General features: G+C 71.9%; 47 protein-coding genes (2 of these 47 running past the window's edge). 18 read left to right on the top strand and 29 right to left on the bottom strand.

Translation table 11 applies throughout. The annotated features are described in order from the left end of the window. The 3 genes from AB0K21_RS14285 to AB0K21_RS14275 all read left to right on the top strand — a co-directional run. Nucleotides 1-604 carry the 3' portion of a methyltransferase gene (locus AB0K21_RS14285; protein ID WP_364149895.1) on the top strand. Its footprint begins 467 nt before the window's first position, so 604 of the gene's 1,071 nt are visible here — the last part of the coding sequence; the start codon falls outside the window, past its left edge; it ends in the stop codon at nucleotides 602-604. A gap of 175 nt (nucleotides 605-779) precedes the next feature. Next, on the top strand, nucleotides 780-2,027 hold the full coding sequence (locus AB0K21_RS14280) for a cytochrome ubiquinol oxidase subunit I (RefSeq protein ID WP_343974732.1): 1,248 nt from the start codon (nucleotides 780-782) through the stop codon (nucleotides 2,025-2,027). Between the two features lie 40 nt (nucleotides 2,028-2,067). After that, nucleotides 2,068-2,814: a cytochrome d ubiquinol oxidase subunit II gene (locus AB0K21_RS14275; RefSeq protein ID WP_364149892.1), complete on the top strand. Its 747-nt coding sequence runs from the start codon at nucleotides 2,068-2,070 to the stop codon at nucleotides 2,812-2,814. Here AB0K21_RS14275 and AB0K21_RS14270 read toward each other — a convergent pair. From AB0K21_RS14270 to AB0K21_RS14260, 3 genes are all read right to left on the bottom strand, one after another. Then, a complete protein-coding gene (locus AB0K21_RS14270; RefSeq protein ID WP_343974738.1) occupies nucleotides 2,804-2,935 on the bottom strand; it encodes a hypothetical protein in 132 nt (43 codons plus the stop codon). The genes AB0K21_RS14275 and AB0K21_RS14270 overlap by 11 nt on opposite strands. Nucleotides 2,936-2,955: 20 nt before the next feature. Beyond that, complete coding sequence (locus tag AB0K21_RS14265; RefSeq protein ID WP_364149890.1) at nucleotides 2,956-4,047, bottom strand: alanine racemase; 1,092 nt, start codon at nucleotides 4,045-4,047, stop codon at nucleotides 2,956-2,958. 84 nt (nucleotides 4,048-4,131) lie between these two features. Then, entirely contained in the window at nucleotides 4,132-4,938 is an 807-nt protein-coding gene (locus tag AB0K21_RS14260) for a UTRA domain-containing protein (RefSeq protein WP_343974744.1), read from the bottom strand. A 179-nt stretch (nucleotides 4,939-5,117) separates the two neighbouring features. On the opposite strand from AB0K21_RS14260, the gene AB0K21_RS14255 reads away from it, so the two are divergent. Beyond that, nucleotides 5,118-5,474: a hypothetical protein gene (locus AB0K21_RS14255; RefSeq protein ID WP_364149887.1), complete on the top strand. Its 357-nt coding sequence runs from the start codon at nucleotides 5,118-5,120 to the stop codon at nucleotides 5,472-5,474. Nucleotides 5,475-5,607: 133 nt separating this feature from the next. Further along, on the top strand, nucleotides 5,608-6,033 hold the full coding sequence (locus tag AB0K21_RS14250; RefSeq protein WP_343974752.1) for a VOC family protein: 426 nt from the start codon (nucleotides 5,608-5,610) through the stop codon (nucleotides 6,031-6,033). 16 nt (nucleotides 6,034-6,049) lie between these two features. On the opposite strand, the gene AB0K21_RS14245 is transcribed toward AB0K21_RS14250, so the two are convergent. Beyond that, entirely contained in the window at nucleotides 6,050-7,708 is a 1,659-nt protein-coding gene (locus AB0K21_RS14245; protein WP_343974755.1) for an alpha-amylase family protein, read from the bottom strand. A 120-nt stretch (nucleotides 7,709-7,828) separates the two neighbouring features. On the opposite strand from AB0K21_RS14245, the gene AB0K21_RS14240 reads away from it, so the two are divergent. The 5 genes from AB0K21_RS14240 to AB0K21_RS14220 all read left to right on the top strand — a co-directional run bounded on the left by AB0K21_RS14240 (nucleotide 7,829) and on the right by AB0K21_RS14220 (nucleotide 13,546). After that, entirely contained in the window at nucleotides 7,829-8,212 is a 384-nt protein-coding gene (locus tag AB0K21_RS14240) for a hypothetical protein (protein ID WP_343974758.1), read from the top strand. A 203-nt stretch (nucleotides 8,213-8,415) separates the two neighbouring features. Next, nucleotides 8,416-10,692, top strand: a complete 2,277-nt coding sequence (gene secD / locus AB0K21_RS14235; protein WP_364149884.1) for a protein translocase subunit SecD — start codon at nucleotides 8,416-8,418, stop codon at nucleotides 10,690-10,692. Between the two features lie 270 nt (nucleotides 10,693-10,962). Further along, nucleotides 10,963-11,319 carry a four-helix bundle copper-binding protein gene (locus tag AB0K21_RS14230; protein ID WP_343974764.1) on the top strand — a complete coding sequence of 119 codons (357 nt, stop codon included), beginning with the start codon at nucleotides 10,963-10,965 and terminating at the stop codon, nucleotides 11,317-11,319. Between the two features lie 319 nt (nucleotides 11,320-11,638). Then, complete coding sequence (locus AB0K21_RS14225) at nucleotides 11,639-11,851, top strand: EF-hand domain-containing protein (protein WP_343974767.1); 213 nt, start codon at nucleotides 11,639-11,641, stop codon at nucleotides 11,849-11,851. A 480-nt stretch (nucleotides 11,852-12,331) separates the two neighbouring features. Continuing rightward, nucleotides 12,332-13,546, top strand: coding sequence for a helix-turn-helix domain-containing protein (locus AB0K21_RS14220; protein ID WP_343974770.1), 1,215 nt, complete (start codon nucleotides 12,332-12,334; stop codon nucleotides 13,544-13,546). Nucleotides 13,547-13,803: 257 nt separating this feature from the next. Here AB0K21_RS14220 and ccrA read toward each other — a convergent pair whose 3' ends face one another. Both ccrA and AB0K21_RS14210 read right to left on the bottom strand, forming a co-directional pair. Continuing rightward, nucleotides 13,804-15,120 (bottom strand): crotonyl-CoA carboxylase/reductase, encoded by a 1,317-nt coding sequence (gene ccrA / locus AB0K21_RS14215; RefSeq protein ID WP_343974776.1) that lies wholly within the window; start codon nucleotides 15,118-15,120, stop codon nucleotides 13,804-13,806. Next, nucleotides 15,117-21,458, bottom strand: coding sequence for an SDR family NAD(P)-dependent oxidoreductase (locus AB0K21_RS14210; RefSeq protein ID WP_364149881.1), 6,342 nt, complete (start codon nucleotides 21,456-21,458; stop codon nucleotides 15,117-15,119). Before AB0K21_RS14210 ends, ccrA begins: the two co-directional genes overlap by 4 nt. A 253-nt stretch (nucleotides 21,459-21,711) precedes the next feature. Between AB0K21_RS14210 and AB0K21_RS14205 the strand changes: the two genes are divergently transcribed. Together AB0K21_RS14205 and AB0K21_RS14200 are read left to right on the top strand one after the other, a co-directional pair. Further along, complete coding sequence (locus tag AB0K21_RS14205) at nucleotides 21,712-22,992, top strand: alpha/beta hydrolase family protein (RefSeq protein WP_364149879.1); 1,281 nt, start codon at nucleotides 21,712-21,714, stop codon at nucleotides 22,990-22,992. 433 nt (nucleotides 22,993-23,425) lie between these two features. Next, on the top strand, nucleotides 23,426-25,066 hold the full coding sequence (locus tag AB0K21_RS14200; protein WP_364149877.1) for a hypothetical protein: 1,641 nt from the start codon (nucleotides 23,426-23,428) through the stop codon (nucleotides 25,064-25,066). 127 nt (nucleotides 25,067-25,193) lie between these two features. Here the strand turns inward: AB0K21_RS14200 and AB0K21_RS14195 are convergent, their stop codons facing one another. Continuing rightward, nucleotides 25,194-26,510, bottom strand: a complete 1,317-nt coding sequence (locus AB0K21_RS14195; protein ID WP_343974789.1) for a hypothetical protein — start codon at nucleotides 26,508-26,510, stop codon at nucleotides 25,194-25,196. Nucleotides 26,511-26,856: 346 nt separating this feature from the next. Between AB0K21_RS14195 and AB0K21_RS14190 the strand changes: the two genes are divergently transcribed. After that, nucleotides 26,857-27,705, top strand: coding sequence for a HAMP domain-containing sensor histidine kinase (locus tag AB0K21_RS14190; RefSeq protein ID WP_343974792.1), 849 nt, complete (start codon nucleotides 26,857-26,859; stop codon nucleotides 27,703-27,705). Nucleotides 27,706-27,839: 134 nt separating this feature from the next. Here AB0K21_RS14190 and AB0K21_RS14185 read toward each other — a convergent pair whose 3' ends face one another. Next, a complete protein-coding gene (locus AB0K21_RS14185; RefSeq protein WP_343974795.1) occupies nucleotides 27,840-29,687 on the bottom strand; it encodes a DUF4118 domain-containing protein in 1,848 nt (615 codons plus the stop codon). Between the two features lie 167 nt (nucleotides 29,688-29,854). On the opposite strand from AB0K21_RS14185, the gene AB0K21_RS14180 reads away from it, so the two are divergent. Continuing rightward, the gene (locus AB0K21_RS14180; protein ID WP_364149874.1) at nucleotides 29,855-30,520 is read left to right on the top strand and encodes a response regulator transcription factor; all 666 of its coding nucleotides are present in this window, start codon (nucleotides 29,855-29,857) and stop codon (nucleotides 30,518-30,520) included. A gap of 131 nt (nucleotides 30,521-30,651) precedes the next feature. Here the strand turns inward: AB0K21_RS14180 and AB0K21_RS14175 are convergent, their stop codons facing one another. The 6 genes from AB0K21_RS14175 to AB0K21_RS14150 all read right to left on the bottom strand — a co-directional run bounded on the left by AB0K21_RS14175 (nucleotide 30,652) and on the right by AB0K21_RS14150 (nucleotide 40,978). Beyond that, nucleotides 30,652-31,077, bottom strand: a complete 426-nt coding sequence (locus AB0K21_RS14175; RefSeq protein WP_364149872.1) for a response regulator transcription factor — start codon at nucleotides 31,075-31,077, stop codon at nucleotides 30,652-30,654. 79 nt (nucleotides 31,078-31,156) lie between these two features. After that, nucleotides 31,157-32,374, bottom strand: coding sequence for a glycosyltransferase (locus tag AB0K21_RS14170; RefSeq protein WP_364149870.1), 1,218 nt, complete (start codon nucleotides 32,372-32,374; stop codon nucleotides 31,157-31,159). A 76-nt stretch (nucleotides 32,375-32,450) separates the two neighbouring features. Then, on the bottom strand, nucleotides 32,451-33,899 hold the full coding sequence (locus AB0K21_RS14165; protein WP_343974807.1) for an MFS transporter: 1,449 nt from the start codon (nucleotides 33,897-33,899) through the stop codon (nucleotides 32,451-32,453). Further along, nucleotides 33,896-37,897, bottom strand: coding sequence for an MMPL family transporter (locus AB0K21_RS14160; protein WP_364149868.1), 4,002 nt, complete (start codon nucleotides 37,895-37,897; stop codon nucleotides 33,896-33,898). Before AB0K21_RS14160 ends, AB0K21_RS14165 begins: the two co-directional genes overlap by 4 nt. Continuing rightward, nucleotides 37,897-39,708 carry a fatty acyl-AMP ligase gene (locus AB0K21_RS14155; protein WP_364149866.1) on the bottom strand — a complete coding sequence of 604 codons (1,812 nt, stop codon included), beginning with the start codon at nucleotides 39,706-39,708 and terminating at the stop codon, nucleotides 37,897-37,899. Before AB0K21_RS14155 ends, AB0K21_RS14160 begins: the two co-directional genes overlap by 1 nt. Before the next feature lie 163 nt (nucleotides 39,709-39,871). After that, the gene (locus AB0K21_RS14150; RefSeq protein ID WP_343974816.1) at nucleotides 39,872-40,978 is read right to left on the bottom strand and encodes an FAD-dependent oxidoreductase; all 1,107 of its coding nucleotides are present in this window, start codon (nucleotides 40,976-40,978) and stop codon (nucleotides 39,872-39,874) included. Nucleotides 40,979-41,218: 240 nt separating this feature from the next. On the opposite strand from AB0K21_RS14150, the gene AB0K21_RS14145 reads away from it, so the two are divergent. Beyond that, on the top strand, nucleotides 41,219-41,851 hold the full coding sequence (locus AB0K21_RS14145) for a helix-turn-helix domain-containing protein (protein WP_364149864.1): 633 nt from the start codon (nucleotides 41,219-41,221) through the stop codon (nucleotides 41,849-41,851). A 47-nt stretch (nucleotides 41,852-41,898) separates the two neighbouring features. Here AB0K21_RS14145 and AB0K21_RS14140 read toward each other — a convergent pair whose 3' ends face one another. From AB0K21_RS14140 to AB0K21_RS14105, 8 genes are all read right to left on the bottom strand, one after another. Then, entirely contained in the window at nucleotides 41,899-42,693 is a 795-nt protein-coding gene (locus AB0K21_RS14140; protein ID WP_364149862.1) for an enoyl-CoA hydratase-related protein, read from the bottom strand. Beyond that, the gene (locus AB0K21_RS14135; protein ID WP_343974825.1) at nucleotides 42,690-43,871 is read right to left on the bottom strand and encodes an acyl-CoA dehydrogenase family protein; all 1,182 of its coding nucleotides are present in this window, start codon (nucleotides 43,869-43,871) and stop codon (nucleotides 42,690-42,692) included. The genes AB0K21_RS14140 and AB0K21_RS14135 overlap by 4 nt, the downstream gene beginning before the upstream one ends. A gap of 14 nt (nucleotides 43,872-43,885) precedes the next feature. Beyond that, the gene (locus AB0K21_RS14130) at nucleotides 43,886-45,019 is read right to left on the bottom strand and encodes an acyl-CoA dehydrogenase family protein (protein ID WP_364149860.1); all 1,134 of its coding nucleotides are present in this window, start codon (nucleotides 45,017-45,019) and stop codon (nucleotides 43,886-43,888) included. 11 nt (nucleotides 45,020-45,030) lie between these two features. Beyond that, a complete protein-coding gene (locus tag AB0K21_RS14125; RefSeq protein WP_364149858.1) occupies nucleotides 45,031-46,125 on the bottom strand; it encodes a CaiB/BaiF CoA-transferase family protein in 1,095 nt (364 codons plus the stop codon). Nucleotides 46,126-46,225: 100 nt separating this feature from the next. Next, nucleotides 46,226-46,993 carry an SDR family NAD(P)-dependent oxidoreductase gene (locus AB0K21_RS14120; protein WP_343974831.1) on the bottom strand — a complete coding sequence of 256 codons (768 nt, stop codon included), beginning with the start codon at nucleotides 46,991-46,993 and terminating at the stop codon, nucleotides 46,226-46,228. 46 nt (nucleotides 46,994-47,039) lie between these two features. Next, entirely contained in the window at nucleotides 47,040-47,474 is a 435-nt protein-coding gene (locus AB0K21_RS14115) for a nuclear transport factor 2 family protein (RefSeq protein WP_343974834.1), read from the bottom strand. A gap of 174 nt (nucleotides 47,475-47,648) precedes the next feature. Beyond that, on the bottom strand, nucleotides 47,649-48,467 hold the full coding sequence (locus AB0K21_RS14110) for an SDR family oxidoreductase (protein ID WP_343974837.1): 819 nt from the start codon (nucleotides 48,465-48,467) through the stop codon (nucleotides 47,649-47,651). Beyond that, on the bottom strand, nucleotides 48,467-49,261 hold the full coding sequence (locus AB0K21_RS14105) for an SDR family NAD(P)-dependent oxidoreductase (RefSeq protein WP_343974840.1): 795 nt from the start codon (nucleotides 49,259-49,261) through the stop codon (nucleotides 48,467-48,469). The genes AB0K21_RS14110 and AB0K21_RS14105 overlap by 1 nt, the downstream gene beginning before the upstream one ends. Nucleotides 49,262-49,863: 602 nt before the next feature. On the opposite strand from AB0K21_RS14105, the gene AB0K21_RS14100 reads away from it, so the two are divergent. The 3 genes from AB0K21_RS14100 (at nucleotide 49,864) to AB0K21_RS14090 (ending at nucleotide 53,207) form a co-directional block, all read left to right on the top strand. Further along, nucleotides 49,864-51,099, top strand: coding sequence for a cytochrome P450 (locus tag AB0K21_RS14100; RefSeq protein WP_343974843.1), 1,236 nt, complete (start codon nucleotides 49,864-49,866; stop codon nucleotides 51,097-51,099). Between the two features lie 71 nt (nucleotides 51,100-51,170). Continuing rightward, nucleotides 51,171-51,908 (top strand): SDR family NAD(P)-dependent oxidoreductase, encoded by a 738-nt coding sequence (locus AB0K21_RS14095; protein WP_364149856.1) that lies wholly within the window; start codon nucleotides 51,171-51,173, stop codon nucleotides 51,906-51,908. Between the two features lie 546 nt (nucleotides 51,909-52,454). Further along, nucleotides 52,455-53,207 (top strand): IclR family transcriptional regulator, encoded by a 753-nt coding sequence (locus AB0K21_RS14090; RefSeq protein WP_343974850.1) that lies wholly within the window; start codon nucleotides 52,455-52,457, stop codon nucleotides 53,205-53,207. Between the two features lie 39 nt (nucleotides 53,208-53,246). Here the strand turns inward: AB0K21_RS14090 and AB0K21_RS14085 are convergent, their stop codons facing one another. The 7 genes from AB0K21_RS14085 to AB0K21_RS14055 form a co-directional block, all read right to left on the bottom strand. Then, complete coding sequence (locus tag AB0K21_RS14085; protein WP_343974853.1) at nucleotides 53,247-53,438, bottom strand: ferredoxin; 192 nt, start codon at nucleotides 53,436-53,438, stop codon at nucleotides 53,247-53,249. Between the two features lie 97 nt (nucleotides 53,439-53,535). Continuing rightward, the gene (locus tag AB0K21_RS14080; protein ID WP_343974856.1) at nucleotides 53,536-54,219 is read right to left on the bottom strand and encodes an RraA family protein; all 684 of its coding nucleotides are present in this window, start codon (nucleotides 54,217-54,219) and stop codon (nucleotides 53,536-53,538) included. Next, nucleotides 54,216-54,875: an RraA family protein gene (locus AB0K21_RS14075; protein WP_364149853.1), complete on the bottom strand. Its 660-nt coding sequence runs from the start codon at nucleotides 54,873-54,875 to the stop codon at nucleotides 54,216-54,218. Before AB0K21_RS14075 ends, AB0K21_RS14080 begins: the two co-directional genes overlap by 4 nt. Beyond that, a complete protein-coding gene (locus tag AB0K21_RS14070) occupies nucleotides 54,868-55,266 on the bottom strand; it encodes a RidA family protein (protein ID WP_364149851.1) in 399 nt (132 codons plus the stop codon). Before AB0K21_RS14070 ends, AB0K21_RS14075 begins: the two co-directional genes overlap by 8 nt. Further along, the gene (locus tag AB0K21_RS14065; protein ID WP_364149849.1) at nucleotides 55,263-55,925 is read right to left on the bottom strand and encodes an RraA family protein; all 663 of its coding nucleotides are present in this window, start codon (nucleotides 55,923-55,925) and stop codon (nucleotides 55,263-55,265) included. Before AB0K21_RS14065 ends, AB0K21_RS14070 begins: the two co-directional genes overlap by 4 nt. Next, nucleotides 55,922-57,001 (bottom strand): amidohydrolase family protein, encoded by a 1,080-nt coding sequence (locus tag AB0K21_RS14060; RefSeq protein WP_343974868.1) that lies wholly within the window; start codon nucleotides 56,999-57,001, stop codon nucleotides 55,922-55,924. Before AB0K21_RS14060 ends, AB0K21_RS14065 begins: the two co-directional genes overlap by 4 nt. Then, a protein-coding gene (locus AB0K21_RS14055; protein WP_343974871.1) for a hypothetical protein crosses the window boundary here: on the bottom strand, nucleotides 56,998-57,671 show its 3' portion. It continues 352 nt past the right edge of the window; only the last 674 of its 1,026 coding nucleotides appear in the window; the start codon falls outside the window, past its right edge; it ends in the stop codon at nucleotides 56,998-57,000. The genes AB0K21_RS14060 and AB0K21_RS14055 overlap by 4 nt, the downstream gene beginning before the upstream one ends.

Here is a 57,671-nt window from a genome sequence, read left to right as displayed (position 1 = left end):
CGACGAGGGGCAACTGGCCGACTTCGAGCAGAGCATGGCCGCGGGCCTCGGCCCGGTCATCGAGACGTTCCGCGCACACGCCGGGTGGCTGTGGGGCGAGCGGGCGCTCCGGCTGCTCGACGTCGGCGGCGGCGACGGCACCCTCGCCGCGCACCTGCTGGAACGCTCGCCCGCCCTCCGGGTGGACGTGTTCAACCTCCCCGCGGCGGAGGCGCTGGTGAGCCGTACGAGGAAGGAGAGCGGTCTCGGCGGGCGACTCGGATTCGTCGCCGGAGACTTCCTCGACGGCCCCCTGCCCGGCGGGTACGACGCGCTGTCGTTCGTCCGCGTCCTGCACGACTGGCCGGTCTCCACGGCACGGGCGCTGCTGCGGAAGGCGCACGCGGCCCTCGTCCCCGACGGGCGGATTCTGATCTGCGAGGAGTTCAGGACCCCCGACCGGCTCGCCGGGCAGTTCTTCTGGTCGTACTTCCTCATGGGCGTCGACACCTGTGTCAGCCGCCTCTACGAGATCGAGCACTACGTGCGGCTGCTCGAAGAGAGCGGCTTCAGGGACGTCACCGTCCTGCCGGGCCCCTTCGAGCTGATCACCGCGACCCGATGACCCCGCGGGTCCGCCCGGCGGCCCCCGCCGCCCTTTGAGGCCGAACCCACCCGGAAACCCGGGCGAGTGCACTAGAAGTCGTACGGCCACGGCCGGAGATCACGACTTCTGGAGTACGGCGGGTGCCTCCCGGGGAGGGACGCGCGGGCGGTGAGCGCGCCGGAAGCATGAGGGCATGGAGACGCTCGATCTCGCCCGCCTGCAGTTCGCCGTGACCTCGGGGGCACACTTCCTGTTCGTGGCCCTCACCCTGGGCCTGGCCACGGTGCTGGCGGTCATGCAGACCCGGGCGACGCTGACGCGTTCCGACACGCACCTGCGGATGACCCGGTTCTGGGGACGGCTGTATGTGATCAACTACGCGATGGGCATCCTCACCGGGCTGGTGATGGAGTTCCAGCTCGGGATGGCCTGGAGCGGGCTGACGCACTTCGCGGGGAACGTGTTCGGCGCCTCACTCGCGATGGAGACCCTCGTCGCCTTCTTCATCGAGTCCACGTTCCTGGGTCTGTGGATCTTCGGCTGGGACCGGTTGAACCGCTGGGCGCACCTGGGCGTGATCTGGGTGGTCACGATCACCGCCTACGCCTCGGCGTACTGGGTCCTCGTCGCCAACGGCTTCCTGCAGAACCCGGTCGGTGCCGAGGTCGTGGACGGGACGCTGCGGCTCACCGACGCGGCGGCGGTGCTCACCAACCCCGACGCGCTCCTCCCGTTCGCCCACATCCTCTCCGGCGCCCTGGTGACCGCCGGGTTCTTCCTCGCCGGGGTGAGCGCCTACCACCTGCGCCGTGGGACGGCCGAGCAGGAGTTCTTCCGCAGGTCCCTGCGGATCGGCGTGTTCACCACGCTGCCCGCGCTGCTGGCCAACGCCGCGTTCGGCGGCGTGCAGTTCCCGACCCTCCAGCCGATGAAGACCGCCGTCTTCGCCGGGCGGGAGGAGGAGATCGCCCGGTTGCAGGCCGAGATGGTCGCCGTCCACGGTCCGGGGGACTACATCCCGCCCACCGCACCGACACAGCTGGGCGCCATGATCATGCTGGGTGTCTTCACGGTGCTGCTGCTCGTGTCGGCGCTCAGCGTCCTGCTCGCCTCGTTCCGCCGGATGGTCCTGGGGGCGCGGGCCTGGCACGTGCTGCTGATCGCGATGATCCCGCTGCCGTTCGTCTCCATGATCGCCGGCTGGGTGTTCCGGGAGGTGGGCCGCCAGCCCTGGATGGTGGAGGGCCTGCTCAAGACCGAGGACGCGCTGAGCGACCTGTCGCCGGGCACGATGGTCCTCTCGCTGATCGCCTTCATCACGCTCTCCGTCCTGCTGGTGGCCGTCAACACCTGGATCCTGGCGCGCGGCGCCCGCCAGGGCCCCGAGGCACCCGCCACCGGCCCGGCCCCGGCAGAGCCGACTCCGGTCCTGGCCTTCTGACAGCCTCGCGGTCCATCGGCCTTCGCAAAGGGAAATCGCTATGGAAATCGCCCTGCTCGCGTTCTTCGCGGTCGGCTACTTCGTCCTCGCGGGCGCGGATCTCGGGGTCGGCATGCTGCTGCCGTATCTCGGCCGCACCCCCGAGGAACGCGGCCGGGTGCTCGCCTCCATCACCCCGTTCTTCCTGACGAACGAGGTCTGGCTGGTCACCGCGGTGGGCGTACTGATCGGCGCGTTCCCCGTGCTGGAGGGGGAGATGCTCAGCGGTCTGTACCTGCCGTTCGTCGCGCTGCTGCTCGGCTGGATCGCCCGCGACGCGGGGATCTGGCTGCGCGGGCGGGTGGACCGGGCCGCCTGGCGGGCCTGGTGCGAGGGCGCCGTGGTCGCGGGAAGCTGGCTGGCGGTGCTGAGCTGGGGACTCATCCTCGTCGGGATGGGCGAGGGGTTCACCGTCGGTCCCGGCGCGCTGGTCGCCGCTCCGCTGGGGGCCGTCCTGTTCGCCGCCCACGGACTGTCACTGGCCGGGCTCCGGCTCGACGGCGCCCCTCGGGAGCGGGCCCGGCGGTTCGCCGGGCCCTCGGCCGGGTGTACGGTCTACGCCCTGACGTCGGGCGGGATGGCTCTGGTCTGCCTGCTGGCCGGTGCCCGCCTGCCACTGGCGGAGCACCTGGCGGACCCGGCGACGCTCGCCCTGCTCACTCCCTCGATGCTGCTGCTCACTCCCCTGCTGGTGGCGTCACAGGTGTGGCTGTGGTGGCTCTTCGGCCGCGTCCAGGTCAGGCAGTGATCATGAAAGCAAGCCCGAGCAGCACTGCCACGGGGATGACCCAGACCACGGCCTCGATTGCGAACTCCTTGTACACGGCGAGCTTCTCCCTTTTATCCACGAAAGCGGTGAAGCGCAGCATATGCGCACTTGGCGGCATCCTCACACTCGGGTCGGAGACCCCCCTGGGGACAGGTAGTGAAAGCTCGGCTTCCGGTGCATCAGGAAATCGTGGTGGGAGATGTTCCAGGCGTAGGCACCCGCCATGGTGAACTCCACCCGGTCACCGGGCTTCAGCGCGACGGGCACCCGGCGGGCCAGGACGTCCTTGGGAGTGCAGAGCTGGCCGACGATCGTGATCGGCTCGCCGGGCTCCGTGATGACCAGCGGCTGGTCGTGGCCCTTGGTGGCGGGGGTACGGATGTGGTGGGTCCCGCCCGCCACGACCGCGAACAGCTCGCCGTGGACGCGCTTGACATCGATGACGCGCGTCACGTAGCGCCCGCAGTAGACGGTCAGCGAGCGCCCTGGTTCGATCCTGAGCGTCTCCCCGGGACGGCGCAGCCGCCCGAGGCCCTCCCCGTAGGCCCGCCAGTCGAACCGGGTCCCGGGGTCGGCGTACGAGACGGCCATGCCGCCGCCGAGATTGATCTCACCCACCCCCAGCGTCCGCGCGTAGTCCAGGACCGCCGCCGCCAGCTCCAGCATCCGGGGCGCGTCGAGCCCGCTGGCCAGGTGGGCGTGGATCCCGCGCAACCGTACGGCGTCCTGGCCCTCAAGCAGCGCGACGCACTCGGCGATCCCCGCGGGATCCATCCCGAACGGGGTGGCGCCGCCCCCCATCGCCAGCGAGGCCCCCTCGATCGGGATGTCCAGATTGACCCTGAGCAGCACGTCGGCGGAGCGCCCGGAGGCGAGCAGGCGGCGCAGCTCGCCGGGACTCTCCACATGCAGGCGGGTGACCTCGCTGAACAGCTCGTCGTCGGTCTTGCCGGGGCCGCCCAGCGCGACCGGCGCGTCCGGGAAGTGCTCCCGCACGTGCGCGAGCTCCCCGCCGGAGGCGACCTCGAAGCCGTCGAGGTGCGGAGCGAGCGTCCGCAGCAGCTCCGGGTCGGGGTTGGCCTTGACCGCGTAGTACAGCTCGACGTCTCCCAGCGCGGCCCGGACGGCCCCGGCATGGGCGTCGAGCTCGGCCAGGTCGTAGACGTAGGCGGGCAACCGCCCGGTGGGAACGGCCCCGGGGGGCCGCGTCACGGCCGTGACTGTCACAGCGTTTCTCCGATCTCGACGGTACGGGGAGCCGGATCTCGACGATCAGGCGGTGGACGGGCCTGACGGTCAGAACTCGTCGTACCCGGTGACCTGGCCGATCGAGAAGATGTGCCTGTTCGCGGCGCAGATCGTCTCCAGGACGTGGACGGGCGTGTCCTCGCTGGAGTAACCGGCCCGAAGGACCTGCACGACCCACTCCCCCGGTTCGAGTTCCAGGGTGTCGTACTCGAAGGATGTCGGCGGGCGAGCCGTCAGGTTCTCCTCGGCATGGCCGAAGACGTGCCCGAGGGCGACCAGCGCCGACTGGAGCGACGGCTTGACGAACTCGGGCTCGGCGATGCGCGTTCCCCCGAACAGGTCCGCCCGGAAGTAGCTGGTGGCGATCCGTACCGGAACCTCGTTGGCCGTCATCATCTTCCGGCGGGCGATCACCTCGCTGCCGGGCTCGACGCGCAGGCAGGCCGCCACGTGATCACTCGCCGGCTCCGGGCCGACATAGAGCATTCTGCGGTCCGGCCTGATCCCCTGCCGCTCCGCCTCGACGAGAAAGAGGGACGCGGAGGCGCGCACGGCGGGGTCGGTCGGCAGTGCCCGCCGGACCAGCACCTTCGGAGCGCGGGCCGCCGCCCCTTCGGGGGCGCGGGCCGTCGGCCCCTTACGCATCTGGGATATCCGGCCGGGGGAGACGCCCAGGCGGGCTCCTATCTCCTCCAGGCCCATGCCGGAGTCCCGAGCCTCGGCGATCGCCTGGCGGCGCATCTTCGCCGCCTCCTCCAGGCGCTCCTGCTCCTCGGTCATGAGACGGCCCAGAACCCGTGCGCGCTCGATGGGGTCACTCAGCTCGGAAACATCACGCAGCGTATCCAGATCCATCCGGGACCGTTCTCCTCGCGCTCGACACCGACTGGGATTTTAGCCCCCCTACAGCGAGAGAAATCGCAGCCGGGACACCGATCCGACGACACGGAGAGGAAAGTCACCCCGACACCACCCGGGTTGACGACGATGACTGACTGTAATGTTGTGAACACACCCAGAGGAGGCTGTCGACGATGACAGATGCGAGTGCCGAGGAACAGGACGTCGTCGCCGGGCGGCTCAGGTTCGGGACGGGCTTCGCCGAGAGCGAGCGTCAGAGGATCATCGAGCGGTTGGCCGGGCTGGGAAGGCGGCTGCTCTCCTACCCTGGTGACGCGGTGGAGCTGCGGCTGAGCGTCAAGGACCGCGATACGCCCCAGCAGCGGGTGACGCTCGAATGCGTGCTCCCGGGCACGGAGCCGCTGGTGGCCCACTCCTACGAGCAGGATCTGCCCGCCGCGCTCGCGGAGGTCCGCGACGAGCTGATCCACCACCTGGACAGGCTCAAGACCAGGCGGGACCCGCGCCGCGACCACCCGCACCGGCCCTGAGCCACGACACCTCGGCGATCACCCATACCCGCCGGCGAGCTCCCGTCCCGCGGTGAGCCGGGCGAGGAATACCGGATGTGCCGATCACGCTGTCCCTCACGCAATGGCCGTTTTGACCATGTGGGGAGCCGTTATGACCGCCCGGGAGATGCGCCTGGTCGTCACCGCCGCCGACTACGAGGAGGCGCTGCGTTTCTATCGCGACGTGCTCGGCCTGCCCGAGCGGGCCGCCTACTCCTCGCCCGACGGCAGGGTGACGATCCTGGAGGCGGGCCGGGCCACGCTGGAGATCGCCGATCCCTCGCAGGCGGAGTTCATCGACCGGGTCGAGGTGGGGCGGCGGGTGGCCGGGCACATCCGGGTGGCGTTCGAGGTCGACGACTCCCCCGCCGTCACCGCGAAGCTGGCCGGAGCCGGGGCCACGGTGATCGCCGAGCCCGTCCGGACCCCGTGGAACTCGCTCAACTCCCGTCTTGACGGCCCGGCCGGGCTCCAGCTCACCCTCTTCACCGAGCTTGGAGAGCCTGGCGGCACCGGATCGGAGACCGCTCAGGGCTGATCCCCTCACCGGTCGGTCAGTTCTTGGCCGAGCCGCCCTTCGGGGGCGCCTCGGGGGCGGAGGCAGTGAGCCAGCGGGTGCCGTACGGCTCCAGGGGGAACTTCACCCGGCCGCCGGCGGGCAGCTTGACGGTGCCGTCCACCAGCAGGTCGACCAGGACCTCGCAGTGGTCGAGTCCGTCGAGCGTGAGCTCCACCTGGGCCTCGCGGTCGGCGAAGTTGTGGACGGCGACCACGGTGCGCCCGTCGGCGTCGGCCCGATGGGCCAGCACCGCCTCGTCCCCGGCGTCCAGGATCTCGTAGGTCCCCCAGGCCAGCTCGGGTGACTCCCGGTAGCGCTCGATCAGCAGCATGATCCAGCGCAGCAGCGAGTCGGGGTCGCGGCGCTGGTCGGCGACGTTGACGTTGCGCGGGCCGTACCTGCCGGTGGGCGAGGCCACCGGGGTCTTCGGATCGGCCGAGAAGCCCCCGCCCGCCGACCACTGCATCGGGACCCGGACGGCCATCCGCCCCTCGGCCTCCAGGTTCTCGCCGAGGCCGATCTCCTCACCGTAGAAGAGCACCGGCGTGCCCGGCATGGAGAACAGCACGCTGTAGGCCAGTTTGAGTCTCCGCACATCCCCGTCGAGCATCGGCGGGAGGCGGCGGCGCAGGCCCCGGTCGTAGACCTGCATGTTCTTCTGGGGCCCGAAGGCGTCGAAGACCTCCTGCTTCTGCGACTCGGTGAGCTTGTCCAGGGTCAGCTCGTCGTGGTTGCGGAGGAACATGGCCCACTGGGAGTCGTCGGGCGGCTCGGGCCGCTCGCGCAGGGCGTCGGCGAGGAGTTCGGGGTTCTGGCGGGCCATCGACAGGTGGAACCGCTGCATGGCGATGAAGTCGAAGCACATGGTGACCTCGTCGCCGTTTCCGCTGTCGCCGAAGAACCTCATCAGGTCCGGGTAGGGCAGGTTGACCTCGCCCAGCAGGATCGAGGTGCCGTCCCGGCGGTTCATGAAGGCGCGCAGGTCGGCGAGGAACTCGTGCGGGTCGCCGCCGATGTCCTCGATCAGGAAAGGCACCGCGTCCACCCGGAAACCGGACAGGCCGAGTTCCATCCAGAAGCCGAGGATGCGTGCGATCTCGTCGCGGACCTCCGGGTTGCCGGTGTTCAGGTCGGGCTGGAACCGGTAGAAGCTGTGGTAGTAGTACTGGCCGGTCTTCTCGTCCAGCTCCCAGAGACTGTCCTCCTTGTCGGGGAAGACGATCGCGCCGGGGTCCACCGGCCCTGGCTCGTCCCGCCAGATGTACCAGTCGCGCTTGGCGGAGTCCCGGCTGGAACGGGCCTCGGTGAACCAGGGGTGCTCGTCGGAGGTGTGGTTGACCACCAGGTCGGCGATCACCCGCATGCCGCGGTCCCTGGCCGTCCTGACGAACTCCACGAAGTCCCCCAGGCTGCCCAGGCGGGGGTCGACCGAGTAGAAGTCGCTGATGTCGTAGCCGTCGTCGCGGCTCGGGCTGGGAAAGAACGGCATCAGCCAGATGCAGGTCACCCCGAGCCGCTCCAGGTGATCGACCTGCTGGGTGAGGCCGCGGAAATCACCGATGCCGTCACCGTTCCCGTCCTTGTAGGTCTCCACGTCCAGGCAGTAGACGACCGCGTTCTTCCACCAGAGGTCGGCTGTATGGGTGAGTCGCATGCGTCCGCACTACCCTCTCTTTACTCATTTATGGGGTAACGCGCCGCGGAGTTGACGTGAGGGGGGTCGCAGCGGCCCCGAAGGGCTACGGTGGACAGCGATGACGGCCAGGAGGAGATCATGCGACAGCTGAGGCGCGGCGCGCCCTTCGGCTGGCTGCTGAGCCTGCTGCTGCCGCTGCTGGTCTCCGGAGGGCTGGGCGGGAGCACCGCCGCCCTCACCCGGCACGCCGCGGTCGTGCAGGCCGTCGGCGAGCATCAGCCGCTGTCGCGCCCGCTCCTGGACGGCGTGCAGCGGCACTCCCTGGTCTCCGGCTTCGCCGGCATCGGGGCCGGTACGGGCGGCGGGGGCGGTCACCCGCTCGCGACCCCGCCCACCGACCTCAGGCACCTGTTCCTCGCCGTCGGCCCGCTCACCCGCCCGGCGGGTGACGAGGACAGCCGTCCGCTCGCGGCCCTGCTCGTCAGGCCGGGGCGCGCACCACCCGCCTCCACAACCGGTTGAAACACCCCGGAACCGCTCCGGGTCTCTTCGTCATACGCGAAAAACGCCTTCCCGTGACCGAACGCGGAAGGCGTCTTCTCAGGTATGCGGAGAACGCCTGCCCGTAGCCGAAAGGCGCTCCCTCCGTACGCGGAGCGTGCCGTCATACCTGAACGCTCTTCCGGCATGACCTCGGACAACTCCCCCAGCCTGTGGAGGCTTCCATGTCGCGTGCCCCGGTGGTACGCGCGATAGCGGCGCTCGCCGTCATCGCCACCTCGCTGTACATAGCCCTGACAATGTCGCCGCGCCTCGGTCTCGACCTGCGCGGCGGTACCCAACTCGTCCTGGAGACCCAGGACTCGCCGACGGTCAAGGCCGACGCCGCGGCCACCGACCGCACCCTTGAGGTGCTCCGCCGCCGGGCCGACGGCCTGGGCGTCGCGGACGCGCCGCTGGCCCGCTCCGGCGAGCGGCGCATCATCGTGGAACTGCCGGGTGTGCAGGACCCGACCAAGGCCGCCGAGGTCATCGGCAAGACCGCGCAGCTCACCTTCCACCCCGTCCTCGGCGCCCCCGACCCGGGAGCGGAGACCAAGCCGGGCAAGGGAGAGCAGATCCTGCCCGACGATCGCGGCGTCCCGCTGCACATCGGACCGGCCGCCCTCACCGGCGACGGCGTCGGCGGCGCCGAGGCCGGGATCGACGCCCAGCAGGGCGGTGGCTGGTTCGTCACCGTCGACTTCCGCGACCAGGGACGTGCGGCGTGGGCCAAGCTGACCGGTGAGGCGGCCTGCAACGAGCCGGGCGACCCCAGGCGCAGGATCGCCATCGTGCTCGACTCCAAGGTGATCGTCTCGCCCCAGGTGAACGAGGACGTCGGCTGCAAGGTCGGCCTGCCGGGTAACACCACCCAGATCACCGGTACCTTCACCGCCGAGGAGGCCTCGGAGCTGGCCCTGCTGATCAAGGGCGGCTCGCTGCCGGTGCCCGTCGAGATCGTCGAGCAGCGGACCGTCGGCCCGACGCTCGGCGCCGCCGCGATCCAGGCCAGCGCCTGGGCCGCGGTCATCGGCATCGCGCTCACCGCGCTGTTCATCATCGTGATCTACCGGCTGGTGGGCCTCCTCGCCGCCATCGCCCTGGCCTGCTACGCCCTCATCTCGTACGCGGCGCTGGTGGGGCTCGGTGCCACGCTCACCCTGCCGGGACTGGCGGGCTTCGTGCTGGCGATCGGCATGGCCGTCGACGCCAACGTGCTGGTCTTCGAGCGGGCACGTGAGGAGTACGCCGAGACGCCCAACCTCGGGGGCTCGCTGGAGAAGGGGTTCCGCAACGCGTGGAGCGCGGTGGCCGACTCCAACATCACCACCCTGCTCGCCGCCGGGCTGCTGTTCTTCCTGGCCTCCGGCCCGGTACGCGGCTTCGGCGTCACGCTGAGCATCGGTGTGATCGCCTCGCTGATCACCGCGATGGTCATCACCCGCGTCCTGGCCCAGTGGGCGGTGAGGTTCAAGGCGGTGTCCGCACGACCCCGGATGACCGGCCTGTCCGACATCGGGCGGGTCCGCGCCTGGCTGAACATCCGCAAGCCGAACCTGATGAACCGCCGCGCCGTGTACTTCGCGATCACCGGCCTGCTGGTGGCCGCGTCCGTGGCCGGGGTGGCGGTACGGGGGCTCAACTTCGGCGTGGAGTTCACCGGGGGCAGGCTCGTGGAGTACTCCACGACCACCCCGATGAGCGCCGACGCCGCCCGCGAACTGGTCAGCAAGGCCGGGTTCCCCAACGCGGTGGTGCAGGCCTCCGGTGAGGACATCTCCGTACGGACAGGTCAGATCACCCCCGCCGAGGTGGTGCAGATCGAGAAGGCGCTGGAGAGCGAGGGCGGCCAGGTCACCAAGGAGCGCGACGAGCTCATCGGGCCGAGCCTGGGGGACGAGCTGCGCCGCAACGCGCTGATCGCGCTGGGCGTCGCGCTCGCCGCACAGCTCGCCTACCTCGCCTTCCGGTTCCGCTGGACGTTCGGCCTGGCCACGGTGGTGGCCCTGGTCGCCGACGCGACGATCGTGATCGGCGCGTTCGCGTGGCTGGGCAAGCCGGTGGACGGGGTGTTCCTGGCCTCGATGCTCACCGTGATCGGCTACTCGGTCAACGACAAGGTCGTGGTCTTCGACCGGGTTCGCGAGCTGTGGGGCGCACGGCCGAAGAGCTCGTTCGCCGAGGTGGTCAACACCTCGATCCTGCAGACCGTGCCCCGTACCGTCAACACCGGTCTGGGCGCGCTGTTCATCCTGGCCGCGCTGGCGGTGCTCGGTGGCGACTCGCTGACCGACTTCGCGGTGGCGCTGCTGATCGGAATCATCGTCGGCACGCTCTCCTCCGCGCTGGTCGCGGGGCCGGCGGCGATCGAGCTGGAGAAGCGCAGGCCCGGCACGGCGCCGCAGCCCAAGCGGAAGGGCCCGGCTCCGGCCCGCCAGGGTTCGGGCGCCGTGCTCTGAGTGGCGTGCTCTGAATGGCGGGACCCCGGGCCGGAACGCGTTCCGGCCCGGGGTCCGGTGGGCGGCTCCCCGCAGGATCCGGGAGGAGCCGTCCACCGCCATGACTTTCCCACTAACCCTACAGACCATAGGTGAATTTATGCACAAAACTATCGTGATGGGCTATTAAAGCCGCTTTTTTCAGGGAGGCCGAGGCGCGCGGCGGGGCACAACACTGGTGCGAGATCTTCGGCCGTCGAAGCAGAGCGGTCACGAACACGGGGAGCAAGCATGAGCCATGCGGTGAAGATGAACCCTCAGGTACAGAAGAACATTGACATGTGCCTGGAGAGCCACAGCCGTTGCGAGCAGACCATGACCTACTGCCTCATGCAGGGGGGACGGTACGCCGACATGTCGCTCATCGGCCCGCTCATGGACTGCGCCGACATGACCCGTCTCTGCGCGGACATGATGATGCGCCAGTCGCCGATGGCGAAGGAGATGTCCGCGATGTGCGCGAAGGCCGCGAACAAGTGCGCCGACGCCTGCATGTCCATGGAGAGCGACCAGATGATGAAGGAGTGCGCCGACGCGTGCCGGACATGGGCCGAGGCGTGCCGGACGATGGCGAACGCACGAGCCTGAGTCACGGAATCCAGCAGAACTCTCACGGGTCCTCCAGCCGTGGAGGCGCGGGCAGGGGCGCCGCCGATCGAATCGGCGGCGCCCCTGCCCGTGTGGTGCCCGGACGGGGACACCGCCGAGCTCGGCCGATGCCCGGAACGGACACGACCCGCCGAACGCGGCCCGCACCCGGGACGGGGTCAACCCTCGGGGGCTCGGCCCGCGCCCGGGACGACACCCGGAACGGGAGCGATCCTCCGGGTTCGGCCGGGAAGGGCACCCCGAATGCCGCTAGTGTGCTTGCCGTCTGATTTCCCTGCTGCCTAAGGCGGATGCGATCGTGGCGGACGACTACGCGACAACTTTCAAGATCGTCGATGTTGACGGTGACGGCCTCATCTCGGTCCCCGAGCTGACCAGGCTCATGGAGGTGCTCGGCCAGCCGATCACCCCCGAGGCGGCCGCGACGGCCGTCGCCAGGATCGACCAGGACGGTGACGGCCTCATCTCCCTGGATGAGTTCGCCGGCTATCTCGCCCAGACCAGGGGCTGACCGACCTGATCCGATCGGGGTGCCCGCCCGGGCCCGAACCGGGCACCCCGATCAGGTCCACTTCCCCGCCGCGGACACCCGGCCAACGCCGGGTCTCACCGCCGGCACGCCCGCCGCCTCCGCGCCCCGGCGACGACAGGTCCCACCGACCGGCCCCACCGACCCCGGCCCCACCGATCTCGGCCTCACCGTCGGCACGCCCGCCGCCTCCGCGCCCCGGCGACGACAGATCTCACCGATCGGCCCCACCGGCCACGGTTTCGCCACCGGCACGCCCGGCCGCCTCCCGTACCCCTTGACCAGGCACGGAACCGTTCAGCCCCGATCAGTCCCTCCCGCCGAAGACGTCACATGTTGCATTTGAGACAAGAACAAGCGTTTGCTAATTGTCCAAAGTGTCAATTAGGTGAGAATCTGAGGCGCACTCCGACGGGAGGGTCTATGGCGACAAAGGAACACACCCGAATCGCTGTCCCAGGCTTGAACGGCCGAAGAACGAGATCTCACGACCTGCCCGACCATCGGCTGTGGCGTTCGGCTCCGGCCAATGTCGCCAAGCTCCTGAGGCCGGGCCTGGCCCAGGTCGCACACCAGGTGATCGAAGAGATCACGGCGCGGATCCCCGAGTACGCCCGGCCGGCCGACACGAACTACATCAAGGCCATCAGGCTGGCCGTGGACGAGGCCCTGCGCCAGTTCGTCGACCGGATCGAGAACCCCAACGCGCCGTGGGAACCCGACGTCTTCCGGACGATCGGGCGCGGCGAGGCCAACGAGGGCCGCAACCTCGACCCGCTGCAGACCGCGATGCGCCTGGGCGCCCGGGTCGCCTGGCGGCGGCTCACCGAGCAGTCCGAGCAACTCGGCCTCACCCCGCAGCACCTCTACGACCTGGGGGAGGCCATCTTCGTCTATCTCGACCAGCTGGCCGACGCCGCGGCCGAGGGGTTCGAGGAGGCCAGGGCCCGCGCGGCCGGGGAGATCGAACGCCGCCGCCACCGGCTGATGGACCTGCTGCTCAGCCAGCCGGCCGCGTCCCCCGACGCGATCGTCGAACTGGCCAAGACCGCCGGATGGCGGCTGCCCAAGACCGTGGCCGGGGTCGCGCTGGAGGAGCACCCCGGTGGCTACCGTCCCCCCTCGCTGCCGCCGGACGTGCTGGCCGGCCTCGACCGGCCGGGCCCCTGCCTGATCGTGCCCGACCCCGACGGCCCAGGGCAGGCCCAGACCCTGGAGAAGGGCCTGCGCGGCTGGAAGGCGGCCGTGGGTCCCGCAGTCCCGCTGGCCGCCGCCGCGACCTCGCTGCGCTGGGCCCGCGAGGCGCTCGACCTGCACAGGCGCGGCGTGCTCACCGAGCAGCGCGGCCTGCTCCGCTGCTCCGACCATATGGCCACGCTGATCGTGTTCAAGGACGAGGAGCTGGTCACCGCGCTCACCAAGGTGCGGCTGGCGCCCCTGGCCCATCTGCGGCCCAGTCAGCAGGACCGGCTGGCGGAGACGCTGCTGGCCTGGTTGCGGCACGGCCGGGGGGCCGGGGAGGTCGCCGCCAGACTTCACGTGCACCCGCAGACCGTGCGCTATCGCCTGCGGCAACTGGAGGAGCTGTACGGCGACCAGCTCAGCGACCCGGACGTCCGGTTCGAGCTGGAGATCGTCCTGCGGGCCCGCCAGTCCGCCGCCGCCGGAACGGCCTGATCACCGCGAACGACTCCCGGAAAGCCGGAAACGGCCTGGTCACCGCAGGCCGTCCGGCAGACCGGAGACGACCGGCCCCGGTGGCGGAACCGGCGACATCGAACTGTCGCCCACGAGCTTCGGCTCGTGTCCCCGTACCCCCGACCGCTGCCTGCCGTCGATCCTGCGCCCCGGCACCGTGAACGCGCCAGGATCCGGCGTCCGCCGGGACGGACGCCCTCCGCCGCGTGATCATCCGATCCGGTGCACGTTTCCGGTCACGACCAGCCTCGGAACAGCCTGAGCCGGTCCTCGCCGACGCGCTCCCTGAGCGCGTGGTCCTCGACGCCGAGGTCCTCGGCGGGCGCCAGGGCGAGCACGCCGACCTTGCCGACGTGCTCGTTGAGCTGCACGGCGCGGGCGGCGGCGCCGGTCTCGGCGAGCGGGTAGACGGCCGACAGGGTGGGATGCAGCAGGCCAAGCGAGAGCAGCCGGTTGACCTCGTGGCACTCCTGGTAGTTCGCCCCGTGGGAGCCGACGATCCGCTTGAGCTTCATCCACAGGTGCCGGTTGTCGTACGCGTGGTCGTAGCCGCTGGACGACCCGCACGTGACGACCGAGCCACCGCGCCGCGCGACGTAGACGGAGGCGCCGAAGGTGTCCTGACCGGTGTGCTCGAAGACGATGTGCGGGTCCTCGCCGACCTGGCGGCGGACCTCGGCGCCGAACCTCCGCCAGGACTTCTCGTCGCCGAGGTGCTCGAACTGCGAGCGGTCCACGACGTGTTCGCAGCCCATCCTGCGGAGCAGCTCCGCCTTCTCCGCGGAGCTGACGACGCCCACCGGGATGCCGCCGCCGTTCCTCACCAGCTGCACGCCGTACGCGCCGAGCCCGCCGGTGGCCCCCCAGATGAGCACGACGTCGCCCTGCTTCATCCGGGATCCACGCTCGCTGACCAGCATGCGGTAGGCGGTGGAGGCGCACAGCATGTTGCAGGCGGCCTCCTCCCAGGTCAGGTGTCCGGGCTTGGCCAGCAGCTGGGTGGACTTGACCACCGCGAACTCGGCCAGCCCGCCGTAGTTGGTCTCGAACCCCCAGGCGCGCAGGTCGGAGCCGAGCATGGAGTCGGAGTGGCTGATCGGGTCCTGCTCGTCGACGTAGGCGGGCGAGACGACGACCCGGTCGCCGATCTTCCAGTGCCGTACCGCGGCGCCCATCCGGACGATCACTCCGGAGGCGTCCGAGCCGAGCACGTGGAAGTCCTTGTCGTGCCGGGGGTCCTCGCGCCCGAACCGCTCCAGGAAGGCGAAGGTGGGGATCGGCTCGAACATGGCCGTCCACACGGTGTTGAAGTTGATCGCGCTCGCCATGACGGCGACCAGCACCTCGTTGGGGCCGAGCTCGGGCATGGGCACCTCGCCCACGTGGACGGATCTGGTGATGTCCTTGTCGACGCCGTTCACGCCGTGCCTGCTCCGGCCGAACATGCCCACCTCGCCCTTGCGGGTGTGCGCGGCCCTGAAGGTCGTGGGGACGTCGAGCCGCGCGAGCTCTTCGGGATCGGCACCGTCGACGACGGCCTGTGCGAGGGTCATTCCTGGCCTCCAAGGTGAGCGGCGATGACTTCGACGTGCGGCGGATCGAGCAGGTTGAGGTGGTGCGAACCGGGGATCGTGACGATCTCCAGCGCCGGGCTGAACGGGCCGAACCCCCGCGTCGGGTCGTCGGCATGGGTGTAGCGGACGTCCTCCACGGCCCACGGGGTCGGTTCCGTCGAGCGGTAGAGCAACACCCGCCCCGGATAGCTCCCCGCCCGGTACGCCTCCAGCGCCCGGGTGTCCTCGTGCGAGGTGAGCTGGTGCCGCAGGATGGCCTCCCCCAGCAGGTCCAGCACCCCCGACTCGGCGACGCGCGCCTCCACCAGCGCGAGCTGCCCGGCCTCGTCCAGGGCCACCAGTTCCTCATGGACGAGGTCGACCCGCACCCCGTAGGTCTCGTCGAGATAGGCGGCGAAGTCCGCGTACCGCCGCGCGACGATCTCCGCCCGCCCTGCCGCCTCGACCTCGTCGGGCAGACCCGAGTCGATCATCGCGACCAGTTCCACGTTCTCCGCGCCGAGCCGCCGTGCGATCTCGAACGCCAGGACTCCCCCGAACGACCAGCCCCCCAGCCGGTAGGGACCGGAGGGGCACACCTTCCTGATCTCCTCCACGTACCGGGTGGCCCGCTCCTCGACCCCGGCCTCGGGGCCGAACACCCCCAGGTCCGCCGGGCGCTCCAGCCCGAACACCACCTGCTCGGCGCCGAGCAGCCCCGCCAGCAGCGAGTACACCCCCGTGGTCCCACCCGCCGGATGCCCCAGGAAGAGCGGCACCCGCTCCCCCGCCTCCGTGGAGCGGACCGCCAGGTAGGCGTGGGCGGCGGGGGTGAGCGGGCGGACGAGGCCACGGGCGGCCTCCTCCTCGTCGATCTCCCGTACCAGGTCGGCCACCTGGGCACCGGTCCACAAGCCGGTACGCGGGCCGGTACGCTCGCCCTCGGCGAGCGCGCGGCCCGTCTCCCGGCAGAGGACGTCGAGCAGGACCGGCAGGACCTCCTCGGGGATCTCCTCGGTCACCCCCGGCTCGCGCCCGAGTATCCGGGTGAGCGCGGCGACGACCTGCCGCTCCGCCGCGTCCCTCGGCTCCACCTGGCGGGCCGGGGCCGCCGTGCCGCCCAGGCCGAGCTCCACGGCGACGGCCATGGCCACGTCCCCGAGGGTCGCCCCCTGCAGCATCGGCGCGGCGGGCACCGCCACCCCGAAGTCGTGCTCGATCGTGCCGCGCAGCCGGGTGGCCGCCAGCGAGTCGAGGCCCGCCTCGGTGAGCACCGTGTCCTCCTGGAGCCAGGCGGCGTCGAACCCCAGCACCGCCGCCGTCCGCTCCTTGATCTTGCCGACCACGACCTCGACGGCCCTGCCCGGCTCCATGTCGGCCAGGGCCTCGGCACCCGCCCAGCCCCCGGCGCTCGCCCCCGCGCCCGCCAGGCCGGCGAAGTACGGCATGCGCGCGATGCCGGGGAACAGCTCGACGGCGGTCGCCACGTCCAGCCGCAGCACGCCCGCCGCGTCCGCCTCGGCGGCGAGAAGCGCCTCCAGCGCCTCGACTCCCTCGCCGGGCGTGATGGGCGAGACGGCGGGCAGCGCCGCCTGGCTCGCCCCGCCGACCTCGGCCCAGGTACCCCAGTTGATCGTCGTTCCCGGCAGTCCCTCGGACCTGCGCAGGTCGCAGAGCGCGTCCAGCCAGGCGTTCGCCGCCGCGTAGGCGGCCTGGCCGGGCGAGCCGAGCAGCGCGGCCGCCGAGGAGAACGCCACCCACCAGTCCAAACTCGGCTGCCTGGTCGCCTGGTGCAGTGCCAGACCACCGTGGACCTTGGCCGACCAGACCCGGTGCAGGTCCGGCGAACCCACGTCGACGACGAGACGGTCGTCCAGCACGCCCGCCGCGTGCACCACGCCCCGGAGCCGCACCCCTCCGTCGGTCACGGCCCTGACCAGCCGTGCGGCGCCCCCCGGCGCGGCCAGGTCGCCGGTCACCACCTGGACGTCGACGCCCAGCTCGCGCAGCCGCTCGATCTCGGCGGCCCCCTCGGCGGAGGGCCCCGACCGCCCGCCGAGCACGATCCGCCCCGCGCCCCGCCCGGCCAGCCAGCGGGCCACGACCAGTCCCAGGCCGCCGTACCCCCCGGTGATCAGGTATCCCCCGCCGCGCCGTACCACCGGCGTCGCCCCGCGCCGCCCGACCGCGCCGGATCCGGTTCCGGGGCCACCCGCCAGGTCGGGTACGGCGGCGAGGCGGGCGGTGTACCGGATGCCGAAGCGCCAGGCCACCTCGTCGTCCGGCTCGTCGGCCGCCAGCTCCGTCAGGAGCGACTCCGTGTCGTCGACGTCCACCAGGCAGGCTCGCAGCTCCGGATGCTCGAAGGCCAGGACCCGGACCAGCCCGCGCAGCGCGGCGGCCCCCGGGTCGCCCGGCTCCCCGTCCAGTACGGCCTGCGCCCGGTCGGTGACGATCCTCAGGCGGGTTCCGGCACCACTCCCGGCACCACTCCCGGCACCACCGCCGGCCCCCTCCCCGGGCCTCGGCGCCACGAGTTCGCGGATGGTCGCGGTCACGGCGAGGAGCAGCGCCTCGCTCCCCGCCGGGGTCAGGCCCGCGGGGACGAGCAGCACGACCTCGTCACTCGGCGGCACCCCGGCCGGGGACGACGGTACGAGACGGGTCGCGGCGTGCGGGGCGGGTCGCTGGGCCGGTACCAGGGGCGAGGTCGCGGCAGGAGGCGGTGAGAGGCAGGGCATCGTGAGCGTGCGGGCGGTGTGTCCGGCGGCGGCGAGCCCGGCGGCCAGGCGCTCGGCCCGCGGGTTCTCGTCTCCGGCCAGGATGAGCCAGCCACGGGCCCGAAGGGAGTCGAGTCCCCTCTCCGCGGGCCGGGCGTCGGTCCCCGCCTCGGTGGCCCAGACCCGCCTCACCAGCTTGCCCGCCAGGGGCACCGGTAGCGCGTCGGCCGGGACGTCCCTGGCCAGCAGCCCGACCGGGGTGCCGTCCGGCTCCAGCACCTCGATCTCGACCGGTGTCCCCGCCGGTACGCGCAGCCGTCCGGCCAGCTCGGCCGGGCTCGGTACGGCGGCGACGACGGGCGAGTCCGCGACGATGCTCGCGGTGCCGTACCGGACCCAGACCCCGGCGGCGTTCCTGGCGTCGATCTCGACCTCGCCCGAAGGGGTGAGGGTGGTGGTGACCGTGGCGGGCAGCGGCAGGAAGCCGGTCAGGGTGACGTCGGCCAGCTCGGCCTGACCGTGCACGGCGAGGGCCGCCGCCTGGGCCAGGGCCGCGACCGCGACCAGCGGCATGACCGGCAGGCCGTGCGGCCGCCACGCCGTGGGCTCCAGCCGCCAGGGGACGTCGGACAGGTCGTCCAGCGTGGTCGTCCACACGTGCCCCGCCGGGCTCTCGACGTGCACCCCGAGCAGCGGATGGGTGCCCGGCGGGAGCGCGGACGACCTGGCGGCGGAGATCCAGTGGCGTTCGTGCCGCCAGGGTGACGGTGGAACGTCGGCGAGCGTGCCGGAGCGGGACGGCAGCAGCGAGGGCATCGCGACCACGGTCGCGGCGAGCTGGGCGCGGATCTCCTCGTCGTGCCCCCGGCGCAGGGAGTGGGTGATCACCGTTCCGGCGGGCAGGCTCTCGCGCAGCGCTCCGGCCAGCACCGGGTGCGGGCTGATCTCGGTGAAGAGGGTGTGACCGTCCGCCGCGGCGGCCCTGATCGCGTCGAGCAGGCGGACCGGGCGGCGGACCCCGGCCGCCCAGTAGGCGGGCTCGAAGGTCGGCACCTCGCGGGGGTCGGCGAAGACCGTCGAGTAGAACGGGAGTTCCGGCTTGCCTCCCGCGATGCCCTCCAGGGCCTCGCGGAGCCTGGGCAGGAGCGGCTTGACCTGCGGTGAGTGTCCGGCGCCCTCGGCGGTCAGCATCCGCGCGAGCAGGCCGCGGGCCTCGACCTCGGCGGCGAAGACGGCCAGCCGGTCGGGGTCACCGGTGACGACGCACTGCCTGGGCGAGGAGTACACGGCGACGTGCAGGTCACCGGGCACCTCCTCGGCGGGCACCTCAAGCACCGCCATGGCCCCGCCGCCGCCGATCGTGCCGAGCAGCGCGGCCCGGCGGCAGATCACCCGCACCGCGTCCCGCAGCCCGATCCCGCCGGCGACCACGGCGGCCGCGACCTCCCCCATGGAATGCCCGACGACCGCCGCCGGCCGTACCCCGTACGCCGTCCAGAGCCGGGCCAGCGCCACCTGCACCGCGAAGATCACCGGCTGCGCGATGGCCACCCCCGGCGCGTCCGCCCCCTCGGCGATGATCTCGCGCAGCCGGATGTCCGACTCCTCGGCGAGCATCGGGTCCAGTTCGTCGATGGTCCGGGCGAAGACCGGTTCCTCCGCGTAGAGACGGGCGCCCATGCCCGCCCACTGCGATCCGTAGCCGGAGAACACCCAGACCGGCCCGCGTCCCCCGGCCAGCGCCGCTCCGGTGACGCCCGCCCCGTCCCGTACGGCCCGCAGCCCGGCGATCAGTTCCTCCCGGTTCGCGGCCACGACCGCGGCCCCCGCCCTGCCCCGCCCCGCCCGCCGGGCGAGGGTGTGCGCGACGTCGCCGAGCGAGACCTGCCGCCGGCCCCCCGCGGCGGGGACGCTCTCGGCGGCGAGCGCGTCCGGGGAGGCGGCATCGGGCCGGGCGGGCTCGGCGAGTTCGGCGTCGGCCCAGTTCGCGAGCGTCCCGGCATGATCCCTGACCCGCTCGGGAGACACGTCCGTGAGCAGGAAGATCTTCGCTGCCGGTCCCTCCCGCTCCGGTTCCCGCCACCGCGGGGCGGGTTCCAGGACGGCGTGGGCGTTGGTGCCGCCGAAGCCGAAGGAGGAGACACCCGCCAGGGGGTACCCGTCCGGCCAGGGGGTGGGGGCGGTGACGACCCGGAGGTGTTCCCAGGGAATGTGCGGATTGGGCCGGTGGAAGTGGACGCTGGGCGGGATCACGCCGTGGTGGAGGGCGAGGACCGTCTTGATCAGGCCGGTGATCCCGGCGGCGGCCTCCAGGTGGCCGAGGTTGCTCTTCGCGGAACCGAGGAGCAGCGGCGCGGTACGGCCCTCGCAGAGGGCGGCGGCGACGGCGCGGGCCTCGATCGGATCGCCCAGGAAGGTGCCGGTGCCGTGCGCCTCGATGTAGCCGGGACTGCCCAGACCCGAGTAGACACCGCGCAGGAGTTCCTCCTGGGCCTCGGGGTTGGGCGCGACCAGCCCGTTCGACCGGCCGTCCTGGTTCACCGCGGTGGCGCGGAGCACCGCCATGACCCGGTCGCCGTCCCGCTGGGCGTCGGACAGCCTCTTGAGCACGACGACCCCGCAGCCCTCGGCCCTGACCATCCCGTCCGCCGACGCGTCGAAACTCTTGCAGCGCCCGTCGGGCGCGGTGCCGCCGCCCTGGTCGAACGCCATGGTGATCACGGGTGAGAGCAGCAGGTTGACCCCGGCGGCGATGGCCAGGTCGCTCTCCCCCGACCTGAGGCTGCCCGCGGCGAGGTGCGTGGCGACCAGCGAGGACGAGCACGCGGTGTCCACCGCCAGGCTGGGCCCGCGCAGGTCCAGCAGGTAGGAGAGCCGGTTGGCGGCGATGCTGAACGCCGCGCCCGTCGCCGTCCAGGCGTCCACCCTCGCGGTGTCGGCCGTGGTCAGGTGGGCGTACTCGTTGCCGGATATGCCGACGAACGCACCGGTACGGCTGCCGCGCAACGACCGGGGCGCGACGCCCGCGTGCTCCAGCGCCTCCCAGGCCGTCTCCAGCAGCAGCCGCTGCTGCGGGTCCATGGTCTCGGCCTCGCCGGGGACGATCCCGAAGAACTCCGCGTCGAACCCGGCGATGTCCTCCAGGAAGCCGCCGTGCCTGGTCGTCCTGGCCAGCACCTCGGCGGTGCGGGGAGATCCGTCGTCGAAGGACTCCCACCGGCCCTCGGGCACCTGGCCGACGGCGTCGCCGCCCGCCATGAGCAGCCGCCAGAAGTCTCCGGGGCCGCGTACCGAGCCGGGGAGGCGGCACCCGACGCCGATCACCGCGATCGGCTCGTCGGAGACGACCGGTCCGGCCTTCTCCGGGGCGGTCCGCGCGCGGGGCGCGAGCCCCCTGGCCAGGCGGTTGATCGTGGGGTACTCCCAGACCAGCGTGGGTCCCAGCTCGCGGCCGAGGAGCACCTCCAACTCCCCCGCCACCGCGACGGCGTCGCGGGAGGAGAGCCCGAACTCCTCCAGGGGACGGTCGGGGTCGACATCCGCGGGGGACAGGCGACAGCGGGTCGCGATACGCCCCGTGAGGAAGCGGCGAATCTCGTCTTCACCGAACAGGTCCACGTGGCAGCTCCAAGAACACCCGAGGTGGTCGGCAAACTTACCCAGACATATCGGGATAAGGGAGCCATGGCAGACCACAATCCATCTCGGCGTTTTATAACGAACGTGATAACGCCCGATATCTGATGAGATTTGTGGTTAAAGCGCAAGTAACAGCGTCATTTCGTTGCGAACGCTTATAGCTGAGCGGCGATCATCCCGCCTAGGGTCGCCTGCCACGGCCACTGTCTCCAGGCCGGGTGGAGGAACGACCATGCGACCTGCTCGACGCGGACTTCTGGCGCTGGCGACCGCGCTTGTCGTCGGATTCCCCTCGACCGCGCACGCCGCCCCGGCCTGGGCGTCGGCACCCGGCGACAGGAGCGGCGAGGCGGGCGCGGCGGTCGAGACCGCTCCGGAGGCGAACTCGGCGGGAAGGGCCGCCCGGAAGGGGAAACCCGCGGAAGGCAACACCCTGGTCGCGAGACCGGGGGGCAGGACCGCCTCGGCGGTGAGACAGGCGGCGAAACCGCAGCCGAGCCCGAGCCCTTCCGCCGGCAAGGGCGGCAAGAGCCCGTGGGGACCCTGGCCTGCCGCCAGGCCGGGCGCCGCGCGCGTGGTCAAGGAGACCTGGCTCGGCCCGCGCACGCTCGACCTCCAGATCTCGTCGCCCTCGGTCAACGCGACCCTGCCGGTCCGCGTGCTGGTGCCCAAGGGCTGGTCGAAGGGCGCGCGCCGCACCTGGCCGGTCCTGTACCTGCTGCACGGCGGCGCCGACAACTACACATCGTGGACCCGGATGACCGGCATCGCGAGCATGACCGAGGACATGGACGCGATCATCGTGATGCCCGAGGCAGGCCGGGCGGGTAACTACTCGAACTGGTACAACAAGGGCAAGAGGGGCGCCCCCGGCTGGGAGACCTTCCACACGTCCGAGGTGCGCCGCCTGCTGGAGACCGGCTACCGCGCGGGGAGCCGCCGCGCCGTCGCGGGACTCTCCATGGGCGCGTACGGCGCGATGAAGTACGCCGCGCTGCACCGGGGGATGTTCCGCTTCGTGGGCGCCTACAGCGGCGTCATGTCCACCCGCCTGCCGGGCATCCCCGAGCTCATCATGAACGCGCAGGCCTCCGAGGGACAGGACCCGCAGGCGTTGTGGGGCGACCCGCTCAGGAACCGGGACGTCTGGAAGGCCAACGACCCCGCGGCCCACGCCAGGAACCTGCGCGGCGTGAGCATCTACATCTCCAGCGGCACGACCAGCAGGCTGGGCGAACTCGACCCGCCGGGAGCCCCCTGGAGCCCGGCCCACCTGGGCGAGCCGATCTCCGCCTACACGGCCAGGGACCTGGTCGCCAAGCTCCGCTTCCACGGCATCAAGCCCGTGGTGCACCTGTACAAGGACGGCACCCACAGCTGGCCCTACTGGGAGCGCGAGTTCCGCAGCTCCTTCCCGATGATCCTGTCCGCCCTGGGCCTGAAAGCCGCCCAGGACGACGCTTCCGCACCCCGGGAGCAGGAGGACGTCTGGAACCTGCTCGGCGGGACGTGAGAGCGGGGCGCGCGGCGGTCGCCGACGACAGCCGGCCGCCGGTCCCGGCCGGACGATCCGCTGCCGGCGAGCCACGTCCGGCGGGCCTCCCGGGGAATCCGCTTCCAAAGACGCGGACTCTCCTCCCGTGACCCGTGACCCGTGACCCGTGACCCATCGCCGGCCCGGTCTCGTGTTGACTCACCGTTGACCAGCTAATAACTTTGAGTAGTTGTTTCAGCACTCAGCGTGGCGAGTGTTCGAGGCCGCGCGTGAGCCTCGGCGTTCCGTAACGGACGTTCGGCCGCGGATCCCCTTCCCGAAGGCGACCTCCGGTCTCACGCGCGAGGTCGTCCGGTCGTGTGCCGTCGTATCCCCGCGAAGGGTGACCCACGGCTCTCGCCTGGCCGTCTCGGGGGAAGCGCGCTCACACAGGAAGAGGCAGCGACAGGTAATGAGGAGCGCATTCAGCGGACGTGCCGGGGGCGCGCCGCACGACTCGCGCGGGGCCCGGCATCCGGTGACCGTCATGGCCGAGCAGATGACCGATGTCTTTCTCGACCTTGGTTACCGCGTCGTCGAAGGCCCCGAGGTGGAGGCCGAGTGGTTCGCCTTCGACGCGCTCGACATGGACGACGACCACCCCGGCCGCACCCCCGGCCGGGCCTTCCACCTCGAGGACCCCTCGGAGCCCGGCGGGAGGTCGGGCCTCGTGCTGCGCACCCGCACCTCACCCGCGCAGGTACGGGCGATGCTCGGCAGGACCCCGCCACTCCGCCTGGTCTGCGCGGGCCGCGCCTTCCGTCCCGACCCGGTCGACACCATCCACAGCCCGGTGTTCAACCAGGTCGAGGGCCTCGCCGTCGACCTGGGGCTCACCATGGTCGACCTGAAGAAGACCCTCGACCACTTCGCCGCCGCCGTGTTCGGCAGGGGCACGGTGACCCGGCTCCGCACCCACCGGGCCGCCTACACCGACCCGTCGGCGAAGGTGTACCTGGAGTGCGCGGTCTGCCACGGCCTCCGGGAGGACGCCTCCGCGGGCCCGTGCGGGACGTGCGGCGGCGAAGGGTGGATCGAGTGGGGCTGGTGCGGCACGGTCCGCCCCCGGGTACTGACCACCTGCGGCGTCGATCCGCACAGGTACGGCGCGTTCGCCTTCGGCGTGGGCGTCGAGCGCACCCTGATGCTCCGGCACGGCCTGAAGGACATCCGCGACATCATCGGCGGCGACATCCGCTTCCCGCTCGGGATGGACGAGTTCGTCCCCGGCGGCAGGCCCAGGCCCGCTCCCCGCCCCTGGACCACGGCCACCAGCCGGGCCGTGCCGGCCGCACGGGCCGTGCCCGATCTGGAGATCATCCCGCTGACCCGAGGCGGTCACGGCAGGAGAGGCCCGCGGGGACGGGAGGCCGGCGGGGGGCTCACCCGCTCGCAGAGCCTGCGACGGCGGATCGGGCACGCGCTGGCGGGGGCGGGGTACGTCGAGACGCCGCGTTTCCCCTTCGTCTGCGACGCCGCGTGGGACGCCTTCGGCCTGGCGCCCGACGACCCGCGCCGCGCCACGCTGACGCTCACGAACCCGATCACCCCGCGCGAGCCGTCACTGCGCACCACGCTCCTCCCCGGGCTGCTGGCCGCGCTGGGGCTCAACCTCACCCTGGGAAATCACCACCCGGCGCTCTTCGAGCAGGGAGTGGTCTTCGCACCCCGCACGGGCGCCGCCCCCACCCTCCCGCTCCTGGCGGACCACTATCCCGCCGCGAGCCGGCTCGACGCACTGAACGCCGCCGTCCCCGCCCAGCCCAGCCATCTCGCCATCGCTCTGACCGGCGAGTCGTCGTGGGCCCGCGCCGTCGACGCCGCGCGGACGGCCGCGCACGTCATGGGGGCCGGCCTGATCACGCGCCCCACCGAGTACCCGCCCTGGCTCCCTGGACGCTGCCTGGAGCTGCTCGTCGGCGAGGCGGTGCTCGGCCACGCCGGCGAGCTGCACACCGCCACGGTCCAGGCCCTGGGCCTGCCCCCGGGGACGAGCGTCATGGAGATCGATCTCACCGCGCTGGAACATCTCACCGATCACGGAAGCACTTGACGTCCTCCCCGCCGGCACCCGGAGAGCCGGGGCGCCCCGCCCGCCGGCCAGGTCTGCCGGTTCGCGGTCCCGGTGAAACCGGCCTGAGCCGCCTCACCGGGACATCGCACGGTATCGCGGGAGTGCGTCAGGTGGTCGCGAGATAGATCTGGCCGAAAGCCTCGGAGAGCTTCTTGAGGTCGGTGGTCACGTCCACCTCGGGGTTGGCCGGGTCGTAGACGGCGGCCAGGCGGCGCTGGATCGGGGTGAGCTTCTTCAGCTGGTCCCAGGCGGTCAGCCGGTTCACCGCGCCCTGGGCGTCCTGGACTCGGGTCCAGACGTTCACCTGCTGGGCGGCGTTGTCCTTGACGGGCACCGAAAGCCGGGAGGCGATCTGCTCATCGGTCACCTGGCCGACGAGACCGGTCTCCTCCGCGGCGATCTGGGCCAGGACGTCCCACGACCGGGCACGGACCTGGATCCACTGGTTGCGGTGGGCCTGCTCGGCGTCGATCTTCCAGGTGTCGTAGCCGCCGTACAGCAGGCCGGTGTCCAGGGAGAGCTGGTCGACGCGGCCCGCGATCAGCGGGGACTCGATCTTCTCGGGGGCGAGCAGCGGGTACCGCTTGCGCATCTCCGCCTTGCAGGTGTCGTTGGCGCCGCAGGCGAGTTCGGGGACCACGGTGTGCACGCCCAGCCGCTTGCCGGGCGCGGCCTGGCGGAGGGCGTCGGAGGCCGCGGTGACGAACGCGGTGACCTCCGCGTCCGTCTTGAACGTGCTGTTGTAGCCCAGCTGGGAGGTGAACCGGATGCCCGTGACCTCCGGACGCGCGGCAAGCGCGCCGATGCGCTTGACGGCGGCGGTGAACGTCTCGGTGCCCGCCTTCCAGTCGTCGGCCAGTTCTGTGTCGATCCAGACCCTCAGCTGCCGGGCCTTCGCCGCGGTGATCGCCTGACCGGCCGGAGTCAGCGCGGCCGCCGCGACGGCGGGGTCCTGGGTGCTCGTGGCGGTCGACGTGGCGGCACCGGTCTGTTCGGGTCCGCTGACGGTGCCGTCGCCGCCCTCGCCGTGCCCGTCGACCGAGCACTGCTGGCCCGCCTCGCACTCCGGCGTGCCGTCCTCCCCCGCGCCTTCGGGGAGAGGGGAGTTCTCGTCGCCTTCGGCGCCGCCGCCGAGCGGCTCAGGGCAGACGGATCCAGCGGCCGAGCAGTCGATGAACTTGCCGTCGACCGGGCTGGCCTCCCTGAGGTGGGCCGCGTCGTCGCTGCCCCAGAAGAGCGCGACGCCGAGGGCCTCCTCCGGCTTGGCCAGCCAGTGGCACACGATGTAGGCCGGGGTGTCGGCCCCCATCAGATCGTTGCAGCTACGGGGGTCGTCCTGCGAGTACGCGGCCCCGGGCGTCATGATCCCGACGAGCGCGAGCGCGGCACCGACGGCGAGGGCCCGGCGCAGAGTAAGTCGCATGTCCTGAACTCCCCGGGTGAAGCTGGTCAAAACGATCGATCCACACTTTACCCAGATCGCAATGGGCTCAACAGCCCCAGTCAAGGACACACAGGACTTTGATACCTTCCGGCTGATCCGGCGTCCCACGCGGGCGGGAGCCCGCGGCATTGCAGGTAGCCGGAATGCCGAGGCCCCACTGGCGTGAAGCGACAAACGGAGGCTGCCAGCGCAGACGGCGGGCGCCGGAGACGACAGCATGGTGATGAGGGCAACCGCCCGTCTCCGCGGCGGCGTCGCCGATGACGAGACTTCGCCGCCTTCCTTGAAAAGCGCACCGATCGGTGCAGATCGAAACGGGATCTTCATGTCGCCGCACGTCAACCCTCTGAGCAGCCGGTTCCATGGGCTTCCGGGGTCGGACGAGATCATTCGTCTCGCCCTGGCGACCAGTGACCTGCTGAAGCAGATGGAGAACGCCAGGAACCGGATCGACCGGTCGCTGGTCCAGCAGCGGCGATTCGTGTCCGACGCCTCGCACGAGCTGTTCACCCCGATCGCCGGGCTCAGGGCTCTCCTGGAAGAGGCACGGCTGCATCCCGAGGAGACGGACCTGAGCGAGCTGCTGGCAGACGCGCTGGAAGACGTCGACCGGCTTCAGAGGATCGTCAGCGACCTGCTGATGCTGGCGAAGGTCGGCACGAACCCGCCGGACACGTTCGTCAGCACGGACCTGGGTGAGCTGGCCCGCGCCACGGTCTCGCGGCGCGAGGACGACATCCCCGTACGACTTCGGCTCGCCCCCGGGGTCAGGGCGAACGTCGTCGACGCGGAGATCGACCGGCTCCTCTCCAACCTCCTGGACAACGCACAGCGCCATGCCAGGCGCACAGTGCTGGTCGAGGTGCGCAGGGACGGTGAATACGGCGAGCTGACCGTCACCGACGACGGGGACGGCATCGCCGACGCCGACAGGGATCGGGTCTTCGAGCGGTTCACCCGGCTGGACACGGCCCGCTGCCGCAGTCGGGGAGGCACCGGACTCGGCCTCACGATCGCCCGCGACATCGCCGAAGCCCATCTGGGCACCATCGAGGTGGACGGCTCTCCACTGGGCGGCGCACGGTTCGTCTTCCGCCTTCCGCTCACCACCACAGCCGCCGCACGGCCGGACGGCGGTGGAGAGACCACTTCCCGCGGGGCCCCCACCCCCTGACACCTGCCCGGATGACAGTGGGATCCGCCAAGCCCCCACCCCCCGACCGGGCGGTCGCCCGTCCAGGCTCCCCCGGACCGGCGACCGGGTTCCCTCTCGGGGGACCCGCCCCATCGGCCGGCCGGCCGTGGCCGTCAGTTCTCGATCGGCACCATCACCAGAAGCGACGTGCCCTCCTCCGCGGAACTCGTGATCGTCAGCTTTCCGCCGAGCGCCTCGACGCGGTCCCTGAGCCCGATGAGCCCCGAGCCCCTGCCGTACTCGGCTCCTCCGGTCCCGTCGTCGTTGACCGAGAGCCGGACCGTCGCCCCGGTCACGCCGAGGGTGACGCACACCACGGAGGCGTGCGCGTGTTTCACCACGTTGGTCAGCGCCTCCGCCACCGTGTAGTAGAGAGCCACCTCGACGCGTTCCGGCAGGCGCGGGACGGAGTCCAGCTGGAGTTCGACCGGAACGGCGGAGCGGCGTGCGAGCGTCTTCAGCGCGGGTACGAGACCGCCCTTCGACAGGATCGCCGGGTGGATGCCCCTGGAGAGCTCCTGCAGGTCCTCCACGACCCCGGTCAGCCCCTGGACCGCCTGAGACAGCTGCTCCCTGAGCCCTGTCATCTCCGGCGGCACTCCGGCCTCCGCCGCGCGCAGTTCGAGCCCGAGCGAGACCAGTCGCTGCTGGGCACCGTCGTGCAGGTCACGCTCGATGCGCCGGCGGGTCTCGTCGGACGCGGCGACGAGGCGCGCGCGGGAGGCGGCGAGATCGGCGCGGGCCTGCGCGTTCGAGATGGCGGTCGCGATCAGCTCGGTGAAGTCCCTCATGCGCTCCTCAGCGCCTTCGAGCCTCGGCTCCCAGCGGCTGTAGAAAGCGAGCATCACCCCCCACAGAGAGCCGTCGACGATCACGGGAGAGCCGAGTGCGGAGGTGATGCCCATCTCACGGGCCCACCTCAGGATCGTTCCCGAGGTCTCCTCATAGTTCGTCACCCGTGCCGGTTTTCCCGTCCGCAGCACCATGCCGGAGACGATCGTCTCGCTGATCGGCCACTGCGAGCCGAGAGGCATCACCTTCCGCACATCCTCCCGGAGACTCCATGTGCCCACCACCGTCGTGTGGCCGGGGTCGTAGCGGCTGACCGACACGTGGTCCGCCTTCATGAGGGAGCCCATCTCGTAGGCGACCGCGTTGAACAGCTCCGTCGAGGAGATGCCCTGCGCCACGAGCGTCGCGACCCGCCGCAACGTCGCCTGTTCCCGCGCGATCCTGCGCAGCTCGTCACGACTGGACGCCAGGACGGCCCCGATGTCCTCGCGATCGCGGGCCGCCCGCAACAATGCCTCCAAAGAGGGCAGCATCCGGTCGCGCAGACGTCTCCGCACGTCCTCCGACGTCCCGGCGGGAAGGACGAGCGTGCCGACCCGATCGCCGCCCTCTGTGAGCGGCAGAACCTCGCCGTGCTCTCCGGCGGGGACCTCGGCGAGCCGGATCTCCAGGCCCGGCGTCCCCAGGGTCCGGGCCAGGAGGCGCGAGGCCGGCGGCAGCGCAGCGCTCGGGTTCTCCGTACGCAGCAGGATGTGGGCCAGTTGCACGGAGAGGTCCGCCTCACGGCGACGCTCGTTCGTCTGGATGCCCAGTGAGCGCATTCGTGCCCCGATCAAAGTGGTCGCCAGCCCGACGAGAAGGAAGATCGGAAGCGGGGTCCAGAGCCAGCGCTCCCCAGGGAAGAAGAATCCCCGCGGGGGAAGGTTGAAGTAGTCGAAGGCGGTGGCGCTGGCCAGCAGGGTCACCAGCCCTGGCCACAGGCCCCAGACGACCGAGACCAGCAGCACACCGAGCAGGTAGATCCCGCCCAGGAAACCGCCCGGCATCAAGCGGAGCAGGAAAAGGGACAGCAAAACTTCCGCCGCGATACACGCGGCGCCGCATATGATCCCAAGCACGAAAGATTGACGCTTTGTGTGCGTCAATGACGACAGCAGCCGCTCGCGCATAGATACTAAGATACTCGCATGTCAACGGGATATTTCGCACTTCGTCCCGAATCGTACCCCGCCCGGCGGACTTACGACCGACCGTCCAGAGCATTGAGAATTCCTTAACCCTAAAGCGACCATTCTTTTAATGACGGGCCCGGCGGGAAAGACACCCCGAAAGGGCGATGATCGTGCACGAGAACCGGATACGCGTGGCACTGGCGGACGACGACGTGCTTTTCCGCGAGGGGGTGTCGAGCCTGCTGGCACGCTCGGGCTTCGACGTCGTCGGCCAGGCCGGAGACGCGACGGAGATCCTCCCCCTGGTCCGCGAGCACCGGCCGGATCTCGTCATCCTCGACATCCGGATGCCCCCGACCCACACGAACGAGGGCCTTGACGCGGCACGGGTGATCCGCGAGGAGTTTCCGGAGACGGGGATCCTCCTGCTGTCGGCGCACATCGAGGTGGAGGAGGCGATGGAACTGCTCGCCGCCGGGCACCGGGTCGGCTACCTGCTCAAGAGCCGGGTGACCGGGGTCGGCGACTTCATGGAGACGCTCGAGCGCGTCGCCCAGGGCGGCTCGGTCGTCGATCCGAGCCTGGTGCGGGAGCTCATCAAGTCCCACCGCAGGAACGACCCGCTGGAACTCCTCACCGCGCGCGAGCAGGAGGTCCTCGCCCTGATGGCCGAGGGCCGCTCCAATGCCGGCATAGCGAGCAAACTCTGGATCACCGAGGGCACGGTCGAGAAGCACGTGCACAGCATCCTGTCCAGGATGCGGATACCGGGATCGGAAGACGACCACCGCCGCGTCCTCGCCGTACTGGCCTTCCTCGAAACCCGCTGACCCGGATGCGACCTGAGGACCGATGCGGGTCCGGGGCCGCGGGGACCTGTGGGGCCGACGGGGCCGGACCGGTGGGGCTGGCCTGGCGTCGCGGGCCGGCCCGGCGGGAAACCCACGGGGCACGCCTCGGGTCAGGCGGGGCTCAGATCCCCTTCGTCGCGGGCTTTCCGGAGAATGTCGCGGATCGCCGCCCCGGAAAGGGCTGACTTCGACAGGAACGCGACGGCGGGACTGGCCGTGATCATGTCCGTGAAGTCCTTCTCGGCATGGGTCGAGATCATGATGATGCGCGGGCGGCCCTCGGACGGCACCCGTGCGAGCCGCCGGGCGACGTCGAAACCGTTCTCCTCACCGAGATCGATGTCGACGAGCGCGACGTCCGGCCGGGAGTCGCCGATCTGCCGTAGGGCCTCGTCGCTCGCGGAGGCCATGCCGACCACGGCGATCCCCTCCCGCTCCAGCAGCGCACGGGCGGCACAGCGGAAGTGATCGCTGTCATCGACGATCAGACAACTTACGGCCACACATCGAGGATCGCAGGGGAACAGCGTCGGCACATTGCAGCTAGCGGGAAAATCCGGAGGCCACTGGCGGGTATGGAGCATGGTCGGCGAGCCTCGGGCGACCCGAACACGGTCAGACTCCGAGCGCCTCGCACGCGCGTCCCACCCCGTCCTCGGCCCGCAGCCGCTCCCCCAGCCGCGCCGCCACCGCCCGCGTTCCCGGATCCCGTACGGCATGTACCACCCGTGCGGCCAGTGCTCCCGCGGTGGCCCTGCCGATCGGCAGCGGCGCGGGCCCGGCCCCCAGCGACGCCACCCGTGCTCCCCAGAACGGCTGGTCGGAGAAGAAGGGACAGATCACCCCCGGCACCCCGGCCCGCAGGCCCGTCCCCGTGGTCCCGGCGCCGCCGTGGTGCACCACCGCGGCCATCCGCGGGAAGAGCCACCCATGATCGATATCGCCGATGACGAGCATGTCGTCGGCGCCCTCGTACGGCATGCCCTGAAGGACTCCCCGCACCCCGGCCCTGCGCAGCGCCGCCACCACCGTCTCCGCCGTCGCGACCGGATCGGCCGGGATCATGCTGCCGAAGCCCACGAAGACCGGTGGCGGCCCCGCGTCGAGGAACGCCACGATCTCGGGGCAGGGCGGCAGCGCGCGCTCAAGTGACCAGAAACCGGTCAGGTGCACGTAGTCCGGCCAGTCCCGTGGGCGGCCGACGATCCAGGGGCTGACCCCGCACAAAACCGGCACCCGATCGGCCCGTGCCCGCCGGAACGGGCTGCCCCGCATGGGTTCGAGCTTGAACACCCGGCCCCGCAGCCGGTTCACCATGCGACCGAGCAACAGCCAGCTCAACCCCTCGACCAGCGCGTAGCTGGCCCGGTTGCCGGCTCCGCCGAGCGTGCGCAACGGCACCAGCGGGTTGGGGAAGGCCCTGGTGGGCTCGCTGGGCTGGAAGTGCAGCAGCGCGTACGGCATGCCGTACCGCTCGGAGAGATGGTGCCCGAAACCGCCCAGCGCGGGTGACAGGACGAGGTCGGCTCCGGCGCAGGCCGCGTCCACCTCGGCGACCAGGCGCTCGGCGAGCGGTTCCACGATCGCGCGAAACCCCCTGGCGAACCCGGCGGGGCCGCTCCGCAGCCACGCCTGCCCCTCCTCGGACTCCATGATCTTCAACGGGTCCACGCTGATCGGGCTGAACTCCAGCCCCGCCTCCTCGACCAGCCCGCCGTAGCGGCCCGCCGCCACGATCATGACCTGATGCCCCCGCCGGGCGAGCCCGGCGCCGAGCGCGACGCACGGCTGGGTGTCACCCCGCGAGCCGAACGCCAGGACCGCGATCCTCACCCGAACCTCCCCGAACCGACGGCTCGCCGAAACTCACCGGTCCGGCGGCTCACCAAGGCGTCGCCACGCGGACGACTCATCGGAGCGTCACCAGGCTGATGGCCGCCCCCGTGACGACCAGCCCCGCGGCCGCGAGCAGGCCCGTCGAGTAGCCGGCCGTGAAGCTCGCGGAACTGTTGACGATCACCCCGATGATCGCGATGCCGAACAGCCCCGACATCTCCCGGGCCACGCTGAACACGCCCCCGGCCACCCCTGCCCTGGACTCGGGCACGGCACCCAGCACCGCCGACCCCAGCGGCATGGTCAGCGCCGAGCCGATCCCGATCACGCATACCGATGGCAGCAGCTCGGCCCAGCCGTCCCCCGGGCGCAGGAACGCGACGGCGGCCATGCCCGCGGCGACGAGGACGAGCCCCAGCGCCACGGTGCGCGCGGCACCGATCCGGCGTTCGGCGAACGGCACCAGCGGCGTGACCACGACGACCAGCAGCGCCAGCGGCACGAACGCCAGCCCGGACGCGGTGGGGCTGAAACCGAGCACACCCTGCAGGAACAGCGCGGTGAAGAAGAAGACCCCGTTGACCCCGAGTCCCCAGAGCACCTGGGCGATCACCCCGCCGGTGAAGGTCCGCGACCGGAACAGCGCGAGGTCCACCATCGGGTCCTCGCCGAGCCTCTCCGCGACGGCGAAGACCAGGGCGGCGGCCACCGTGAACAGCAGCGCGACCAGGATCGGCGGCGAGGTCCACCCCAGCTCGGCCCCGAAGGTCAGGGCGAAGGTACCCGCCGACAGGACGACCACCGACGACGCGACCCCTGGAACGTCCACCCGGGCGGCCCGCTCGTCGCGCGACTCCGGGATCGCGACGCCTGCGAGCGCGACGATGAGGACGCCGAGCGGGACGTTGAGCAGGAAGATCCAGCTCCAGTGGAAGTGCTGGGTGAGATAACCGCCGACGACCGGCCCCAGGGCGAGCGCGCCCGCCCCTGACGCCATCCAGACGGCGACCCCGACGGACCGCTGCCGCTCGTCGTTGCCGACCGCGACGATCGCCAGCATCGCGGGCAGGATCAGGGCGGACCCGGAACCCTGCACCAGCCTGGCGGCGACGAGCGCGCCCACCGAGGTGGCCAGCCCCGCCGCGAGGGACGCCGCCGTGAAGACGGCCAGTCCCGCGACGAGCACCCTGCGACGGCCGTAGACGTCGGCCAGCCTGCCACCGGCGAGCATGAATCCCGAGAAGGTGAGGACGTAGCCGGTGACGACCCATTCGAGTGCCGCCAGCGACGCGCCCAGCTCCGCCTGCAGGGTGGGCAGCGCGACCGTCACGACGGTGTTGTCCAGCGTCGTCACGAATCCAGCAAGCCCGATGACCAGCAGCAACAGCCCTCGTCGCGCCGCCGGTGCTCCCGCCGGCGATCCTGATGGCGACGCACCGGGCGCGCTCGACGCGGCGGACGGAGTCGGTACGACCTGGGCGTCCGGCCTGGGCTGCGCGCCCGGTACGGCCCGATCGCTCACTCGTCCACCTCTGTCCACTCCCAACCGGATCCGTCGGCCTTGGGGCGTACGACCCGCGTGGTTCTGGTGCCCACGGCGACCCAGCCTCCCGCCGGTTCCTCCGTCTCCCGCCTCGCGGGCGCCCTGCCCGCGGGCTCCCCCGCACCGCGCGATACCGCCTCACCGCGCGGTGCGGCAGCGGGCGGGGAGGCGGGGACCGCCGCCCTCCACCGCACCTCCGCCGGAGGCCGCGGAACCTGGGGGACCGGAACCGGTGACGGTGCCGAGGGCGGGGCCGGTGCCGGTGCCGGGGTCTGCGGAACCGCAGGCGAGGCCGGGACCGAGGGCAGGGCAGAGGGCGGGGCAGGGGTCTGCGGAAGCGCAGGCGGAGAGGGGGCCGAGGGGGGAGTCTGCGGGGATGCCGGGATCTCCTGCCGGGGCGCCGGGGGGCCCGGCTCGATCGCCCTGGCCACCGGCCGTACCAGCGGCTCCAACTGGTCGATCAGATGGCTGCTGACCGGCGGCAGGCTCGGCACGCGGCGCGCGTCCTCCCCGGGTTCCGGCCTCCCCACCTCCTCGGGTACGGGCGCCAGAGGCGGGGTGGCGGGTGGCGTGCCAGGGGCCTCCGGCAGCCCGGCGGGCCGGCGCTCGGAAGCCGCCGGGGGCGGCGGGAAGTCACCGGAGCGGGCCACATGAGCGGGCCGGGACTCGGGAGCGGGCCGGGGCGGCTCCGGGGGCGCGGGTTCGGGACGCGCCCGGATCACGGGGCCGGGCCGTATCGGGGGCGGCGGGGGTGGCACGAACGCGGAATGGCGTTGCGGGAGCGAGGCGGGCGGCCCGGACGGTGCGGCGGGAGGAACCGGATGACGGGGGGACTGTTCCATCGCGTCCCGCACGGTCAGCAGGGGCTCCGGTGGGGACGGCCTCTCCTGCTCCTCGGCCCAGTGCCAGCCGGGACCGTCCAGGTTCGGCTTGATGACCTTCCTGGTCCTGCCCCCGGCCGGTCCGGGGCCGGACGTCGGCGGTGCGCTGGACGCGGCGGCGGGCCTGGACGTCGGCTGGACGGAAGGGGGCGGCTCGGCGTCGAGTCCGGGCATGGGGTAGGGATTCGACCGGTTCTGCCGGAAGGAGGCATCGGAGATCCGGGACCGCCAGGGACGTGCCGTACCGGGCTCGGGGGACGGGGCACGGGACCCGTTGCGCGGGACCGCCGGGCCCGGGCGCGGGCCCCGACTCTCCTCCCGCGCCGCACGGGCGTTCGACACCGGAACGTGCGGATCCACGGGCGCCCCCCAGGCCCCCTCCTCCGCGGCGTGGGCATACGGGTCCGCGGGCGAGCCCCAGGACTCCTCTCCCTCGGCGCGAACCTCCGGCACCGGGACGTGCGGGTCCAGGTGTACGACCCAGGGCCCCTCCCCCATGGCGCGAACACCCGGTGCCGGGACGTGCGGATCCATGGGCGAGTCCCAGGGTTCCCCCTCCGCCGCGCGGACGTCCGGCACCGGCACATGCGGGTCCAGAGGTGCGGTGGGGGGCGGTGGGAACTCCTCGGCCCACTGCCAGTCGCCGTCGCGGCCGGTCCTGATGACGCGTACCGGAACGGCGGGGGCGATCGGCAGTGGTTCGGCGGGCGGTGGCAAGGCAGGCCCCGCGGGAACCTGGGAGGAGGTTCCGGCGGCGATCTGCGGGGGCCGCGGGAGGTGGGCGAGGCGACGCGCGGGGGCGGCGCGGTGGGCACCGGGGGCACCCGCACGCTCCACCATCACGTACGTGGCGGGAAGCTCGTCCGTGGCGTGCTCGCGGATCTCGATCCGCCGGTGGAAGCCGCGCAGGAAGCTCGGCAGCCACCAGTTGGCCTCGCCCATCAGCCGCATCGTCGCGGGCACCAGCAGCGCCCTGACCAGGGTGGCGTCCACCACGATGGCCACGAACATGCCGACGCCGAGCATCTTGACGATCGTGATCCCGGCCGTGGAGAACGCCCCGATGACGACCAGCAGCAGCAGCGCCGCGCTGGTGATGACCCCTCCGGTCCGCTCCAGCCCGACCGCCACGGCCACGGTGTTGTCGCCGGTTCTGAGCCACTCCGCACGGACCCTGCTGAGCAGGAACAGCTCGTAGTCCATGGAGAGCCCGAACACCACGGCCAGGATCAGCACCGTGATCGTCGCCTCGATGCTCCCCGTCGGGGTGAAGCCCAGGACGCTCGCCAGGTGGCCGTCCTGGAAGGCCCAGACGATCACCCCGAACGACGCCCCCAGCGACACGACGTTCATCAGGATCGCCTTGACCGGCAGCAGGATCGAGCCGAACGCGGCGAACAGCAGCAGGCCCGTCATGAGGCAGACCACCAGCGCGGTCCACGGCAGGGTGGCCCGCAGACTGGCCTGGAGATCCAGCTGGGCCGCGGTGGGGCCGCCGACGACGACGTCCTGGAAGTTCGGCTCGGGCGGCAGCTCGCGGATCCTGTCGACCAGCGCGCGGGCCTCGTCCGACATCGGGTCCCTGTCGTAGCGGACCGCCAGCCGCACGGCGCCGCCGTTCTGGGAGACGCCGGTCACGTCGACGCCGGTGACGTGGTCGAGCGCCTCCAGCCGCTCGGCGAAGACCTTGACGTCCAGCGGGCCGACCGGGGTGACCGGGGTGATCCCCGAGTTCCCGACGCCGATGGGGCCGCGCTGGGTACCGACCTCGGAGGTGAGCGCGCCGGGCGCCGACGCGGTCATCGGCCCGACCAGGTCGCGCTCGACGAGCACGATGACCTCGATCGGCGAGAGGGCGTTCTTGGCGAACCTCGTGTTGATCTCCTCGGCCACCTGGCGGCTCTCGAACCCCTCCGGCAGTACGCGATGGTCCACGCTGCCGAACCGCGCGTGCGCGAAGGGCGCGGCCAGCGCGACGAGGAGCAGCCCGACCCCGAGAAGGTACGCGACCGGGCGGCGCATCACGCTGGACGCGATGGTGTGCCAGGTACCGCCCCTGCGGCTGCCGAAGTCGGGCATGACCTTGACCGCGTCCACCTTCGGCCCGAGCACGGCCAGCAGCGCGGGCAGTACCACGATCGCGGACACCATCGCGACCAGCACCACCGCCGCCGCGCCCAGCCCTATCGACCGCAGGAACATCTGCGGGAAGAGCAGCAGCCCGCTGAGCGAGGTCGCCACGGTCAGCCCGGAGAAGGCGACGGTGCGTCCGGCGGTGGCGATGGTCCGCACGACCGCCGCCTCGGTGGGCGTCCCCCGGTGGATCTCCTCCCTGAAGGCGTTCAGCACGAAGAGCGAGTAGTCGATGGCCAGGCCGAGCCCGAGCATCGTCACGACGTTCAGCGAGAACACCGAGACGTCCGTGACCTCGGTGAGCAGTCTCAGCAGCAACAGCGCCCCGGCCACCGAGAGCAGCCCGACGACCAGTGGCAGGCCCGCCGCGACCAGGCTGCCGAAGACCATGACGAGCAGGACGAGCAGTACCGGCATCGAGATGGCCTCGGCCTGCTGCAGGTCGGCGCCGGTCTGCGCGTTGAGGTCCTTGAGCAGCGGGATCCTGCCGCCGATCTTGACCGTGTATCCGGCGGGCGCCCTGCGGAGCTCGTCCCTGATCTTCTCGTACCCGCTCTGCTTGGTCAGCTGCCCGCCGCGCAGGGTGATCAGCGCGTAGGTGGAGTGCCTGTCCTCGGAGACGAGTTCCCCGGCCTTGGTCGACCAGTAGGTGGTGGTGCTCGCGACCTGCTCGGCGGGCAGCGCGCGGAGCGCCTCCCGCACGTCCTTCTCGAACCGCTCGTCGGCGGCCTCGTAGCTGGGATGCGTGTAGAGGGCCACCACATCGGGTGAGTTGCCGCCGAACCACTTCTGGCTCCACTCGGCGGCCGAGGTCGACTCGGCCCCCGGGTCCTCGAAGCCGCCGTCGGACATCCTGCCGAACAGCCCCAGCCCGAAGTAGCCGGCGAGGACCGCGAACGCGGTCCCCAGGACCAGCAGGGACCAGCGCCCTCGGTAGACGGCCCGCCCAAGCGACTCGAACATCAGACGTCGGCACCTTGCCCGTCGGCCGAGAACCCGTCGGCCGAGAACCCGTCGGCAGGGAACCCGTCGGCAGGGAAGGCGCCGGTCGGGAAGGCGCCGTCCAGGTAGGCCCGCGCGCAGGCACGCCTGGCGATCTTCCCGCTGGACGTGCGCGGCACGGCCCCCGCCTCGACCAGTACGAAGTCATGCAGCCGCAGATCATGATTTTTCGTGACAGCGGCGCGGATGTTGGCCGCGATCTCGTCGATGTCCCGCCCGTCGGCCTTCCGTGACCGCTCGGCCACCACCACCAGCCGCTCGGTCTCCTCCCCCGGCACCGCGAACGCGGCCACATGGTCCCTGCGGACGGCCTCCTCGGCCTCCTGCACGGTCACCTCCACATCCTGTGGATAGTGATTGCGCCCGTCGACGATGATCAGGTCCTTGACCCGTCCGGTGATGTAGAGCTCGCCCCCGTGCATGACGCCCAGGTCACCGGTGCGCAGCCAGGTGCCCTCCTCCCCTTCGAGGACGTTGCCGAAGACCTCGGCGCTGCGCTCGGCGTCCCGCCAGTAGGCCCGCGCCACGTTGGGCCCCCGCACCCAGATCTCGCCGACCTCGCCGTCGGGCCTGGCCGTACCGGACGCCATGCCGGATGTCGTATCGGATGTCGTGTCGGATACAGCGGCGATGACCACCCGCTGGCCCGTCGGCACCCCACAGGAGACGAGATCGCTGATCCGGCCCCGTCCCGTGTGCGGCACCGCGCGCCCCGCGGTCAGCGCGTCGCGGTCGAACAGGGTGACGCGGGCGGGCAGGTCCCGGTCCATCGCGGTGACGAACACCGTCGCCTCGGCCAGGCCGTAACCGGGGGTGTGCGCCTCGGGCCGCAGCCCGCACCCGGCGAAGGCCTCGGAGAAACGGCCGATCGTGCCGCCCCGGAGCGGCTCGGCGCCGTTGAGCATGACCGACACCCCGGACAGGTCGAGCGTGGCCTTCTCCGCCTCGGTGACCCGGCTCGCCGTGTACTCGTAGGCGAAGTTGGGACCGCCGGTGAACACGTCCGCCTGCCCGGAGAGCATCCGCAGCCAGCGCACCGGGTGCATGACGAACGCCACCGGGTCCATGAACATCGACTGGTTGCCGCCCACGATCGGCGCGGCGATGGTGGCGATCAGGCCCATGTCGTGGAAGAGCGGCAGCCAGAGCGCGGCCGTGGACACCCTGGGGGTGGCGCGGAACGCGGTCCACAGCTGCCTGGCGTTGGCGGTGAAGTTGCCATGGCTGATCTCCACCCCTGCCGGGGCGCGGGTCGAGCCGGAGGTGTACTGCAGATACGCCAGGTCCTCGGGGCCGATCGGTTCGGGTTCCCACTCGTCGGCCAGCAGGTCGGAGACCGTGTCCAGGGTGATGATCCGCTTGGGCCGGGGCGCGGAGCGGCCGTCCAGGAAGGCGTGCACCCCCTCCAGCGCGGGCGTCGTGGTGAGCACGCACACCGGGTCGGCGTCGGCGTAGGCGCGGATCAGCCGGTCGGCGTGACCGGGCAGGTCCGGCGCGAAGAGCGGTACCGCGATCACCCGGGCGTACATCGCCCCGAGCATCGCGACCACGTACTCCAGTCCCTGCGGCGCCAGGATCGCCGCCCGCTCGCCCGGGTGCGCCACCTCTCGCAGCCGTACGGCCAGCGCCCGTGCCCGAAGGTCGACCTTCGCCCAGGAGAGCGTGTGCCGCACCCCGTCGCGTCCGGCGGAGTAGTCAAGGAAGGTGTAGGCCGGAGCGTCAGGAATCTCCCGTGCCCACCGCTCAACCTGGGCGATCAGCGTCTCGCTCATGCTCAAGGTCCCCTCGCCGAGGTACAGGGACCTAGCAACTTACGTCAGGGGTATCTCGCAATTCTTGCCAAAGCACTCCACATTCCCGGCTGCCGGTTATTACCGGCATGACAACTGATCACCAGTCGATCTGACCGCTCGTGCGAACCGGGCCGGACCCCGGTCACGGATCCGTCCGGCCGCTGGTACGCAGCCCCCTGGCGGAGACCCGTTCGTGCAGACCGAAGCGGGGCTCGGGCTCCCTGGCGCCGTCCAGGATCTCCGCGACGTACTCCGCCAGGGCAGGGGCGTGCTTGAATCCGTGCCCGGAGTCGCCGCCGAGTAGCCAGGCGCCGTCCTGTTGCCGCGCGATGACCCACTCGGCGTCGCGGGTGAGGGTGTACTGGCAGGCCTGGCCCAGCAGTACGGGCGCCGCGGCCAGGCTCGGGAACCTGCGCCGCAGGTAGGCCCGGACGACCGCCTCGCCCGACGGCGAGATCCGCCGGTCACCGGTCTCCGGCTCGTACGGCTCCCCCTCGGCGTCCGACGTCGCCTTCATGCCGAGTCCGTCGATGTCGCCGTGCCCGTAGATCGAAGCGTCGTAGTCGCCCCATGCCGGGGTGTCCCACGGGTCCTGGACCGCGAAGTGCAGCGCGTCCTGCTTGGTCACCTGGAGATCCACCAGACCGGGAAAGAGCCGGGGCAGCCACGCGCCGCACGCCCAGACCACCCGATCGGCCCTGAGCACCTCGTCGCCGATCCGGACCGCATCGCCGTACGGCTCCGCGCGCCCCCTGAGCAGGGTGACCCCGGCCGCGCGGGCGAGCCCGGCCGTGACCTGGGTGGCCCGCCTGGCCCTGACGACCCCGGCCTCCGGTTCCCAGAGCGCGAACTCCAGGTCGTCGCCGCGGAAGTCGGGGAAGGCGGCACCGGCCCTGGCCGGGTCGTGGATCTCGTACGGGATGTCGAGCCGGTCGAACACCCCGGCGCTCGCCCTCTCCCAGCCCTGGTCCCGGCGGGCGAACCAGTACGCGCCCGTCTCGGCGTACAGCTCCTCGCCGGTCCGCGCGCCCAGGTCCAGCCAGAGCTCGCGGGCCCGCCTGGCCATCCGGGCGTACCACTCGTCGGTGCCGTGCGAGGCGCGCAGCAGCCGGGTCTCACCGGCGCTCGCCTGCCGCAGGTGACCTGGCTGGTACTGCTCGACCAGGGTCACCCGCCACCCCGACTCCGCCAGCCGGAGCGCCAGCGACGTCCCCCAGATCCCCGCCCCGACCACGACCGCCGACCTCATCGAGCCCCCTCCCCCGGCCCCGCTCCACCGCGGGTCGTCCGAGCTCACGCTAGGTCCTCGCCCGTACGGCGGGCACACCGCCCTCGGTGCCGGAGGGCACCGGGGGCGGTATGCGGTGCCTCGGGCGCCCCTTCCGCGCCAGGGGCACCGGTAGGCGGTCCTTCGGCAGGGGACGTACCGGCCGGTGCCGGGGCGGCGGCGATAATCGGGGGCATGGTTCCAGCCCAGTGGGTGTCCTAGATGCCGGCCGAATCCTCGCAGACCCTGGAGCGCGGCCTGCGGCTGCTCCGCCTGCTCGCCGACGGGCGCCGGGGTCGTACTCCCACGGAGCTGGCGGCCGAGCTGGAGCTGAGCCGCCCGGCGGTGTACCGCCTGCTCACCACCCTGCAGGGCGAGGGCTTCGTCCGCCGGGACGACGCGGGGCGGGTCCACCTGGGCTTCGGGGTTCTCGTCCTGGCCCGTGCCGTGCAGCCGCTGCTCCGGGAAGGCGCCCTGCCCACCCTGCGCGGGCTGGCCGAGGAGGTGGGCGCGACCGCGCATCTGACGGTGGCCGAGGGCGACGAGGGCCTGGCGGTGGCGGTGGTCGAGCCCTCCTGGACGAACATGCACGTCGCCTACCGCGAGGGGTCCCGCCACCCGCTGACCAGGGGTGCCGCCGGGCTGGCCATCCTCGCCCTGCGCGAGGGCCGCGCCGGCTACCAGGTCTCCGAGGGGCAGCTCCAGGAGGGCGCCCGGGGCATCGCCGCCCCGGTGCCCGGCCTCCCCTGGCTGGAGGCATCGGTGGGCGTGGTCGCCTTCACCCCCCTCGACCGGGACTCCGTCGGCCCCCGGGTGGCCGCCGCCGCCGCCGAACTGTCCGGCTCGCTCGCCTGACGGACCGGTGGAGTGATCCCTTTCCCCACGCCCGCCGCCGCCTGCCCTCAGGCACCGCGGGGGCGCCGGGTCCGGGACAGCAGGGCCTCGGTCGCGCGCCTGGCCTCGGGGGAGGCGAACAGCCGCGCGGACAGGTCGACCATCTCCTGGTCGAGCTCGTCCATCCGGGCGCGCATCGGGGCGGTGATCAGCGCCTTGGCCTCGCGCAGGCCCTGGGGGCTGCCCAGCAGCAGGTCCGCCAGGTACGCGTCGACCGCGGCGTCCAGCTCGGCCTCGGGCACGGCGCGGGTCAGCAGCCCGGCCCGCTCGGCCTCGGCTCCGCCGAAGACCCGGCCGGTCAGCAGGTAGTCGGCGGCGGCCCGGTCGCCGAGCCGGGGCAGCACGGTGAGGCTGACCGCGGCGGCGGCCAGCCCGAGGCGGACCTCGGTGAGGGCGTAGCTGCTCTCCAGCGACCCGACGGCGACGTCGGCGGCGGCGACCAGGCCCAGGCCGCCTGCCCGGACCGTGCCGTGCACCCGCGCCATCACCGGCTTGGGCATGGTCACGATGAGGCGCTGCACCTCGACGACACCCTCGACGATCGGGGTCATCGCGCCGGAGCGCACCGCCGCGAGGTCGGCGCCGGAGCAGAACGAGGGGCCGTTGGCGCGCAGCACGACGACCCGGACGGCATCGTCGGCCGCGGCCCGCCGCAGCAGTGCGGTCAGCTGGTCCAACAGCGGACGGGACAGCGCATTGCGGTTGGCGACCGAGTCCAGGGTCAGCGCGGCGACACCGCGCTCGCGGTCCGCGTGGTATCCGACCAGCGTGGGTCCGGCGCCGGGGATCCCGGGGGCGTTCATCGGGGCGCCCTGGGCAGACCCAGGCCCACGGTGGCGATCAGCTCGCGTTGGATCTCGCTCACGCCACCGCCGACCGGCAGCTTCAGCTCGGTCTTGAACGCGTGGTCTGTGTCGCGCAGCACGGCGGCGGTCAGCTCGTCGGCGGGGTCGCCGTACCGCTGCACCAGCTGTGCGATCCGGGCGCCGGCCTCGACCAGCCGTTCGGAGTTGTACAGCTTGTTCACCGAGGCGTCGGCCGCGCCCAGCGTGCCGGTTCCGGTGTCGGCGACGATCCGCCAGTTGAGCAGTTCGTTCGCGGTGACGATCGCGTCGAGCTCGGCGAGCGCCCGGCGCACCTCGGGCAGGTCGGCCATCCGGCGCCCTCCGCCCGGCCCGCCCAGCGGCGTCTCGGCGGCCCAGTGCCGGAGCCGGTCCAGGTGTGCCTGGATCTTGCCGGCCGGGCCGACGATGAACCGCTCGGAGTTGAGCTGGCTGACCACCACCGACCAGCCCTTGTTCTCCTGGCCGATCAGCCGGTCCGCGGGTACCCGGACGTCGTCGAAGTAGACGGCGTTGACCTGGTGCGAGCGGTTCAGCGTGCGGATGGGCGTCCAGCTGAAGCCGGGCAGGGCGGTGTCGAGCAGCAGGATCGAGATGCCCCGGGTGCGCGGCTCCTCGGGGTTGGTACGGCAGGCCAGCCACAGGTAGTCGGCGGTGTGCGCGCCCGAGATGAACATCTTCTGGCCGTTGACGAGGTAGGAGTCGCCGTCGCGCCGGGCGGAGGTGGTCAGCGAGGCCAGATCGGTGCCGGAGCCGGGCTCGCTGTAGCCGATGGAGACCTGCAGGTCGCCGGCGAGGATACGCGGCAGGAACTCCCGCTGCTGCTCCGGGGTGCCGAACTCCTGGAGTGCCGGGCCGACCGAGTAGACGGTGACCAGCGGATAGGGGACCTCGTACCGGAAGGCGGTGCTGACCACGATCTGGTCGGCCATCGGACCGAGGCCCCGGCCGCCGTGCTCCACCGGCCAGCCCAGGCCGAGCCAGCCGTCGCGGCCCAGCCTCCGGGACACCGCCCGGTACGCGGGGCCGAACTCGTCCTCGTGCAGCTGGGCACGCTCCTGCTCGGTCACCACGCCGGCGAAGTAGGCGTCCGCCTCCCGCTGGAGCTCGCGCTCCTCGGGGGTCAGGTCGATGTACACGGTGGTGTCCTCTCTCAGCTGACCCGGGCGGAGCCGGCCGCCGCGTCCAGACATGCCTCGGTGCCGCCCAGGAACTGGCCGAGGGCGAGCCCACCGGTGACGTACCGGTGCAGCGGGTGATCGATGTCAAGGCCGGTGCCGCCGTGCAGGTGCTGGCAGGTGAGCAGCGCCGGGATGGCGTCGTGGCAGACCAGGTAGCAGGCGGACGACAGGCTGCGCCGGGCCTCGGCGGTGCGGCCGGTCGCCAGCTGCCAGGCGGCGGCCAGGTAGGTGTTCTCCAGGATGCGCTGCGCCGTGAAGACGTCACCCATCTGCATGGTGACCGCCTGGAACTGGGCCAGCGCGCGGCCGAACTGCTTCCTTGCCCTCACGTGCGCGGCGGTCAGCTCCATGGCGCGCTCCAGCAGGCCGGAGGCGGTGGCGGCCACCCCCAGCAGCGCGGACAACTCCAGGTGTCCGGCGGCCTCGGCGGCCAGGGCCGGCCCGCCCAGTAGTGCGTGTCCGGGCACCGCCACCGCGTCCAGGGCGATCCGGGCGGTGGGCACGTGGTCGGTGACCGGGTGCGCCGCGGCGGCCAGCCCCGGGGCGGCGGCGTCCACCACGAAGACCCCGGCGGTGCCGTCCTCCGGTCCGCCGATGATCCGCGCCGGGACGAGGATGGCCTCGGCCCGCACTCCGAACGGGACGTAGGTCCGCACCCCGGTCAGCCGATGGCCGCCGTCGTACGGCTCGGCCGTCACGTCCGTGTCCAGGACCCGGCCGCCACCGGGCCCGCGGACCGCGCCGGTCACCAGGGCACCGCCCTTGGCCACGCTCCCCAGCAGGTCCCGGTGCTCGGCGCCGCCGTACCTGGCCAGGGTGTGCAGGCCGTAGGCCAGTACGGGCAGCGCCGGAACCAGGCCACCGTACCGGGCCGCCTGCCGCAGCACGGCGGCCAGCACCACAGCGTCGGCGTCGGTGCCGCCCAGGTCCTCGGGGAGGAACGCCTCCAGGACGCCGGCCTCGGCCAGGCCATGCCACGCCTCCTCGGAGTACCCGGCGGCCTCGAAGTCGGCCGAGGCGATCCGCTCGTCCGGCAACCCCCGGGCGAGCAGATCGCTCGTCAGTCCGCTGAGGGTCTCCGCCGTCTCGTCCAGTCGGAAGTCCACGTCGATTCCTCCTAGGCCTCGTCACCGATCCGCACCGGGAAGCGGACGTAGCCGATGTCACCTGCGGAGGTGAACAGGCCGCGCTCCCTGGCGTGCGGGGAGTCCGCCAGCTCCAGCGGCGACAGCACCCGCATCACCGGGACGTCGGCGGCCTCCAGCGTCTCGGTCAGGGACTTGACGTCTCGGCCACGCACCGCCGCGGCGATCCTGGCGTTGATCTCGCGGGTGTTGCGGCGCCGGTCCCCCAGGGTGGCGGTGTCCAGGCCGGACAGGTCCAGGTCGAGAGCGGCGACGGTGCGCTGCCAGAAGTGCTCCTCCAAGGCGGCGATGCTCAGGTACTCGCCGTCGGCGGTCTCGAAGACGCCGTAGGCCGGACGGGTGAAGACCGCCTCCCTGGCCTCCCGCAGCGAAGCGCGGCCGTCGGCCTGGAGCTGGCCGATCACCATGTTCATGCCGTGCGTCAGGCAGTCGGTGATGGAGACGTCCAGGTGGCGGCCCCGGCCGGTGTCCTTGCGGGTGAGCAGTGCGGTGAGGGTGGAGCTGAGCGCGTACACCGCCCCCAGCAGGTCGCCGACGGGGGCGCCGACGCCGAGGGCGGGCGGGCCGTCGAGCTCGCCCATCAGGCCGAGCAGTCCGGAGGCGGCCAGGTAGTTGAGGTCATGGCCGGGTATCCGGCTCAGCGGCCCCTCCTGCCCGAAGCCGCTGATGGAGACGTAGATCAGGCCGGGGTGCCGCTCGGCGAGCGCGCCGTACCCGAGGCCGAGCCGGTCCATGACGCCCGGGCGGAAGCCCTCCACCAGCACGTCGGCCCCGGCCACCAGCTCCGCTGCGCGGGCCAGGCCGTCCGGGGTCTTCAGATCCAGGACGTGGATCCGCTTGCCGTCGTTGAGCACCCGGTAGGTGCCCGGATGGGTGGAGAGGGCACCGTCCCTTGCCGGGCGCTCCACCTTGTCGATCTCGGCGCCCAGGTCGCGCAGGCACCGGGTCAGGAACGGGCCGGGGGCCAGTTCGGAGAAGTCGATGACCTTCAGCCCCACCAGGGGCAGCCCCTGCCCTGGCGGTTCCGACGCCGGCGGCCCGGTGCCCGTCGTCTCGTCACGTTCCACGTTCCACCCTCCAGCCGGCCGCGATCGACTATCATCACGACCTTTCGTGCATATATTCGATATTTCGCTATAAGCGCCGACGGGAGCGACCGTCGGCCGATCACACCTGGGCGGTCGGCCGGATCACGATCCTGTTCAGCGCCACCTCGCGGGGGCGGGTCACCACGTACCCGACGGCGTCGGCGACGTCGTCCGCGGACAACCGGACGACGTCACCCATCGCCTTCCTCCGCTCGGCCAGCACCTCCGGGCGAACGTGGTCGGCCAACTCGGTGACGGTGGCACCGGGTTCGACCAGCGCCACCCGGACCCGCCGCCCGGCCAGTTCCTGGCGCAGCGACTCGGAGAAGGCGGCCAGCCCGGCCTTGGTCAGGGCGTACACGCCGTTGCCGGCCCGCGCTCCCGCGCCCTGACCGGCCACCGAGCCGATGTTGACCACGTCGGCCACCCGGCGCGGCGCGGACTCCGCCGCGGCCAGCAGGTGTGGCAGGGCCGCCCGGGTCGTCGCCAGCACGGCGCGGAGGTTGAGGTCGAGCATGCGCTCCCACTCCTCCTCCGGCGCGTCCGCCACCGGGCCGAGCAACATCACCCCGGCGTTGTTGACCAGGACGTCCAGCCGCCCGTACGCGGCGACCGCGTCCTGCACCGCACCGGCGGCCCGGGCCGGATCGGCCAGGTCCCCCGGGAGGGCGACCGCATCGCCGCCCAGGCCGGTGATCTCGTCGCACAGGTCGCGGAGCCGGTCCTCCCGGCGCGCGACCAACGCCACCGCGGCCCCGGAGGCGGCCAGCCGGAGGGCGGTGGCCCGCCCGATCCCACTGCTGGCCCCGGTGACCAGGGCGACAGCGCCCTTCAGTTCGTCCGCCACGGTGCTTCCTCCGCCGTTTCCCGGTCTCTCGGATCCGGCACGTCTCTCAGTCCAGGGACTCGCCGATGGCGGGCACGCTGCGATAGGCGACCCACCGGGTGATCCGGGCCTCGGCGTCGAAGGTGCCCGCTCCGGCGAAGGATGACCGGATCGGCCCGCCCTCGGACTCCCGGACGATGCCCTCGATCAGGCAGCGGTCGTCGGCGACGAAGAGCGTCTGGATCTCGTGGAACCACTTCCTGGTGCCGCGCCTGCCCTTGAGCAGCGCCCGCACCGCCTCCCGCCCGATGACCTCGGCCCGTTTCGGGCTGTCCGGGTCGAAGGGCGGGTGGGAGTAGAAGGCGTCGTCGGCGAACAGGTCGGCCACCGCGTCGAACTCGGAGTTCTCCAGTCCCTTCACGTAGCCGAGCACCGTCTGCCGGATGGCGTCGCGGGAGGGGTAGGCCGTGGTGGTGCCCGCGGTTCCAGTGGTCTCCGTCATGGTTCTCCTTCCGGGCCGGGCGCGGGCGACCGCGCACCCGCCGGTTCGGGCTGCGAGCCCGGCATCGTTTCGGGGTTTCGCATGGTCGTACGACAGGTCGGAGTACATCCGATGCACCAGGCCGGCGGTTGCCGCCTGGAAGCCAGTATTCGGCTGACCGTAAGTAGGTAACGGTCAGCGGTTGGCGGGATGGGTGCTCGGCAGCGGGGACACCACGCCGATCCCGCCGTCGACCGGGATCTCCGCGCCGTTGACGTACCCGGCCAGATCCGACAGCAGGAAGAGCACCACCGAGGCGATGTCGTCGGGGAAGCCGCAGCGGCGCTGCGGGACGACCGCCTCCACCGCGCGCACCGCCTCCGCCGGCGGGTTCGGCGTCCCGCCCGAGCCCAGGATCCGGCCGGCGACGACGGCGTTGGTCCGGACTCCGTAGGGCCCGAACTCCTGGGCACAGGCCGTCGCCAGGTGGTGCACGGCCGCCTTCGCCGTGCCGTACAGCCCCAGCCGGGGCGTGTTGGCGGCCCCGGCCAGCGAGCCGACGAACACCACGCTGCCGTGCCCGAGGGCGGCCAGCCGCGGGATCGCGACCTGGGTGAGCAGCAACGGGTGGCGCAGCACCAGGTCGAACTGGCGGCGCATCGACTCCTCGGTGCCGTCGGCCAGCGGCTCGGCGAAGGAGACCCCGACCACGTCGACGATGCCATGGAAGCCCTCGCCGAACAGCTCCTCGGCCCGATCGAACACGGCCGTCAACTGCTCCCGGTCGGTAACGTCGGCGGTCATCGCCTCGCCACCGCAGCGCGCCGCGGTCTTTTCCGCGCGCTCGCCGTCCAGGTCCGCGCACAGCACCCGGCCCCCGGCCTGCGCGATCGCGTCGCAGACCGCGCCGCCGATGCCGTCACCGGTGCCCAGCACCACGTACCCGCGGCCGTCGAGCCGGAGCCGGCCCGGATAGTCGGGCCTCGCCTCCCGGGCGTACGGCCCCGGGGCCATCAGAACTCCTCGCAGTACGGCCGGATGTCCATTTCCTGGGTCCATGCGGTCCGGGGCTGCACGGCGACCTGCCAGAACGTCTCGGCGATCTGCTCGATGTCCACCATGCCGTCCGCCGGGCGGCTGTCCTTGGCGTGCGGGAACGCCGAGTTGAGCCGGTCGCCGTCGATCGGGCCGTGCACGATCACGTTCGCGACGTGCACGTTACGCGGGCCGAACTCACGGGCCAGCGCCTGGGCCACCGCGCGCTGCCCGAACTTCGCCGAGGCGTACGCGGCGAGCTTGGGCCGGGCGATCAGGCCGGAGACGGAGCCGGTGAACATGATCACTCCGCCGCCGGAGGCCGTCATCCGCCGGGCCGCCTCCCGGCCGGTGATGAAGGAGCCCAGGCAGTTGGTGCGCCAGACCGACTCGAAGAACTCGGTGTCCATCTCCAGGATGCCGGGCTTCCACTGCGAGCCGCCGGCGTTGTAGGTGGCGATCGCCAGGGTGCCCAACTCGTCGACGACCGCCAGCGACTCGCGCAGGCCCTCCTCGGAACCGGCGTCGCCGACGACGGCGGTGGCCCGGCCGCCCGCGGCCTCGATGTCCTCGGCGACCGCGGTGACCTTCTCCTTGGTGCGGCCGGTGACGACCACGTGCAGGCCGGCGGCGGCGAAGCGGCGGGCCACGGCCGCGCCGGTCCCCTGCCGGGCTCCCACCCCGACCACCCAGGCCACCGAGCCCTCGGGCGGCGGGCCGCCGTGGACCGGCCACCCGCCGAACCGCTGTGCCTCTTCTGTCGGTGGCGCCATCCTCATGCCCTTCTCTGGTCACTGCCGTTGCCGATGCGTACCGGATGCGCCGTCCCGCGGAAGGTCCATGGGCGGGCGCTGTCCGGGCCCGGCGGCCCCGGCGGGGTCGGCCGGCCCACACCCGCGCGTATCCTCAAGCGTCACGGCTCGCCCTCATCGGCCAATCATGTAACTTCGTGGAAATCTACGATATTTCGCATACATGCCGCAAGGGTCACCTGTCGCCAGATCCCCTCTTGTTCGACTTCATGCCGCATATCGTTGCTTCCGATCGCGCCAGCAGTGACGCTCACCCGTGGAATCCTGCGAAATACCGTAACTACGACGTCGCAGCCTTGCCGGAACTCCCGCCGCCCGGCCCGCCGGCTTGGGACACCCCGCCCGACGGGCGACCCCACAGTCCGCCCGCTCGTTACGGACGCCCCCAAAGCATTGGCCAACACCACGAAATACCGTATAGTGCAACAGCAGTTCGCAATATAGCCATCCAGGTGGCCGTCCTGCCGCCCGGTACCGCACGCATGACCGCCGACACCGGCGATGAATCGCCGTGCCCGCCTCGTAGAGCCTGCACGGAGCACACAGAGGAGGCCAGATCTCGCATGGCAACCGATCTCGCGGCGTCACCGCAGAGCCGGAGCATCGCCGAGGAGGCGATGCTCTACCTCACGTCGCACCACCCCGACCGCGGAGAGATCACCGCCGACCCCTACCGGTTCTTCGACCGGCTGCGTGAGCACGCGCCGGTCTACCGGACCGCGCAGGGCCCGATCCTGGTGACGTCCTACGACGCCACCCAGCAACTGGTGAAGGACCGGCGATGGAGCCGGGAGGAGATGGACGGCAAAGAGGGCGTCACCCCGACGCAGCAGATCTTCCTGGAGAGCCTGGCCTTCCGCGACCCCCCCGACCACACCCGGCTGCGCGCCGTCGTCTCCCGGCTGTTCACCCCCCGGGCGGTCGAGCAGAACCGGCAGGACGTCAGCGAGATCGTCCAGGAACTACTCGACGGGCTGCGCGACCGGGCCGAGTTCGACTTCATCCAGGACTTCTCCTACAAGGTGCCGCTGCGGCTGATCTGCCGGCTCGTCGGCGTCCCCCCGACAATGGAGGACGACTTCCTGGCCTGGGGCGAGGCACTGCACGGTTCGCTGGAGCCACTGGCACAACCCGCCGACGTCGCCGCGCGCCGCGAGGCCACCGCCGCGGAGTGCTTCGCGTACTTCGAGGAGCTGATCAAGGAGCGGCGGGCCAACCCCGGCGGGACCGACATCATCTCCCAGCTCATCCAGGCCTCCCCCGGGGAGATCACCGACCTGGAGATCATCGCCAACTGCATGCTGCTGCACTCGGCCGGGTTCAGCACCACCAAGAACCTGATCGCCAACGGCATGCACCTGCTGCTCACCCACCCCGGGGCCTATGACGACCTGCGGGCGAACCCGGACGTGATCCCGTCCGCGGTCGAGGAGATGCTGCGCTACGAGGGTCCGGCCCGTAACAGCCTGTGCCGGATCGCCCCCGAGGAGATGGAACTCGACGGCGTGCGGATCCACAAGGGCGAACACGTGTACGCGATCCTGTCGGCGGCCAACCGCGACCCCGCGGTGTTCGAGGACCCGCATCGGTTCGACATCCGCCGCGGCAACTCACGGCACGCGACCTTCGGCGGCGGCATCCACATGTGCCTGGGCGCGAGCCTGGCCCGGTTGGAGGCCCAGGTGGCCTTCGCTCATCTGGCCGCGGCACCGCGACTGGCGCTGAACACCGACCGGGTCGAGTGGCTCGGCTCGTTCCTCACCCGCGGCATGGCCGCTCTCCCGGTGCGCTGGGCCTGACCGCCCGCGGCCACCCGGCCGGGGACGGCCAGGTGGCCGGACATCGGACGCTCGACAATGGAGGATTACTCGTGCCGGAATCAACGGGCACCGCGACACTGGTGACGGGCGGGGGCCGCGGAATCGGTAAGGCCATCGCCCTGGAATTCGCCTCGCGCGGTGATTCGCTCGTCATCGCCGACCTCGATCCGGACAATGCGAAGGCGGTCGCCGCGGAATGCGCTGAACGCTTCGGAGTGGCCGCCTCGGCCGTCCGCACGGACGTCATGCGGCCGGATGACGTCCGTTCTCTCATCCGGTTCACGGTCGCCGAGTACGGGCGTATCGGAACCGTCGTGAACAGCGCCGGTGTTTTCCCGTTCGCACCCGTGCTGGACACCACGGACGAGATCTGGAACCTCGTCATCGGCGTCAATCTGACCGGTACGTTCACGGTGTGCCGGGAAGCCGCCCGGAGCATGGTGGAGACCGGTGGCGGATCAATCGTCAACATCGCCTCCGGCGCCGGGTCCATGGCCAATCCGAATCTCATCGCGTATTCGGCCAGCAAGGCCGGGGTGCTCGGGATGAGCCGCGCGCTGGCAGCGGAACTGGCCCCGCTGATCCGGGTCAACGTGGTCTCGCCGGGCCCGACCCGGACCGAGGGGACCACCCGGGCGGGTGCACCGCTGGACACCTCCAGGATTCCGATGAAGCGGACCGGGGAGGTGGAGGAGATCGCCCATGCCGTCGCATTCCTGGCATCGGATGAGGCGGGTTTCATCACCGGCCAGACGCTCCACGTCAACGGCGGCAAGTTCATGCCGTAGCGGCCGTTCCGGGAATCACCGGGCCGGGTGGCCCGGTGATTCCCGGAGCCGACGGGGTCGTACGACCTCGTTCGCCTCCGCTCCGCGCCCGTACCCGGTCACCGGGCGAAACGGGCGTCACAGGGAAGCCCGAAAGGTCCACAGCCGTAGCGGATCATGCCGCCGTCGCGCGACCCCCGCCGGGCGGTGGATGCGAAGAACTCGCGGGTATTCACCTATGCGGTGTTCTCTGACGATGATTAGGCGCCCTCATCGCGGTATCCTTGTCACGCTTCACACCGGCTGGCGCGCTATTCGGTCACCCGTGGCCGACGGCGCCCGGCGGCACCACCGATCGGACCGACTGCGGACGCGGTTTGCAGCTTTTCTACCTTTGCCACACGTCCGGCATTGATCACCTGATTGTCGCCTTCCGCCCGTTGGGTATCAGGGACGGATGTCGCGCAGCGCCTACGTGTGCGAAAACTGTGAGAGGGTTTGCCAATGGCACAGGCGGCAGAATCGGCCGCATCCGCGCGGCGCGGACGGCGGTCGCGTGGGGGGCCGGTGGAGGCCGGCGGCTCCACCGTGCCCGCGGCGGCCCGGGCGATGGCGCTTTTCGAGATCTTCGCGCGGGAGAAGCGGGAGCTCACCAAGTCCGAGGTGGCCCGCCTGCTGGACATCCCGGAGAGCAGCAGCTCCGACCTGCTGAACACGCTGCACGAGCTGGGCTACGTGAGCCGCACCGCGACGACGCGGCGCTTCTACCCGACCGGCCGGCTGCTGGCCACCGCGACCGCCATCTCCGAGAACGACCCGCTGTCGGCGTTCGGCGCGGAGGCCAGCGGCCTGCTCGCGCAGCGCTCCGGGGAGACGGCCTCGTGCGCGGTGCTCACCGGGGACCGGATAAAGATCGTCGCGGTCTCGCAGGGCGGCCACCGGCTGCGGTACGTGGTGGAGGTCGGCGACACGTTCACGATCAACGGCACCGCGATCGGGAAGGCGCTGCTGAGCAGGCTCGACGACCACGATCTGGGCCGGCTGCTGCGCCTCAAGCCGCTCCCCCGGCTCACCGAGAACACCAAGACCAACCCCCGGGAGCTGGAGGAGGAGGTGCGCAAGCACCGCGAGCTCGGCTGGTTCCGGTCCGTCGACGAGGGCACGGTCGGTGTCAGCTCCTTCGCCGTCTCGGGCAGTGTCGGGGACGAGGTCGTCGGCCTGGGCATCATCGGCCCCTCCGACCGGATCCAGGCCGACGAGGACCGGCTGCTCAAGGTCGTCCTGGAGGTCCGCGACACCGTCTTCGGCCGCGGCGCCTGACCCGCCCGGGCGAGGCGGGTCAGGGCGGGGCGGCGGACGTCAGCCGGTGACCTGGATGGCGCCGGTGGGACACTGCTCCTCAGCGTCGAGGACCAGGTCGCGCAGGGACTCGTCCGGCTCGGGCCGGAGCACCACGAGCTCGCTGTGGTTCTCGATCGCGAACACCTGAGGTGCCACGAACGCACACGTGCCGGTGCAGACACACCGGCCCGAATCAACGCTGACTCTCATCTCACCCTGCCTTGTCTCGCAAACATCAGCCCCGCTCCGGAAAACGGCCGGGCGTCGGTTCCAGCACGGCGCCCCGGGGCCCGGGGCGCCGACGGCCTCAACGCCTCGTCTGGAGGCGGTGGTAGCCGACCTCCTCGCGGGCGGCGCGCAACGAACGGCCGTCCCGCACCGCGTCGCGGATCCGCTCCTCGGCGTTCCGGATCTCCTCGGCGACGGTGATCACCTCATGCACCCGGGGCGCCGGGATGCACAGTACGCCGTCGCCGTCGCCCAGCAGCCAGTCGCCCGGCTCGACCCGGGCGCCGCCGACGGACACCGGGCCGCCGATCTCCTCGACGCGCACCCGGTCCTTGCCGGTGCGCATCCAGTTGCCGCGGGAGAAGACCGGGTAGCCGGTGGTGACCGAGCGATCGACGTCGCGGCACACGCCGTCGATGACGGTGCCCTCGACGCCGTTGCGGATCGCCGTGTAGGTCAGCAGGTCGCCCCAGACGGTGGCGTCCAGCCGGCCCTGGTTGTCCAGCACCACGACCTGGCCGGGGCCGAGGTCGTCGATGTAGTCGCCGACCGTGCCGGGGTCGCGGCCCACCGGGCCGTAGCGCAGCGTCCAGGCCCGGCCGACCAGCCGGAACGAACGGTCCAGCGGCATGATGCCCAGGCAGTGCCCGGCGATACCCAGCCGGTCCATCGCGTCGCTGACGTCGGTGCAGCTCAGCGCCTTGAGCGCGGCGGTGGTCGCGGTGTCGGCCGCGGTGGTCGTGGTGGTCGTGGTGGTGCTCATCGGTTCTCCTGCAGCATCGTCTCGTAGCGAGCGCCCATCACCTGGGACACGGGCACGCCCGCCCTCACCTGTTCGGCCATCGCCCGCTCCCGCTCGGCGACCTGCTCCGCGGCGGCGAGGATCTCCCCGGCGCGCGCCGCGGGCAGGAACACCACCCCGCTGCCGTCGGCGATCACCAGGTCGCCCGGGGCCACGCCGACCCCGCCGACCGTGATCGGGACGTTCCAGTCGCGTTCGACCACGCGGCCCCGCGCGGTGACCGGGACGGCGGCGCGGGCGAACAGCGGCAGCCCCAGCTCGCGGCTCTCGTCGATATCGCGGCAGGCGCCGTCCACGATCACCCCCTCGACGCCGCGGCCGACCGCGGCCAGCGAGAGGATGCCGCCCCAGCCGGACACGTCGGTCCGCCCGTGCTCGACCACGATGACGTCACCGGGCCCGGACGCCTCGACGGCGGCGGTACCGAGATGCCGCCCGCTCGGCGGCGTGTCGGCCGCGTCGCCCAGCCGCACCGTGGTGACCCGCCCCACGATGCGGCGGTGCCCGGTCAGCGGGGCCAGGCCCGGCACGGCCCCGGACAGGCCCAGCCGGTCCATCGCGTCCGACACCGCGCAGGTGTCCAGCGCACCGAGCCGTACCAGCAGGTCGTCACCCATCCGTCTCTCCTTCCGTGACGTACGCCGTGGCCTCCAGCTGCACGAGCATCCCGCCCGGCAGGTCGTGCCGGATCAGGTGCCGGGCGGGCCGGGAGGCCGGGTCGGGGAACATCGCGACCCACTCCTCGTTCACCGCGGCCCGCACGTCTGCCGCGGCGAACACCGTCACGTGCACCACGTCCTCGGTGGTGCCGCCACCTGCCTCAAGCACGGCCCGCAGGTTGGCGAACGCGTGCCGGACCTGGCCGGGGACGTCCTCCGGCAGCTCGCCGGTCGCCCGATCGACGCCGCGGACGCCGCCGGTGGCCAGCAGCGGACCGACCCGGGAGGCCGCCGGGACGGGGTTCGTCCCGTGCTCCAGGCCGGGGACGACGACGCTGCGCCGCCTCACGACTCCCCCTCAGCGGGCAGCCGGTAGATGTCCAGGCTGGTCTCGCCGGCGGCGAGCCTGTCGAAGATCTCCTGCTCGGCGGCCTCGCGCCGGGCCGCGGCCCGCACCGCCCCGGCGGCGTCCGCCACGGGCAGCACCACGACGCCGTCGCCGTCGGCCACCACCAGGTCGCCGCGGCGCACGGTCACACCGCCGATCCGGACCGGCGCGCCGACCGAGCCCCGGCCGTCCGGATCCTTGCCGGTGCCGCGGATGCACAGCGACGGCGCGAACACCGGAAAGCCTCGCTCGGCCATCTGGTCGCCGTCCCGGACGCCGCCGGAGGTGACCAGGCCGGCGATGCCTCGGTGCAGCGCCGCGACCGCCATGACCTCGCCCCAGTGGCCGTACTCCAGCGGATCGGCCCCGTCGCCGAAGGCCACCACCAGCACGTCGCCGGGCTCGGCCGCGTAGATGGCGCGGTGCAGCCACAGGTTGTCCCCGGGCGGGCTGAGCACCGGCAGCGCCGGGCCGGCCACCCGCATGCCGGGGCGGACCGGGCCGATCGCCGCGGGCAGCGCGCCGATCTTCCCGGCGGCCTCGTGCAGGGTGGCCGCGGGCAGCGCGGCGGCCTCCCGGACCAGCTCGGCGGTGACCACTCCGGTCGTCGCGGCGGTCATCGGGCCAGCCTGGAGAAGACGCGGCGGGCGTTGCCCTCGTAGATCAGGGCGCGGTCCTCGTCCGTCAGGAAGCCGATGCGGTCGATGGTGTACTTGAAGTCCTCGAAGGAGCGGCCGGTCGCCGGGTTGATCGCACCGCCGCTGCCGGGGCGCTCGGTGCCGAACAGGCAGCGATCGGTGCCGACGGTACGGAAGAGCAGCTCCAGCGAGTGGGAGCTGTGCACGTCCGTGTCGAACCAAAGCCGCCGCAGCGCGTCGTCGAAGCTGGTCAGGTCGGCCGGGGCGTCCGGCAGCGGCTCGCCGTTCATCCCGGCGTGCTCCAGGTCCCGGAAGTACCGCGCGATGTGCTTCTTCTTGGTCGCCAGGTCCAGCCACCAGTGCGCGCGCCAGCGGCCGATCTGGTACGGGATGGAGCCGCCGCCATGGCTGATGATGATCTTCAGGTCGGGGTACCGGTCGAACACCTCGGAGTGCACCAGCGAGGTGACCGCCAGGCTCTCCTCGGTGGCGAAGTGCTCGTCGTAGGTCTCCCGGCCGCGGCAGCCGGCGCTGTGGATCAGCGCGGGCACATCCAGCTCGACCAGCTTGGCCCACAGCGGGTACCAGTACGGGTCGGACAGCCGCGGCGACCGGCCGCCGCCCTCGTCCGGGTCGGGGTTGAGCAGCACGCCGACGAAGCCCAGCTCGCCGATGGCGCGCTCCAGCTCGTCAAAGACGATCTCGACGGGCTGCCCGGTCACCTGCGGCAGCCCGGCCATGCCACGGTAGCGGTCCGGGTGCAGCGAGACGGTGCGGTGGATGAGGTCGTTCTGCAACTCCACCCAGAGCCGCACGTCCTTGACGACCGGGTGCGAGTGCATCAGCACGAACGGCCTCGGCGAGATGAGCTGGACGTCGGTGCCGACCTGGTCCATCAGCCGGACGCCCCGGTCGGCGGAGGCCGTGATCTCCTCGTCCCGGACGTAGCGGTCCAGGTACCACTCCTTGGAGTGCTGGCCGTTGGATGCCTGCAGGACCGTGCGCACCGCGAAGACCGCGGGCGGGGTGATGAGGTGGCCGTGCGCGTCGATGATCACAGGGAGCTCCCGGGTGCGGAGGGGACGGGCCGCCAGACGAGGAAGGCGAGCCCGATGCCGGTTCCGGCGGGGGTGCGCTGGACCGGGATGTACTCGGAGTCGGTCACGGTCAGGCCGTCGACCGCCCCGGCGGTCATGATCCAGTTGAGGATCTCGGAGTTGCCGGAGCGCAGGCCGGACGGCGGTAGCGCGCGCAGCGTGTCCACGTCCCCGGCCTCCAGGGCGGCCAGCAGCCGCCGGTCGAGGTCCTCGTCGACCGCGAAGTGGGTCAGCCCGCCGGAGGCGACCACGCCGACCCGTTGTCCGCCGGGCAACGCGGCCAGGGTCCGGCCGATGACCTGCCCGATGTCGTAACAGCGGCCGGGCCGCGGCACGTTGGGCGGAAAGTAGGTGTTGAGCATGACCGGCAGGATCGGGATCGGCCGGTCGCCGCAGAGCCGGTCGATGACGAAGCCGTAGGCGTGCCCGAAGCCGGCCTGGTGCGGGTCGGTCACCTCGCTGGCCACCGCGACGTCCACGCCCGCCTCGATCAGCCCCTCGATCAGGCCGTCGGCCAGTTCGGCGGCGACCGGGTGGCGGTGCACCGCGTCCATTTTGTAGCCCTTGTTGGCTTCCTGGTACCAGCCGGGCAGGTTCGGGTTGACCTCGTTCTTCGGGTGCGTGACGATCT

Source organism: Streptosporangium sp. NPDC049248 (genome assembly GCF_040678965.1).
Taxonomy (GTDB): domain Bacteria; phylum Actinomycetota; class Actinomycetes; order Streptosporangiales; family Streptosporangiaceae; genus Streptosporangium; species Streptosporangium fukuiense.
The sequence above is the reverse complement of the archived record's forward strand: the minus strand, read 5'-3'. Positions and strand labels throughout refer to the sequence as shown.

Excerpts from the sequence above, each read along its gene's own strand:
- AB0K21_RS14280 (WP_343974732.1), top strand. The coding sequence starts at position 780 with ATGGAGACGCTCGATCTCGCCCGCCTGCAGTTCGCCGTGACCTCGGGG.
- AB0K21_RS14275 (WP_364149892.1), top strand. The coding sequence starts at position 2,068 with ATGGAAATCGCCCTGCTCGCGTTCTTCGCGGTCGGCTACTTCGTCCTC.
- AB0K21_RS14270 (WP_343974738.1), bottom strand. The coding sequence starts at position 2,935 with ATGCTGCGCTTCACCGCTTTCGTGGATAAAAGGGAGAAGCTCGCCGTG.
- AB0K21_RS14260 (WP_343974744.1), bottom strand. The coding sequence starts at position 4,938 with ATGGATCTGGATACGCTGCGTGATGTTTCCGAGCTGAGTGACCCCATC.
- AB0K21_RS14255 (WP_364149887.1), top strand. The coding sequence starts at position 5,118 with ATGACAGATGCGAGTGCCGAGGAACAGGACGTCGTCGCCGGGCGGCTC.
- AB0K21_RS14250 (WP_343974752.1), top strand. The coding sequence starts at position 5,608 with ATGACCGCCCGGGAGATGCGCCTGGTCGTCACCGCCGCCGACTACGAG.
- AB0K21_RS14245 (WP_343974755.1), bottom strand. The coding sequence starts at position 7,708 with ATGCGACTCACCCATACAGCCGACCTCTGGTGGAAGAACGCGGTCGTC.
- AB0K21_RS14240 (WP_343974758.1), top strand. The coding sequence starts at position 7,829 with ATGCGACAGCTGAGGCGCGGCGCGCCCTTCGGCTGGCTGCTGAGCCTG.
- secD (WP_364149884.1), top strand. The coding sequence starts at position 8,416 with ATGTCGCGTGCCCCGGTGGTACGCGCGATAGCGGCGCTCGCCGTCATC.
- AB0K21_RS14230 (WP_343974764.1), top strand. The coding sequence starts at position 10,963 with ATGAGCCATGCGGTGAAGATGAACCCTCAGGTACAGAAGAACATTGAC.
- ccrA (WP_343974776.1), bottom strand. The coding sequence starts at position 15,120 with ATGACCCTCGCACAGGCCGTCGTCGACGGTGCCGATCCCGAAGAGCTC.
- AB0K21_RS14205 (WP_364149879.1), top strand. The coding sequence starts at position 21,712 with ATGCGACCTGCTCGACGCGGACTTCTGGCGCTGGCGACCGCGCTTGTC.
- AB0K21_RS14200 (WP_364149877.1), top strand. The coding sequence starts at position 23,426 with ATGAGGAGCGCATTCAGCGGACGTGCCGGGGGCGCGCCGCACGACTCG.
- AB0K21_RS14195 (WP_343974789.1), bottom strand. The coding sequence starts at position 26,510 with ATGCGACTTACTCTGCGCCGGGCCCTCGCCGTCGGTGCCGCGCTCGCG.
- AB0K21_RS14190 (WP_343974792.1), top strand. The coding sequence starts at position 26,857 with ATGTCGCCGCACGTCAACCCTCTGAGCAGCCGGTTCCATGGGCTTCCG.
- AB0K21_RS14185 (WP_343974795.1), bottom strand. The coding sequence starts at position 29,687 with ATGCGCGAGCGGCTGCTGTCGTCATTGACGCACACAAAGCGTCAATCT.
- AB0K21_RS14180 (WP_364149874.1), top strand. The coding sequence starts at position 29,855 with ATGATCGTGCACGAGAACCGGATACGCGTGGCACTGGCGGACGACGAC.
- AB0K21_RS14160 (WP_364149868.1), bottom strand. The coding sequence starts at position 37,897 with ATGTTCGAGTCGCTTGGGCGGGCCGTCTACCGAGGGCGCTGGTCCCTG.
- AB0K21_RS14155 (WP_364149866.1), bottom strand. The coding sequence starts at position 39,708 with ATGAGCGAGACGCTGATCGCCCAGGTTGAGCGGTGGGCACGGGAGATT.
- AB0K21_RS14150 (WP_343974816.1), bottom strand. The coding sequence starts at position 40,978 with ATGAGGTCGGCGGTCGTGGTCGGGGCGGGGATCTGGGGGACGTCGCTG.
- AB0K21_RS14145 (WP_364149864.1), top strand. The coding sequence starts at position 41,219 with ATGCCGGCCGAATCCTCGCAGACCCTGGAGCGCGGCCTGCGGCTGCTC.
- AB0K21_RS14140 (WP_364149862.1), bottom strand. The coding sequence starts at position 42,693 with ATGAACGCCCCCGGGATCCCCGGCGCCGGACCCACGCTGGTCGGATAC.
- AB0K21_RS14115 (WP_343974834.1), bottom strand. The coding sequence starts at position 47,474 with ATGACGGAGACCACTGGAACCGCGGGCACCACCACGGCCTACCCCTCC.
- AB0K21_RS14110 (WP_343974837.1), bottom strand. The coding sequence starts at position 48,467 with ATGGCCCCGGGGCCGTACGCCCGGGAGGCGAGGCCCGACTATCCGGGC.
- AB0K21_RS14105 (WP_343974840.1), bottom strand. The coding sequence starts at position 49,261 with ATGGCGCCACCGACAGAAGAGGCACAGCGGTTCGGCGGGTGGCCGGTC.
- AB0K21_RS14100 (WP_343974843.1), top strand. The coding sequence starts at position 49,864 with ATGGCAACCGATCTCGCGGCGTCACCGCAGAGCCGGAGCATCGCCGAG.
- AB0K21_RS14085 (WP_343974853.1), bottom strand. The coding sequence starts at position 53,438 with ATGAGAGTCAGCGTTGATTCGGGCCGGTGTGTCTGCACCGGCACGTGT.
- AB0K21_RS14080 (WP_343974856.1), bottom strand. The coding sequence starts at position 54,219 with ATGAGCACCACCACGACCACCACGACCACCGCGGCCGACACCGCGACC.
- AB0K21_RS14075 (WP_364149853.1), bottom strand. The coding sequence starts at position 54,875 with ATGGGTGACGACCTGCTGGTACGGCTCGGTGCGCTGGACACCTGCGCG.
- AB0K21_RS14065 (WP_364149849.1), bottom strand. The coding sequence starts at position 55,925 with ATGACCGCCGCGACGACCGGAGTGGTCACCGCCGAGCTGGTCCGGGAG.